The 54425-nt window shown below is 73.8% G+C and carries 28 protein-coding genes, 1 pseudogene and 2 riboswitches; of the genes and pseudogenes, 24 read left to right on the top strand and 5 right to left on the bottom strand.

Annotated elements, in window-relative coordinates; all coding sequences use genetic code 11:
• The 11 genes and pseudogenes from ABTY20_RS14845 to ABTY20_RS14795 form a co-directional block, all read left to right on the top strand.
• Positions 1–1793: pseudogene (locus ABTY20_RS14845) on the top strand (hypothetical protein); the annotation flags it as partial.
• A 16-nt stretch (positions 1794–1809) separates the two neighbouring features.
• Positions 1810–2322 (top strand): YbaB/EbfC family nucleoid-associated protein, encoded by a 513-nt coding sequence (locus ABTY20_RS14840; protein WP_351997398.1) that lies wholly within the window; start codon positions 1810–1812, stop codon positions 2320–2322.
• On the top strand, positions 2319–2672 hold the full coding sequence (locus ABTY20_RS14835; RefSeq protein WP_351997397.1) for a hypothetical protein: 354 nt from the start codon (positions 2319–2321) through the stop codon (positions 2670–2672). Before ABTY20_RS14840 ends, ABTY20_RS14835 begins: the two co-directional genes overlap by 4 nt.
• A complete protein-coding gene (locus ABTY20_RS14830; RefSeq protein ID WP_351997396.1) occupies positions 2673–27026 on the top strand; it encodes a lonely Cys domain-containing protein in 24354 nt (8117 codons plus the stop codon). It begins immediately after the preceding gene.
• A 1-nt stretch (position 27027) separates the two neighbouring features.
• Positions 27028–27621 carry a type VII secretion system-associated protein gene (locus tag ABTY20_RS14825; protein WP_351997395.1) on the top strand — a complete coding sequence of 198 codons (594 nt, stop codon included), beginning with the start codon at positions 27028–27030 and terminating at the stop codon, positions 27619–27621.
• A gap of 235 nt (positions 27622–27856) precedes the next feature.
• Positions 27857–29092 (top strand): sensor histidine kinase, encoded by a 1236-nt coding sequence (locus ABTY20_RS14820; RefSeq protein ID WP_351997394.1) that lies wholly within the window; start codon positions 27857–27859, stop codon positions 29090–29092.
• Entirely contained in the window at positions 29089–29763 is a 675-nt protein-coding gene (locus ABTY20_RS14815; RefSeq protein WP_351997393.1) for a response regulator, read from the top strand. The genes ABTY20_RS14820 and ABTY20_RS14815 overlap by 4 nt, the downstream gene beginning before the upstream one ends.
• 242 nt (positions 29764–30005) lie before the next feature.
• Positions 30006–30824: an ABC transporter ATP-binding protein gene (locus ABTY20_RS14810; RefSeq protein ID WP_351997392.1), complete on the top strand. Its 819-nt coding sequence runs from the start codon at positions 30006–30008 to the stop codon at positions 30822–30824.
• Entirely contained in the window at positions 30821–33334 is a 2514-nt protein-coding gene (locus ABTY20_RS14805; protein WP_351997391.1) for an ABC transporter permease, read from the top strand. Before ABTY20_RS14810 ends, ABTY20_RS14805 begins: the two co-directional genes overlap by 4 nt.
• A gap of 74 nt (positions 33335–33408) precedes the next feature.
• Positions 33409–34809 carry an MFS transporter gene (locus ABTY20_RS14800; protein ID WP_351997390.1) on the top strand — a complete coding sequence of 467 codons (1401 nt, stop codon included), beginning with the start codon at positions 33409–33411 and terminating at the stop codon, positions 34807–34809.
• A complete protein-coding gene (locus tag ABTY20_RS14795; protein ID WP_351997389.1) occupies positions 34806–36026 on the top strand; it encodes an FAD-dependent monooxygenase in 1221 nt (406 codons plus the stop codon). The genes ABTY20_RS14800 and ABTY20_RS14795 overlap by 4 nt, the downstream gene beginning before the upstream one ends.
• A 109-nt stretch (positions 36027–36135) precedes the next feature.
• On the opposite strand, the gene ABTY20_RS14790 is transcribed toward ABTY20_RS14795, so the two are convergent.
• From ABTY20_RS14790 to gcvT, 4 genes are all read right to left on the bottom strand, one after another.
• A complete protein-coding gene (locus ABTY20_RS14790; protein ID WP_351997388.1) occupies positions 36136–37503 on the bottom strand; it encodes an L-serine ammonia-lyase in 1368 nt (455 codons plus the stop codon).
• Between the two features lie 161 nt (positions 37504–37664).
• Positions 37665–38924: a serine hydroxymethyltransferase gene (glyA, locus tag ABTY20_RS14785; protein ID WP_351997387.1), complete on the bottom strand. Its 1260-nt coding sequence runs from the start codon at positions 38922–38924 to the stop codon at positions 37665–37667.
• A gap of 15 nt (positions 38925–38939) precedes the next feature.
• A complete protein-coding gene (gene gcvH, locus ABTY20_RS14780) occupies positions 38940–39317 on the bottom strand; it encodes a glycine cleavage system protein GcvH (protein WP_351997386.1) in 378 nt (125 codons plus the stop codon).
• A 113-nt stretch (positions 39318–39430) separates the two neighbouring features.
• Positions 39431–40549, bottom strand: coding sequence for a glycine cleavage system aminomethyltransferase GcvT (gene gcvT, locus ABTY20_RS14775; protein ID WP_351997385.1), 1119 nt, complete (start codon positions 40547–40549; stop codon positions 39431–39433).
• Between the two features lie 70 nt (positions 40550–40619).
• Positions 40620–40752: riboswitch (glycine riboswitch) on the bottom strand.
• A riboswitch (glycine riboswitch) is annotated at positions 40753–40853 on the bottom strand. It abuts the riboswitch before it with no gap.
• Between the two features lie 223 nt (positions 40854–41076).
• Here gcvT and ABTY20_RS14770 point away from each other — a divergent pair.
• The 10 genes from ABTY20_RS14770 (at position 41077) to ABTY20_RS14725 (ending at position 51751) form a co-directional block, all read left to right on the top strand.
• Positions 41077–41745, top strand: a complete 669-nt coding sequence (locus tag ABTY20_RS14770; protein ID WP_351997384.1) for an AAA family ATPase — start codon at positions 41077–41079, stop codon at positions 41743–41745.
• A 53-nt stretch (positions 41746–41798) separates the two neighbouring features.
• Complete coding sequence (locus ABTY20_RS14765; protein ID WP_351997383.1) at positions 41799–42578, top strand: enhanced serine sensitivity protein SseB; 780 nt, start codon at positions 41799–41801, stop codon at positions 42576–42578.
• Between the two features lie 257 nt (positions 42579–42835).
• The gene (locus ABTY20_RS14760; RefSeq protein ID WP_351997382.1) at positions 42836–43624 is read left to right on the top strand and encodes an enhanced serine sensitivity protein SseB C-terminal domain-containing protein; all 789 of its coding nucleotides are present in this window, start codon (positions 42836–42838) and stop codon (positions 43622–43624) included.
• Between the two features lie 401 nt (positions 43625–44025).
• A complete protein-coding gene (locus ABTY20_RS14755) occupies positions 44026–45696 on the top strand; it encodes an ABC transporter substrate-binding protein (RefSeq protein ID WP_351997381.1) in 1671 nt (556 codons plus the stop codon).
• 107 nt (positions 45697–45803) lie between these two features.
• Positions 45804–46808, top strand: a complete 1005-nt coding sequence (locus ABTY20_RS14750) for an ABC transporter permease (protein ID WP_351997380.1) — start codon at positions 45804–45806, stop codon at positions 46806–46808.
• Position 46809: 1 nt separating this feature from the next.
• Complete coding sequence (locus tag ABTY20_RS14745; protein ID WP_351997379.1) at positions 46810–47769, top strand: ABC transporter permease; 960 nt, start codon at positions 46810–46812, stop codon at positions 47767–47769.
• 6 nt (positions 47770–47775) lie between these two features.
• Positions 47776–48777 (top strand): ABC transporter ATP-binding protein, encoded by a 1002-nt coding sequence (locus ABTY20_RS14740; protein WP_351997378.1) that lies wholly within the window; start codon positions 47776–47778, stop codon positions 48775–48777.
• A complete protein-coding gene (locus ABTY20_RS14735; RefSeq protein ID WP_351997377.1) occupies positions 48774–50054 on the top strand; it encodes an ABC transporter ATP-binding protein in 1281 nt (426 codons plus the stop codon). Before ABTY20_RS14740 ends, ABTY20_RS14735 begins: the two co-directional genes overlap by 4 nt.
• A gap of 121 nt (positions 50055–50175) precedes the next feature.
• Positions 50176–50865, top strand: a complete 690-nt coding sequence (locus tag ABTY20_RS14730) for a trimeric intracellular cation channel family protein (RefSeq protein WP_351997376.1) — start codon at positions 50176–50178, stop codon at positions 50863–50865.
• 25 nt (positions 50866–50890) lie between these two features.
• Positions 50891–51751 (top strand): thioesterase family protein, encoded by an 861-nt coding sequence (locus ABTY20_RS14725; RefSeq protein ID WP_351997375.1) that lies wholly within the window; start codon positions 50891–50893, stop codon positions 51749–51751.
• A gap of 96 nt (positions 51752–51847) precedes the next feature.
• Here ABTY20_RS14725 and ABTY20_RS14720 read toward each other — a convergent pair whose 3' ends face one another.
• Positions 51848–52495, bottom strand: a complete 648-nt coding sequence (locus ABTY20_RS14720; protein WP_351997374.1) for a TetR family transcriptional regulator — start codon at positions 52493–52495, stop codon at positions 51848–51850.
• Between the two features lie 113 nt (positions 52496–52608).
• On the opposite strand from ABTY20_RS14720, the gene ABTY20_RS14715 reads away from it, so the two are divergent.
• The 3 genes from ABTY20_RS14715 (at position 52609) to ABTY20_RS14705 (ending at position 54336) form a co-directional block, all read left to right on the top strand.
• Entirely contained in the window at positions 52609–52776 is a 168-nt protein-coding gene (locus ABTY20_RS14715) for a hypothetical protein (RefSeq protein WP_351997373.1), read from the top strand.
• Between the two features lie 54 nt (positions 52777–52830).
• Complete coding sequence (locus ABTY20_RS14710) at positions 52831–53097, top strand: DUF4190 domain-containing protein (RefSeq protein ID WP_351997372.1); 267 nt, start codon at positions 52831–52833, stop codon at positions 53095–53097.
• A gap of 69 nt (positions 53098–53166) precedes the next feature.
• Positions 53167–54336 (top strand): cysteine desulfurase family protein, encoded by a 1170-nt coding sequence (locus tag ABTY20_RS14705; RefSeq protein WP_351997371.1) that lies wholly within the window; start codon positions 53167–53169, stop codon positions 54334–54336.
• Positions 54337–54425: the final 89 nt, after the last annotated feature.

Below are 54425 nucleotides of genomic sequence, written 5' to 3'. Positions count from 1 at the left end.
CGAAGGCGGAGCAGGAAGCCGCGAAGGCCGAGGCCAAGGCCGAGCAGGCGGCTGCCAAGGAAGCGGCGGAGAAGGAGAAGGCGGAGGCGAAGGCGGAGCAGGAAGCCGCGAAGGCCGAGGCCAAGGCCGAACAGGCGGCTGCCAAGGAAGCGGCCGAGAAGGAGAAGGCGGAGGCGAAGGCGGCGGCCTCCGAGCAGCAGGCGTTCGTCCTCGCGCAGAACCAGAAGGCGCAGGACGAGGCGAAGAAGGAACGGGAACGGGCCGCGGCCCAGGCCGAAGCCGACCGCGCCGAGGCCAAGGCCGAGCAGGAGGCCGCCAAGGAAGAGGCGGCGAAGGAGAAGGCGGAGGCCAAGGCGGAGCAGGAAGCCGCGAAGGCCGAGGCCAAGGCCGAGCAGGAAGCCGCGAAGGCGGCGGCCGAGAAGGAGAAGGCCGAGGCCAAGGCGGAGCAGGAAGCCGCGAAGGCCGAGGCCAAGGCCGAACAGGAAGCCGCGAAGGCGGCGGCCGAGAAGGAGAAGGCGGAGGCCAAGGCGGAGCAGGAGGCCGCGCAGGCCGAGGCGAAGCGGGAGCAGGCGGCCGCCCGGGCCGAGGCGGAGCGCGAGCAGGAAGCCGCGAAGGCGGAGGCCGACGCCGAGCGGGAAGCCGCGAAGCGGGAACAGGCCGACGCGCAGTCCAGGGCGGAGGCCCAGCAGGAGGAGGCCCGCCGCGAGGCCCTGCAGGAGAAGCAGCAGGCCCGACTGGACGCCGAGAACGCCAAGGCCGACGCGCAGGCCGACTACGAGCAGCAGAAGGCCGAGGCCCGCGCCGAGCGCGACGCCGCCCTCCAGGAGGCCGACCGTCAGGAGGCGGCGGCGCGACAGGAGTACGAGCGGGAGAAGGCCGAGGCCCAGGAGCAGCGGGACCAGGCGCGCCAGGAGGCCGAGCAGGAACGCGCCGAGGCACGTCGGGAGTACGAGCGGGAGATCGCCGCCGGCACCGACGAGAAGGAGGCCCGCGAGGAGTACGACCGGCGCATCGCGGAGATCGACGCCGCCGAGCGGGAGGCCGTCGAACGGGCGGACGCCGCCGAGGCCGAGGCCAGGCGCGAGTACGACCGGGTGAAGGCCGACGCCCAGGCGGAACGGGAAGAGGCGCGCACCGAGGCCGAGCAGGCGCGCAAGGACGCCAAGTCCGAGTACGACCGGCGCATGCGCGACATCCAGGCCGAGTACGACCGGATCAACGCCGATCAGAAGAACATCGACGAGCTGATCCGGCAGCGCATCGCCGACCTTCCCCAGCCCCCCGACCTCTCCGCCTACAACGGGGGCGGCTCTCCGGGCTCCGCGGGCTCCGCCTACTCCTCCGTCTTCAACGACAACCTCTACAACCAGGACGACCTCGCCTCGGCGCTCGGGCGTCCGCAGAGCGGAGACGCCCTGGCGGGCGTCTCCGCCGACGGCACCGGCACGGGTTCGGGCTCGCCGGGGATGTACCCGCCGATGATGCGCGGCGCGGGCGGCGAGGCCGGCGGCGGCAGTGGCGAGCGCACCAGGACCGTCATCGAGCCCGGGGTCGGACGCTCCGGCCGGACGGCCGCCCCGCAGACCGTCGACGACGAGGAGCACCGCGTCGTCCCCAGGACCACGCAGACCAGCAGCAGCGCGCCCTTCATGCCGCCGATGGGACCCATGGGCGGGGCGGGGGACAGGCCGCAGACGGAGAGCGGGGACCGGGAACGGACCACGTGGCTGGCCGAGGACGAGGACGTCTGGGGCACCGACGAGGGCGGCGCGCCGCAGGCCCTGGGACGCTGAGGGAAAGGGGAGCGGGATGAGTCAGCCGATGGAGGACCGGGTGGCCCAGGCGATGGCCCACCTCAGGGCGGCGGAGGAGGCCGCGGCCTCGGCACGGGCCGAGCTGGACGCCGCGTCGGCCACCGCGCGTTCGGCGGACCGGTCGGTACGGGTCTCCGTCGGCGCGAAGGGGGAGCTGACCAGCCTGGAGTTCCTCGACGGCAAGTACCGGACCATGGCCGCCGCCCAGCTCTCCGCGGCGGTGCTGGAGGCCGCGAACACGGCGCGGGCCGAGATGGCCCGCCGGGTCGTCGACCTGCTCGACCCGCTCACCCGGATGACCGCCCGCGGCGCCGCCCCGGAGCGGATGGGCGTCGACTGGGGATCGGTCTTCGGCTCGCTGCTCAGTGAGACCGCCGTGGCGAAGGGGCCCACGGCGATGAGCAGGCTCCGCGACGAGATCGTCGAGGACGACGAGGAATCCGCCGCCCCGCACGGGGCGGCCCGCGCCGCGGGCGACGGACGACGGGGACGACAGGGGGGCGCGTGACCATGGCCGGCAACTACTCCGCCGACATCGAGGCGATCCTGCAGAGTTCCCGCCACCTCGCCGACGCCGTGCGCTACGGCGACGAGATGCTGCCCCGGTTCGAGACCGGCTGCGCCGAGTACGCGGGCTGGTGGGGCGACGAGGGCGGCGACGACGAGTTCGCCAACGCGGTCGGCGAACAGGTCCGGCGCGAACAGGAGCAGGTGAGGGACACGGTCCTGTCCATCACCGGCGGGTTCATGGCGCTGGTCGACGCGGTCGCCGCGGAGGCCGACCACGTGCAGCGGCCGCAGGTCCAGGCGGTGGAGGACATCGAGGCGCACGGCTCGGAGAGCGGGAACAGGCGCTGAATGGCCATCATGTTCCCGCCGGGCCTGCGGGAGTTCATCGAGGTCTACGTGGGCGCGAACGTCGCCACCGGCAACGAGGACCGGGGCTTCGACAGCCGTAACCCCTACAAACGGCTGGCGGACGACGTCCGGGACCTCTCCGACGCGATGAAGGGGGCGATCTCCACCGCCGGGAACTCGCTCCCCCCGCGGATCGCCGGGGAGTTCATCGCCGCGATGAAGCTCTTCGTCGACGACAACGGACAGAACCACCTGCAGAAGTTCTCCGACGAACTCCGGGACCTGGGCGCCCAGCAGGTGAACCGCTCCATCAAGCTGTCCGAGGCGAAGTACCAGATCCTCATCGAGTTCATCCTGATGAACATCGAGCTGGCCCTGATCGCCGCGCTGGCGGTCTTCACCGGCGGTACGTCGCTCACCGAGATCGCCATCCAGAAGGCGCGCACCGCGCTCACCATCCTGCTGATCCTCCAGCGGCTGGGACGCGCCATCCCCACACCGCTCTCGGTGCTGCTGGAGGCGATCCAGGAGGCGTTCGTCGCGTTCGCCTCGCAGCTGATCTCCATGACCGCGCCGGACGACCCGGAGCGCCGGCGCACCAAGTTCGACTGGACGGACATCGGCCAGTCGACGGTCGCCGGAGCGTTCGCGGGGCTCTTCGGAGGCGTCTTCGGCGAGGTCGGCGGCAGGTTCATCAACAAGTACTTCAAGAACAACAACTTCTGGAAGGAGGTCTCCGAGCTCCCGTTCAGCTTCATCAACGAGGGACAGGCGGAGACCTTCGCCGAGGCCTTCACCGGCCTGATCTTCCTGGGCACGTTCACCCTCAACCCCGGCACGTTCCTGAGCGCCGGCCTCAGCGGCCTGATCTTCGAGGCGGCCTCCAGCGGGGCGGAGTTCGGCGGGAAGTTCGTCTACAAGAACTACTTCCAGAACACCGGCTCCGGCGACGTCAACGACCTGCCGGGCGGCGGCAGGGGGAGCGGCGGCACGAGCGCGAGCGGCGACCGGTACGAGTACGAGAACCGGTACGACGACGCGTACGACGGCGGAAGCACGTACCAGGACCTCCACGACGGCACGTCCGGCGACCCGTACACGAGCAGCGGCACGTACAACGCCCCGTACACGAGCAGCGGCACGTACCGGAGCACCTACGACGACACCTACGGCGAGGACTCCGTCTCCTCCGTCGGCGACACCAGCGACACCGCGTCGGTCTTCAGCGACACCAGCGACGTCTCGTCGGTCTCCTCCGTGTCCTCCTCCTCGTCCTTCCCGGACCACGGCACGGTCCATGGCGTCGGCAACAACGCCGGCGCGTACGGCCTCCCGGGAGCGGCGGGCGCGGTCAAGCCGTCGTACTCCACTCCTCCGCCGAACACGTACGAGAACCCCTACCGGGACTCCTCCGTGGACGGCCTGGACACGGACACCGTCTTCTCCGCCCTCAACCCGTCGGTGACCAGGACCCCGGGGACCGACTGGACCGCCGGCACGGACAACATCCTGCCGGTCGACAGGTCCGCCACCGTCGGCTCCTCCGCCCCGGACCTGCCGTCGACCCGGACGGGCGGCAGCGGCTTCACGCCGGACGGGACCGAGCGACAGCGGTCGACGGACGACGACACGACCCGGTTCACCTCCGACGGACAACGGCAACAGCCGCAGCCGAACGCACAGGCGCCCCTCGCGCCCCCCACCGCGTCCACCCCGTCGGCCGCCACGTCCCCGGGCCACGCCGCGCCGAACGCCACTGCGCAGTCGCGGCCCCAGACCACACCGTCCGGCGACCCGGCGGTCACTGCCGAGACGTCGAACCCGGACCCGCTCGCCCCGGACGACGTCCGCACCCCCGCGCCCGAGGAGCCCGGACCGTCCCGCCCGTCCTCCGCGGTGCCGAAGGCCGAGACCCGGACCACGTCCGATGACCCGCAGCCCTACCGACCCGTGCGCACCGAGTCCGAGGAACTCCCGGCCGCCACCGGCTCCACGGTGGAGCCCACCCCGGCCGTCCCCCGCGAGGCGCCGGCCTCCCAGCCGGTCACCGCCGACGAGACACCGCTCAGCTCCCGGGCGCCGGACGGGATCCCGACCGGGGAGTCCTCCGAGCCCGGCTCCCCGGACTCGATCGACATGATCATGGACTGGGAGGAGGGCCGGGACGCGTCCGAATCCGAGTTCGGTTCCGAGCCCGGGTCGGACCCGGCCGCCGAGGCGCTGTACGACCGGCTGCTGGCGGACGTGTTCGGTCCCGCGATCGGGACGAGCCACCTCCACCCCGCCCTCCGCGACACCCTCGCACACCTCGACCAGCTCCGGCAGGCCGTCCCCGCGCTCCGCGGCGGCCCGCTCGATCTGGACGCCCTGACCCGCCAGGTGCTGCTCCTGGACCCCGCCCACCCGGTGACCGACGCGCAGCGCGGCGAGCTGTTCCGGGTGGCGATGGACCCGGAAATGGAGTCGGCGGGCAGCCTGGCCGCCCTGGCCGCCTTCCACCTGGAACTCCGCGGCGTGCTGTCCCCCACCCAGGCGCTGACCGCCGACGACGGCGGCGTGTGGGGCCGCAACTGGACGAACGCCACGATCCCCGGCCTCGACCTCACCGAGGTGGGGAAGGTGGTCCGGCAGCCCGACGGCACCCTGGGCCGCGGCGACGTGCAGCCCGCGCCCTGGCACCGGCCCGGTGAGCCGGAGCCGTACGTCGTCATGGCGGAGGGCGACCACCGGCGGATCGTCGTACGCGGCCACGACGGCGCCCCGCGCCAGGTGCCGATCGACGTGTTCGCCGAACTGCTGGCCCGCGACCCCCGGCTCGCCGCGCTGCCCCCGGGCACCCCCGTGGTGCTGCTCGTCCCCGACGCCGGCGCCCGCGGCCTGGAGTTGCCGCGCCAGGCGGCGGACCGGATCGGCAGGGACGTCTGGTCGGCCAACGGCACCGTGAAGGTCTCCCCGCAGCGCGACCCGTCGCAGCCGTACGTCGTCTCCCTGCTGTACGGGGAGGGGCTGTTGCGCGCCGACTGGATCCGCAGCACCCCCGGCCAGGTGCTCGACCCGGCGGAGCGCGAGAACGCGCCGGAGTGGGAGCGCGAGATGCTGTCGCACAGCGTCGTCGACGGGGGCGCGACCATCGGCAGGGGCGTGTTCGAGGACTCCGAGGCCCCGCGCCGGATCGCGGCGCTGAAGCTCGCGACGGAGTCGTCGGAGCTGTGGCACTACGACCCGGTCACCAAGGAGGAGACCAAGGACGACGAGCCGGTGCCGTTCGCCGGCAAGCCGGTGTACGTCTTCGGCGGCCACGCCCGGTCGGGCGCGACCCGGGTGCCGACCACGACGGACCCGAGGCACCACACCCGTGGGCCGGCGACCGGCGGGATGCTCAGGCGGCGTCCGAGCCTGGCGCAGCTCCCCGAGGACCACGGCGTCCTGATGGAGGCGTGCTCGAGTGCCAAGCCGCCGGGAATCGTCCGCACCCGCAGGGGCATCGACGACACCTTCGTCCCCGACCCGCTGGCGGTCCTCAGCGAGAGCCAGCACGTCGCCAACGAGACCGGGCGCACGGTGTACGGCGGCACCCATATGGTCAGCTTCGCGGTGCGGCCGGACGGGACGTTCGTCCACCGCCTCTACACGGACTCGCGGGGGCGGCGCGGGAAGTGGGTGGAGCACCGGCCGGAACCCGCCGGCGAGCTGCTCGACGACCGCGCCCGCGCGGCGGGCCTGCACACGGACCCCGAGCAGCCGGTCACGGACGCCACCCGCGAACGGACCCTGCGGCTGGTGCGCGCGCTGCGGCAGGCCTTCGGCGCGGCGATCGAGGACGACAGCCGGTACGGCGATCTCCTCGCCGGGATCGGCGCGCTGGAGACCATGCGGGCGGCCGACCCGGTCCTGCGCGGCCTCGGCCCGTTCTCCATGGACCTGTTCGACCGCGCGGCCCACGCCCGCCGGCCGGGTGCCACCGGCCCCGACGCCCACCGGGCCCTGCTCACCGACGCGGCCGACGCCCTGTACCGTCGGCCGGGCGCCGTGCTCTCCGACTTCGTCACCCTGCCCCACGTCACCGCCGCCGCGCAGCGGCTGGGCGGTCTGACGGACCAGGGCCTGGACACCGAGGCCGCCCGCGTCCTGTACCTGGACGGCGGACCGGCGACCGTCGGGGAATCCGAGCGGGCCCGGCTGTTCTGGGCCACGGTCAAGGCCCTGGAGTGGGAGAGCAGGACCCCCGACCCGGACGCCCTCACCGGCAGGGTGCTGCACCTGGACCGGCCCGATCCGGCCCGGCGACCCGAACTGCTCGACCTGGTCGCCCGGGCGGCGGCCGTCGGCGTCGACGTGGACAACCCGACCGAGCTGGGCGCGTTCCACCTGGAGACCCTGGGCGCCCTGGCCCCCCAGACCCAGTTGCTCGACCTCAACGGGGTGCCGACCGGGCGGCGCTGGTCCCCGACCCCGCCGGACGCGGCCACGACCACGCTCACCGACCGCGTCGTCGTCGCCGCCCCGCAACCGGGCGGCGGCTACCAGGCCGTGGGCCAGGAACGCCCGCCGTGGAGCGCCCCCGGCGGATCGCCGGCCTACCTGGTGTGGGCGGGCGGCGGCCCGGACCACCTCCTCATGACCCTGCCCGGCGGTTTCCGCGCCCGGGTCCCCTACGACGAGGTCGCCGAGCTGCTGGCCCGCGACCCGGTGCTCAACACCCGGCCGCAGGACACCACGGACATCGTCCTGGCCGTCCCGAAGGCGGTCCCGGCGACATCCACCGCACCGACCGGCGGCGGCACCCCGGACACCGATCCGCGGGCCGTCGTCGGCGCCGGGACCGGCCGTACCGTATGGGCCTCGCGGGGCAGTGTGAGCCTGGCCCCGACCGGACCGTCACGGCCGTACGTCCCCTCCCTCCTGCCCAGCGCGCCGGGGCGTCCCGCGGCGGCCGACTGGGCGGCCGTCCGGCCCGGCGCCGACGGCACCGGGCCGGACGACGTCACCTTCGCGGACCGCCACACGACCGAGGTCCCCTCCGTGCCGCCCGCCGCCCTCGCCGGCCTCCTCGATCCCGGACCGGCCGGGGGCCTCCGGACTCCGTTGCCGAGCCTGGACGGCGTGCTGGCGGGCCTCGACACCCCGTTGCCGAACCTGGACGGCCTGCTGGACGGCTTCGACGCCCCGTTGGCGGACCACCAGGACGACGACACGGACGGAGACCGGGGGGAGGAGCCGACCCCGGAGGAGGCCCGGCACCGGGAACTGCTGGCGGACGTCTACGGCCCCGACGTCCTGTCGAGTCCCCTGTACCCGGACATCCGCGACGGGCTCGCGCGCCTCGACCGGCTCCGCCGGACCGACCCCCTGCTGGAATCCGGCCCGCTCGACCTGGACGCCGTGGCCCGCCGGGTGCTGCTCCTGCACCCCGCCGACCCGGTGAGCAACGTGCAGCGCAGCCGGCTGCTGGGGCTGGCCACGGCACCGGAGGCACGGGCGGCGGGCGGTCTGGCCGCCCTCGCCGCGCTCCACCTCCAGCGCCAGGGCGTGCTGTCGCCCACCCACGCCCTGACCACCGGCCTCGACGGACGCCCCCGCGGCCGCGACTGGACCCGGGGCAGGGACGGGCTCGACGACCTGGACCTCGCCCGCACCGGAAGGACCGGACCCCGGGCCGACGGCAGCCTGTCACGCGACGAGGTGGGGCCCGCGCCCTGGCACCGGCCCGGCGGCCCGGACCCCTACGTCGTGCGGGCGGACGGCGACCGTGACCAGATCGTCGTACGCGGTCACGACGGCGCCCCGCGCGAGGTGCCCCTCGACGTGTTCGCCGAACTCCTCGCCCTGGACGCCGAGCTGAGCGGCCTCCCGGCGGACGTGCCGGTGCTGCTGCTCGTCTCCGACGCCGGCGGGGGCGGCCTGGAGCTGCCGCGCCGGGCGGCGGACCGGACCGGCAGGGACGTCTGGGCGGCCAACGGGGTCGTGGACGTCGCCGAAGGCCCGGACGGCAACGCCTCCCACCCGTACGTCGTGCCCCTGCGGAGCGGCCGGGGCAGCGACCGCACCGACTGGATCCGCAGCTCCCCCGGCCTGCTGCCCGACCCCGCGGAGTCCGCCCGCGCCCCCTTCTGGGAACAGGACCTGAACTCCCACACCATCGTCACCGACCAGGGGTCGATCGGCAGGGCCGTGTTCAAGGACGGCGACCGCGTGCGGCTGCTGCGGGGGATCCGGCACGCGGCGACGGCGACCGACCTCTACCACGTCAACCGGCAGGACGGGACCTGGGTCAAGGACGACGAGCCCGTCCCGTTCGCCGGCAAGCCGGTGTACGTCTTCGCCGGGCACGGCTTCCCCGGCGAGACGGCGCTGCCGACCCGCTCCAACCCCCGCCACCAGAAGCGGGGGCGGGCGGTGGGCGGCATGCTCAGGCGCCGTCCGAGCCTGGCGCGGCTCCCCAAGGACCACGCCGTCCTGATGCAGGAGTGCTTCGCCGCGACACCGCCGGGCGTCACCCGCAGGCGCAAGCTGGTCACGGACACGTTCGTCCCCGACCCGCTGGCCGACGTCAGCCAGAGCCAGCACGTGGCCAACGAGACCGGCCGGACCGTCTACGGCGCCACCCAGGAGGTCGGCTTCAAGTTCGAGGCCGCCGGCGGGGTCTCCCACTACATGATCATGGATTCGCGGGGACGGCGCGGGAAGTGGGTGGAGCACCGGCCGGAGCCCGGCGACGCCGCGCTCGACGACCGCGCCCGCGCGGCCGGCCTGCACACCGACCCGGTGGGGCCGGCTTCGGAGGAGGTCCGTGAGCGGACGCTGCGGCTGGTGCGCGCGCTGCGGCAGACGTTCGGGGTGGCGATCGAGGACGACGGCCACTACGGCGAACTCCTCGCGGGCATCGGCGCGCTGGAGTCCCTGCGCGCCGCCGACCCGGTGCTGCGCGCCGCCGTCCCGTTCAGCCTGGACCTGTTCGAGCGCGCGACCCGCGAGATCCGCGCGGCGGAACACGGCGACCCGGACGGCGACCTGGGCCCCGACGCCTACCGGGACCTGCTGGCCAGGGCCGCCGACGCCGTGCGCCGGGACCCCGGCGCCGTGCTCACCGACCTGGTGACCCTGCCGCACGTGATCACCGTGGCCGAAGGGCTGGACGGTCTCACGGACGAGGAGGTGAACGACGAGGCGGCCGGGCTCCTGGGGCTGGACCCGGACCAGGTGGTCATCGGGGAGCCCGAGCGGGCCCAGTTCCTCTGGGCGACCGTGAAGGCCCTGGAGTGGGAGAGCAGGACGCCCGACCCGGTCGCCCTCACCGGCAGGGTGCTGCACCTGGGCCGGCCCGACCCGGACCGGTTGCCCGACCTCCTGGACCTGGTGGCGCGCGCGGCGGCCGTCGGCGTCGACGTGGACGACCCGGTCGCGCTGGGCGCGTTCCACCTGGAGACCCTGGGCGCCCTCGGGCCGGACACCCTGCTGCTCGACGGCTCGGGCGCCCCGGCCGGCCGGAGCTGGACGCCGGGCCCACCGGGTGCGGCGGTTGACGTCACGTCCGCCCTCGTCATGGCGGCGACACCGGACGGCGGCCACCGTCCGCTGCGCCGGGCGAGGATGCCGTGGACCACCGACACCGCCAAGCCCGCCCCGTTCCTGGTGCGGGGCGAGGCCGGGCCGGACCACCTCACCATGGAGCTGCCCGGCGGATTCCGCGCCGCGGTCCCCTACGAGGAGATCGCCGAACTGCTCGCGGTGGACCCGGTGCTGAACGACTTCCCGCGCACGGCCGACATCGTCCTCGCCTCCACGACCCCGACCCCGACGGACCCGCGGGCCGCCGACCGGCGGGCCCTCGTCGGCGCCGGGACCGCCCGCGGCGTGTGGGTCTCACCGGGGCCCGTGGGCCTGTTCGCGCAGCGCGATCCGTCCCTGCCGCACGTCCTGTCCCTGCTCCCCCTGGCGGACGGCCGGCGTCAGCAGGCCGACGACTGGTCGGCCGCCCGGCAGGCCCCCGCGTCCCCGGCGGACACCCATCTGTCGCCCACCACGGCCACGGCCGGGGGCGGGACCGTGGCCCCTTCCGGCCCGCCGCGGCCCCCGGAGCCGGACCCGCCGTCTCCGGACGCCCCGCGCCTCGACCCCGCCATGGAGCCCCCGCCGAGCCGCCGCACCCCGGCCCGGTTCGAGGACGGCAGGCGGATGCCCGCGTACGTCGACGACCTCCGGTCGCTGCTGCCGTCCGGCCTGACCCCCGCCGAGCTCGAACAACTCCTCGCCAACCCGGGCACGTTCGGCCAGAGCACGGTCGTCCTGCGGGGCTACGAACAGGCCCTGGACGCCATCGACCGGGAACTGGGGAGCCGGCCGAACGCCCGGCCCAAGGACGGCGCACGACTGCTGGACGACGTCCGGCAGACGCTCCGGGACAAGCCGAAGACGCTGGCGGACGGCAAGGGACGCCCCTTCCCGTACGTCACCGCGGACGGAAGGAGGCGCGTCCTGTGGGTCAGGGCGCGTCACTACGGCAACTGGACCCCGTTCGACGACGGCGTCGGCGCCTCGACGAAGATCGACAGCATGCACCGGGCGGCCGCGCTCTTCGGGCTGACCAAGAACATGCAGGCCAACTCCCAGTACGGTCTCGGCGGGCCGATCGGCCCGGCGGGCAGCGCGGCGTTCGGCGGCTTCGGCCGGATCGCCGTGCGGTTCGGCTTCATCGACAAGGTCGGCTACACCCTCACCGACCAGCGCATGAACCAGATGGAGACCCGCACACTGGACAAGTCGCGGGCGTACCTGGACGACATCCACTACGAGATGAGCGTCACCGACGCCGCCGGACGGGAGATCACGGACACCGACACCGATACAGGCACCAAAACCAGGACCGACCCGGCCCCGCCCGTCCGGTTCGCCTTCGGCATCCGGGGCGGCCTGCGCGTGCGCCTGCCCGACAGCGTGACCAAGATGCCGAAGCCGGGCCGGATCCCCCGGACGATGACCCTGGACCGCGACTCCCAGTACCGCTTCGTCCGCATCGAGGGCTTCGGCCCCGTCGCGGCGATCCGTGACTGGGCGGCCGCCCGGATCGGAGCCCTGCCCGGCAGTTCGGCCTACACCGAGCTGGACAGCTTCTTCTCCGGCGACAGCTTCCAGCGGCACGGCGGCACGATGGCACGCGGCCGCATCGCCACCCCGCAGCTGTTCGCCGACGACAAGAAGAAGTCACCGCTGGGCGCCTTCGTGGTGGAGGAACTGATCCCGCTGTCGGCGGTGCTCGTCGGGGAGACCGACCAGGCCGAGATGCGGGACATCAACACCTCGACGGTCCGCAGCGAACGGAGCCGGGCCCACGGCAGGAGCCTGCTGCTGCAGGCCGTCGCCGGACCCGCCTTCAACTTCCACGACCCCGCCGCGGCCCCCTTCGACCTGCGGCTCCAGCTCGGACCGACCCTCCAGGCCTCGTTCGCGAAGACCTGGTCGGCCGGACTCGGCGCGGCCGGCACCCTGAAGTCCGCCGGACAGGTGAAGGGCCCCAGGACCGCCCTCTACCTGGTCGTGAAGTCGGTGCGGGTGCGCCGGTCCGGTGACAGCACACCGCCGACGCGCTTCCTCACCTGGAGCCTGGACCGGATGACCAGCTCCGAGGCGCGGCGGCTGGCCGGATGGGACGACGGGACCACGTTCGCCCTGCGCAACGGCGTCGCCCCGCCGTTCGCGCCCGCCTACCTGACCGTGGACCGGCCGCGCACCCTGGGCATGCACCGGGTGAAGGAGTTCGCCTTCGACGACGGCCGGCGCACCCGTGTCACACCGGACGCGGCGGACGGCGTCGGCCGCACCCTGCTGGACGCGTTCGCCGACGGCCTGGTCGACGCCATCTCGAACCTGCGCCAAGGCCTGGTGGTGCCCCTCGACCAGCTGCTGCCGCCGAACCTGCCGAAGGGCTGGCGCGCCCGCCTGGGCGAGATGCTCGAACGCGATCCCGACCGGGTGCTCCGGGCGGCCCGGAGCCTGCCCATGCCGCCCCGGTGGACCGACCCCGTCAAGTACCGGATCGCGCTCCAGAACACCCTGCAGGTCCTCGGCGTGCTGTCCCAGCAGAACGTCACCGGGGGCCTGGAGGGGCTGACCACGGTCGGCCTGCCGATCAGACTCACCGACCCCGGCACCGCCGGACAGACCTACTACACCGTCCTGGTCCACGGGACGCTGACCGGGCGGCGGTACGAGGGCAGGGACGACAGCGAGGGCATGCGCTTCAGCGCCCAGGGCGTCGACCGGATCGACGGCCAGACGAGCGCGAAACGAGGCCTGGAGCTGGGTTTCGAGGGCACGTTCTCGGGCCGCGACAACGACCGCGACGAGGCGGGCCTGCCCCGGAACACGCTCGGGCTGACCCTGGGCGCACGCGGGGGCTGGCAGTGGGAGACGGAGACCGCCTTCGGCTCGACCGTCACCAACGAGCCGATGTCGGTGAGCAACCAGCCCACCCACCTGTACCGCTACGACCTGTCCCTCACCGCGACCATGAGCGGCTACTGGCGGCCCCGCGGCCTGCTCCGCGGTCTGGGCCTCGGACTGCCGGGCCTGCTGGTCCTGGACGAGCCGGTCAACGTGCTCTTCGGCCGGACGCCCCTGGGCCACCTGCGGGGCGGCGGTCCGAGGACCGGGCAGGTGCTCATCGGCGTCCCCGTCCAGCACACCCCCGACGCGGACCCGCACGCGGACGGGGCGCTCAACCCCTACCTGTCCGACGAGTCCGCCCCCGTGCACATGGCCACCGAGCGGGCCCTCGCCCTGGCCAGGGGCGACCTCGTGCTGCCCGCGGACCCCGGCGCGGGCCGGCCCGCCGGGCGGCTCGCCGACCGCGGGACGGACCGGTTCAAGGAGTTCCGGCAGCACCCGTTCGTCATCGTGAACGTGGTGGTGTCGCCCGTCCTCCTCGCGGAGGTGGACCGGGTCCTGGGGGCGGCCTCGGGCGACGCCTGGCAGCTGACGAAGGAGGGCGCCGCCACCCGGGACGCGGTCCTCCGCTCCTTCACCCCCCAGTCCCTGACGTCGGGCTTCGACCAGAGCTCGGGGCCGCTGGGCCTGGTGGGCAGCGGTCTGCTGGGCAAGGGTCCGTACGGCGAGCTGTGGGGGACCTTCCGGTACGCCACGGCGGTCGAAGACCTGCGGGCCCTCACCCCGTCGATGTCCATGGACACCGAGATGACGCTCGGCGGGACCCGGCAGGCGGCCGGCAAGGTCAGCAACAGCACCAGCTTCGTCTTCGGCGGCCAGCTCGTCTACTCCGTCGCCCAGAACCCGGGCCACGGCCTCATGGGCGCGTACGGCCTCGTCGCCAACCCCCTGTCGACGTCCCACACGCAGAGCCGCAGCGTCGTGCGCACGGTCGTCGCGGACATGAACCGCAAGGGGTTCACCCACCAGGTGCTGGTCGCCGGCGACGTGCAGCACTGGTTCGCGCTGTTCACCAGCCGGCTGGGCACGGGCCGGATCGGAACGGCCGCGGCGGCCAGGACCTTCGTGCCGAACCTCTTCGCCGGGGCGGCGGGGACCGCGCTGACCGGCCGGGGTGGACTGCTGGGGCACCTGCCGGAGAAGAGCGCCCACCGGATGGGGCTGATCGACGACGGCATGGGCGACGTCCCCCGCTACACGGACCGGCTCTGGGCGCCGCAGCCCTGGATGCGCGGCACCGCCTTCGGCACGTACGCGGTGAACCCGCTGGACCCCACCGACGCGCTGCTCGCGTTCGACCGGCGGATCGGGAGACTGGGGCTCGACGACGAGAGCCGGGAGCGGATCCGGCAGCTGGTGACGGCCCGCGCCACGCGGGCGCTGAAGGGGGAGATGACGACCACCGCCCCGTCGACGCCGGTCAGGGCCGGAGGCTGGGGCTGGGACAGCGTCCGGATCGGCAGCCGGCAGGTGCGGGCGCGCGTCGAGCTGATCCCCGGGACGCCCGTGTTCGAGGGACTCGACCACAGCGCGGAGCTGGAGGAGAACCGGCGGGCCGTCGAGACCGCCCAGCAGAACTCGGAGTCCTCTTCCGGGGCGGACCTGGGCCTGCTGACCAGCCAGCTGGTGCACACCGGCAACACCCAGGTACCGGCCGCCGGACCCACCTACACCGAGGGCGGCTCGAACCGGAAGACGGTCTCGTCGAGCCACACGGTCACCACCGTCACGATCTACCGGGCGGCGTCCACCGAACCGCACGCGGAGATCGTCACCCCGTACCGGATGCGGATCACCCTGGAGGCCGACGACACCCCCCGCACCGGCACGCCGGACGGAGCGGAGCCGGCGAAGGGGGAGCCCACGGCCCTCGACCGCTTCCGGGGCCGGCTGCGCATCGTCGAGGAGGGCGACGTCGGAGAGCTGCGCGAGCACGTGCCGCTCAGCCTGATGGAGCCGGTGCGGCCGGGGGAGGACGAGGGGGCCGGCCGGCGGCTGCCCGCGCCCGACCCGGCGGCCGACCCCGCCCTGGCCGCTCCGCCCCGGCCGATACCCCTGTCCAGGGCGGTGGAGGAGCTGACGGTCCGGGACGGGGACGGCGTCGTACGGCCGTTCACCTTCCCCGAGAACGGCATGCACCCCCGCGGGGTCATCGGCGTCGAGAACATCCGCACCGCCGGCGAGCTCCTCCTCACGAAGGCGTACGACGCCGGCTTCCCCCTCCAGGCCCTGGAGGCCGAGGACGGTCCCGACGCCGCCGCTCTCACCGACCTCCTCCGCAGGACCAGGCGGACCGGGCTGACCCGCCTGGGCACCGGCTCGGCGCAGGCCCTGGAGGACGGCACCAGCTCCACGGCGGTCACGGCGTTCTTCCCGCGCACCACCGAACCGGGCGGCTACCAGGTGGCGGGGCTGACCGAGAAGTCCCTCCTGGGCACCGACACCGGACAGCTGTCACTGCGCTCGGCGCCCGACTTCAGCCGCGCGCTGCTGCTGACGGTCGCCGACGGCAAGAAGCTGGAGGTGCTCAGACGGTACGGGGACAACACCGGCACGTCGTCGTCCGTCGAGCACAGCCAGTCCTCGAGCCTCGGCGGCGGCTTCCTGTACGACTCCCCGAACAACGCCGGACTCAACCAGATCGGAGCCTTCGGCCCCGGCCCCAACGACCTCGACGGCGACGGCATGCCGGTCGGGGACGACCACCTGACCTCGCGCAACCTCAAGCCCCCGACGGGCCGGTCCTTCCTCTTCGCCGTCCCGGCCACCTGGATCGGCGTCGGCGACGTGCACCGCGGCATCGTGGACTCGAGGCTCGCGAACCGGATCCGGGGCGGGACCCTCGCCAAGGCCAGATCGGGGCCGCAGGCGATGAGGTCCGAGGCGTACGTCGTCACCTGGATCCGGGAGGACGTCGCCCGCGACCTGCGGATCGTCACCGACGCGAACTTCCCCGAGCGGGTCTCGAAGGCGTGGGACGCGGTCGGGAAGGCGAGCAAGGCGTGGGTCGACGCCGACAAGGCCTACTGGAAGAAGCGGCGCGCCTCCGGCGGGCTGCGCGCGGACCTCGACGCCGCGCAGGCCGCCCTCGACAAGGCCGCCGGGGTCGTCCGTGCGGCCATGCGCCCGGTCGACCTGGCCCGGGCCGACGTCGACACCGCGGACACCGCCCTGCGGCAGGCCGAGAGCGACGCGCGCCGCGACCACGACCTCGCGGACAGGTCCGTGGCCGCCGCACAGGCCGAGGTCGACGCGTTCACCGAGAACGCGTACGGCTTCGCACCCGAGCACGACGGCTGGGCGGAGGTCCTGCGGGAGGAGGAGGACGCCGCCCTGGCCCGCCTGGCCGACGCGCGGGAGGCCGCCGGGAGACTGCGGGAGGCGGCCGATCTGCGGCTGGAGACCGCGCGCACCGGGAAGGCGGCGGCCGAGGCGCGGCTCGACGCGGCCCTGCTGTCCGCGCGGGCGCCCGGCCGGGACCTCGACGAGGCCACCGCCCGCCGGGACGCGGCACGCGACGCCTTCGAGACCCGGCGCGCCGAGCTGGAGGCGCTCAGGGACGCGGCGGAGAAGGCCGCGGCGGAGTACCACCGGGTGCGGGCCGGGGCGGACCAGCTCACCCGCTGGCACCGGCTCGCGGCCACCGCGGAGGGCCGCGAGGAGCTGGACGGTCTCCCCGAGCCGCCCGAGGTGACCTACCAGGCCCCGCCCAAGGCACCCGCGGCCGAGCGTCCGGGTCCGCCCCGCTACACCAGGGAGACCACCGAGGAATCGGGCACCGTCCTCACGTCCCCCACGAAAGCGACGTACACGCTCCAGGAGGTGCCGAGGGACGGCGACGCCTTCTTCCACGCGTTCGCCCTCGGCCTCGAACGAGCCGCTCCGGGGCTGCTGGCCGCGCAGGGCATCGACCTCGACGATCCGCGGGCGGTGTCCGACCTGCGCCGGAGGATGGCCTCCTGGCTCACCGACCACGCCGACGAGGACCTGCTGGCCGCCGTCACCCCCGACCACACCGACGCCTTCAGCGCGCAGGAGATCGCCGCGGCGGGCCTGGACCTCGGTACGGACACCCCCGCACGCCGTGAGTTCGACGGCCTCGGCGGCCTGATCCCGCACATCGCCGACCTGCCCCCCGAGGTACGGGCCAACCTGGCGATCACCCAGCTCCTCCGCCGGGGCGACGCCCCGTCGGAGGCCGGCTGGAACCACGGTGCGGCGGACCTGCTCCCGCTGCTCGCCGCCCGCGCCTTCGGCGTGCGCGTCACGGTGGTCGGGAGCGACGGCGCCTTCCAGGACTTCGCCCCTGACGACCCGACAGGACTCGGGAACCTCCGGGGACTTGTCGACGCATCCCCCCACCCCGGCGCACACGTGGTCCTGAGCCTCGACGACCGCCATTACCAACCGGCCCTGCCGGCCGAGCCCGCTCCGGAGCCGGACCCGGAACCCAAGCCTCCGGCCCCGGAGCCGGACCCGGAGTCGAAGCCGCCTGCCGCGAAGCCGGATCCGGAACCCAAGCCTGCGGCCCCGGAGCCGGACCCGCCCCGAGGGGACCGCAGGAAGGGCACCGCGCCGGAGAACGACAGCGGTCGGGCGCCGGGCCGCCGGGTGCCGGTGCCCGGCACGGGGGAGTGCCTCCTGTACTCCTTCATGGCCGGCGACCCCGTGCACCTCCGCAGCCGTCTGCCCGGTCTCGCCGCCACCGACCGCGCCGCGTACGACTGGCTCGGGGACCCCGACGCGGTCCGCGACGACCTGCGCCGTCAGGCCGGGTCCGGCACCGTGGACGGCCCGTCGCGGACCGCGCTCCGCGCCATGCGGTCCCACATCGAGGACTACGTGCGCCGCAGCGCGGGGCGGCTGCACCCGCAGATCGTCGGTCAGTTCCGGCAGACCGCCGCCGACGCCTTCGCCGCACGGGTCCGCGGAATGAACCGGGCCGAGATGCTCTCCCTCCTCGCTCACCACGACGTCCGCCAGGTCCCCGTCCCCGAGGCCCTCGACCCCGCCGATCTGCTGAGAAGGTACGTCGACGCCCGCATGGCGTCGGGCCCCGCCGACCCGGGCGTCTCCCCGCAGGACGCCCGGACCGTACTGGAAGCGGAGGCCGAGGACCTGGGGCCGCGCCGGCTGTTCGAGTACCTCGGGCAGCACGGCCTGCTGCCGGCGCCCCGCGACCTCGACGACACCGCACTGGGCCGGCTGCTCACCACCGCCTACACACAGAGCGCCGCACCGCTGGACGGCACGGAACTGCCCGCGCTCCTGGACGCCGTCGTCCGCTGGGAGGACAGCTGGGGGACGCCGGAGGGGGAGGCCTTCCTGCCCCTCGCCGCGCACGCGTTCGACCTGCGGGTCGACGTGGTGCGCTCCTTCCCGACGGGCCCCCGACGGGTCAGCAGTGCCGGTCCCGACAACGCCACGCGGCAGACGGAGGTCTACTACAACGGCGCCGACCACTACGACGGCAGCGACGCCGCAGCCCGCGACCGGTTCGGCGACCCGGTCCTCCCGAAGCGGATCAAGGACGAGGAGCGCGACCAGGACGGCGACGTACGGCTCAACCCCCTGTGGGTGCCGCTGGACGAGGTCGATCCCGACCTGCTGATCACCGGCAACCGGGACGCGGTGTGGCTGTACACGGTCACCGACGACGGGCGGGTGATCCTCGGCACGGAGGACCTGAGCGGGATCGTCACGCCGGAGCAGTTCGACGCGCTGCTGGCGGGGATGCGGGAGAAGGACCCGGCTCTGACGGCGGAGGCACTGCGCGGGACGCTGGACGGGCTGGGCCACACCGGCATCGCCGCCGGTTTCGCCGGCGACGGAGGGGAGGGGGCCGGCCGGACGCTGCCGGGCCGCAGCCGGGTGTCCGGCGAGTTCCGCTGGAGCGAGAAGCTGCGCTCCTGGGTGGTGAACGACAAGTCGGGCCGCTACATGAGCGGGTCGGTCCGCCCGGGTCTGGACGCGGCGGAGGCCGCCGACTGGCTGACCAACGTGGCGGCCCTGTTCAGCGACCGGCTGGGCGTCGTCGTCCGCACCGACCAGGTGAAGACCGCCCCTCCGCCGGCGCCCGCACCCCCGGCGCCCGCACCCCCGCCGTCGGCCCCCACCGCCACCCCGGCCGACCACGATGCCCCGGGGCCCCGGAAGGAGACGTACGAGCCGGGCACACCGCCCGGTGACGACACCGGCACGCTGGACGTCGCGCGCCGGGCCGGCGCCGTGCTGCACCGTCTCGGCCACCCCGTGGTACTGGCCGGAGCCGCCCGCGCCCGGGTGCAGTTCGGTCACCCCCGGCCGCTGGGCGCCGTGGAGTTCCACCTGCCCGCGGCCACCCCGCCCGCCGTCGACGGGATCCGCGCGGCGCTGGAGCGGGAGATGCCCGGAGCGTCGGTGCGGGTCCGGCCCGGCACGGGCGACGGCCGGGTCCTCGGCCTGTCGGTGGACGGCGTCGACATCACGGTCACGGCGGTGGACCGGCCGGCCCCCGGCACGGTCACGGTCGACGGCTTCACCGTGCCGCAGCCCGCGGACTCCCTGGCCGACGCCGCCCTCGCCCTGGCCACCGGAACCGACCCGGAGCTGCGCGGCCGCGACCTCCTCGACCTGCTGTGGGCACTGCACCGCACCCCCGCCGACGGCCCCCGCACGATCACGCCGGTCCTCGCGCGCGAGGACGCCTACCGTGCCGTGCGGCCCACCGGCGCCGCCGGCTCCCTCGCCGTACGGCTCAGCGAACTGCTCGACTCCGCCGCCCGGGACCCCGACGCCCTCGCCCGCCACGAGGAGACCTGGAGCGCCCTCGGCGTCACCGACGCCGACCTGCCCGCCCTGAGCGCCGAGCTGACCGCGCTCGCCGACGGGCTGCGGGTCCGCCCGGAGGTGACCGCGGACCCGGTCCGGGCGCTCGCCGCCCGGCTGCCCGGCCTGTCCGCCGCCGACCGCGACGCGGCCCTGGCGTCGCTGCCGCCCGCGCACCGTGAGCGGCTGGCCTCCGACCCCGCGCTCGTGGACGCCCTGCGCGCCAGGGTCACCCCGACCGGGGGCGCCCCGGCCGGGATCACCCCGGCCGAGTTCGCCTCGGTCGCGGCGCGCCTCATGACGCAGGTGCCCGACGGGGTCGAGCAGCCCGTCTCCGCCGGCGACCGGGCCCGTGCCCAGGTCGCACGGCTGCTGCGGGACCCCGACGTCGCGGCCCGGCTGCTCAAGGGCGGTTCGCGGGTCGTGGTGGTGCCCAGGAGCGAGGCCATGACGTCCCTGGACGCCTTCCGCCACCTGCGGGGCGGCGTCACCGACGACGGCCGTCCCTGGGAGACCGTCCGCGGCGCCGGCCTGCGCAGCGCGGCCGTCACCGAGGAGAACCTGCTGGGTGAGCGCACCACGGTCCCCGACGGCGAGTCCGCCCAGGCCGACGGCTACTCGACCACCGTGCACGAGGTCGCCCACATCGTGCACCTCCACGGTCTGGACCTCGCCGACCGGCAGCGCGTCACCGACGCCTACCGGGCCACCGCGCGGGCCGGCGAGGCGGGCTCCTGGCCCGACGGCCCCCTCCACGGCCACGACGCCGACGGCCGCCGCAGTGCCCCCAACTACAGCAGCCGCGACGAGCGCGAGTTCTTCGCCCAGCTCACCAACGTCTACCTCAGGGCCAACGGCGGCAACGACCCCTACACCGGGCTGCCGCGCAACAACGACGGCCCGGAGTGGGTGCGCGCGCACCAGCCGGACCTGTACCCCCTGCTGCGCCGGCTGTACGGCGAGGGCCCTGTGCCCCGGCCCCGCCACCCGCGCAGCGCCGCACCCGCCCGTCCCCGCGGGGTGCGTCCCGCGGACGTCAACCCCGTCGAGGCCACCGACGTCGAGAACGAGGCGCTGGCCCGTGCCCGTGCGCTGTGGGACGTCGCCGAGGGCGCCCCGGGCGACGGCGGCGACGCCTACGTGGCCGTCCGCGCCCTGTGGGACGGCACCACCGGCGTGCACGCACCGCAGCCGCACACCCCCGCGCCGCTGCCGCTGCCGCACCCCATCCCGGTGCCGGCGACGGGGTCCGCCGCCGCGCCGCCCACCGACGGCGCGGTCCAGCGACGCCTCCAGGAACTGTGGGCGCTCGTCGACGCCACCTTCGGCTCCCAGCCGCTCTCCCAGGACCTGCGCAACGGACTGTTCAACTCGCTGCGCGTGATCGAAGCGGCGCGCGCCGGACACCCCCGCTTCGGCGCCGGCCTCGACCTGGAGGGCATCACCCGGACGCTGCTGCACCTGGCGCCGGACGCGCCGGTGGACGCGGCCCTGCACTACGAGGCCCTCACCCTCGCGAGCAGCGCCCACCGCCGGGGGCGCGCCGGCAGCCTGGACGCCATCGCCGCCTACGGGCTGACCCGGCAGGGTTACCCGCAGCAGTCCGCGCTCAGCGGGGCCGACGGCGCGCCGTACGGCAGGAACTGGACCGGACGTCCCGGCATCCACCTGCACATGGACGTGGTCGCCGATCCCCGGGGCGTCCGCCCCTCGCCCTGGGGGTCCGCGGCCTACGCCGTGGTGGCCGAGCGGGACGCCGGGGGAATGCTGCTGGCGGACGGACGACCGGTGTCGGACGAGGAGTTCGCCGAACTGGTGCTGCACGACCCGGGACGGCGGCCGGACGTACCCGTGGTGATCCTGATCGCGGAGGAGGACGGCCGCAACGAGGTCCTCGCACGGGTGATCGCCGACCGCACCCGCGCCCGCACCTGGTTCACCTACGGCGACCTGCGCCTCGAAACGGCTCCGACCGGCCGCCGGGTGCCGTTCCTGACCGCGCCGGCCCCCGGGAGCGATCCGGCCGGCACCTGGGTCCCCGCCGACCCGGGCCTGGTCCCGCACGACCCGGAGGCCCTCGTCAGGGCCTCGGACGGCACCCTCTTCCCCGACTCCGACATCCACTCGTACCCGCTGGTCACGGTCGACGGGCAGGCACTGACCGGGCGGGCGTTCCTCGACGCGCACGACATGGCGCTGCGGGAGGAGGCCCTGCGGGTGGTGTCCGCCATCCAGCACTACGTCAACGTCGTGGAAGGGCTGCCCGGCGTGTACGCCGGACGGCAGAGCGGTCCGCTGCCCCTGCCGTGGGGACTGGCCGGCTCCTACATCGCCGTCGGCCACGGCGACAGCGGACGCACCACCCTGCCCCGCCGCAGCACCGGCGCCAACCAGGCCGTCCACCCCCGGCAACTGGGCCGGGTGCTGGCGCGGCGCAGGAGCATGCAGGCACTGCCTCCCGAGGCGCCGGTGTGGCTGCTGCTCTGCGAACTGTCCATGACGCGCGCCGACCAGGACCTGCTCGCCCATCCCCCCTCCGCCCAGTACGTCGCCAACGAGATCCGCCGCACCGTCTTCACCCTGGACCGGCAGATCTCGCCGAGCGAGGCCGAGGGCGACCTGCCGCCGCACCTGGTCGTGTACGACGACCCCGACAACCCCGAGGGCCACGTCGAGGAGTTCTCTCCCGAACCCGGGACCGCCGCCCTCGACGCGCTCGCCGACCTGGGCGGGCTCCCCGACGACCTGCCGGGACGCACCGACCGCGCCCTGCGCTGGGTGCGGGCCCTGCGCCAGACCCACGGCGTGCGCATCGACTCCGACCCGGCCCGCGAGGAGGAGTTCCACGAGCTGATCGAGGGCTTCGGCGCCCTCGAGGGGCTGCGGTTCCAGGCGGCCGGCGACACCGACCCCGGCCCGCTCACCTGGGGCGGACTCCGGCGCACCGTCGGCCGGTACGCCGTCCGGCAGGGCTGGGACCGGTCGCTGACCGCCGGCTCCCTGGCCCACCTGCTGCGCGCCGCCCGCACCGGCCGGCTGCACCCCTCCGACGCCGTGGGACCCGACGCCGCCGCCGCGCCGCCGGTCTCCACCGTCACCCTGGCCCCGACGGACACGGAGCCGCGGCCGGCCGGCCGGGAGGTGCCGCCGGACACCGACCGCGGCCCCGACACCGACGAGGCCGGAAGCGTGGCGGCACCGGACGACGACGGACCTGCCGAGCCCGCCCCGGAGCCTCCTCCGTCCCGGGACGCCTTCGAGCACCGCCCCCGGGACATCACCGACCCGGACCAGCGCCGGCAACTCGCCGACCTGGCCGAGCAGGTCGTGCTGTCCGCCCTGCGGGACCTCAGGGCCGGCCTCCGGCTTCCCCGGATCACGGTCACCGGTTACGGCAACGGTCCGCGCTTCGCGCTGTCCGGTGACGCCGTCGAGCACGCCGGGACGGTCGGCCTGCGGCGGGCGGACGCCGCGCGCGACTTCCTCCGCGACGAGATCAGGCGTCAGCTGGAACTCAACGAGCGGACCGTGCGCGACGTCGCGGACGCACGCGGCCGCACGGTCCGGGCCGAGGACTTCCCGATCAGCACGGAGAGCGGTGGCCGGGACACCGGCGCCACCGGGCGGGCGGCACGGCGGCAGGTGGTCGTCACGGTCGACCGTTCCCCCCTGTCGGGGGCCGTCGCCCGGCTGGCGGAACTGAGCCCGGAGGACTTCGGCCCGGAGGACTACTTCGCCGGCCCGGACCGGCTCGCCAGGAGTCTCCTGCACCTCGACGACAACCCCGGGGACGACCCCGACTCGGACGACGACTCGGGCAGTGACTCGGACGGCGCGTCCACGGACTCCGCTCCCGCACCGGTGCGCTTCGACGCCGACGACCTGTCGCCCCGCGTCCGCAGGCTGTACGAGCTGGCGGACGAGGCGATGGCGGCCGGCCGGGCGACCAGCCGGGAGGCGCTGACCGCCTATCACCTGGGCAGGCAGGGCCTGCTGTCCGACGCCACCCGCCTGACCGCACCGGACGGCACCCCGCTGGGCCGCAACTGGACGGGCCGGCCCGCCCAGGACCTGGACACCTCCTCGTACGACGTGGTGGACGACGACGACCGGAGCCCCCGGCCGTCGCCGTGGACGCGCCGGCCCGGCGCCCCCCTCCCGTACGTGATCGGGACGAAGGACGGCGACCACACGAAGGTCGGGCTGGCCCTGCCGGACGGCGGCAGGCGGTGGCGGCTGTCGCCGGAGGAGTTCGCCGAACTGCTGGCGCAGGACGCGGAACTGGCGGGCCGTGAGGACGGTGCCGAGGTGGTGCTCGCGTCGAAGTACGCCGGCGCCATGGGGCTGGACCTGCCGCGCAGGGCCGCGGCCCGGGTGCACAGGACGCTGTGGTCGCACAGCGGTGAGGCCTCCCTGAAGCCGCACCCCGACACCGGCCGCCCCCGCATCGAGGTGAGCGACGACCGGTCCTTCGGCGACGAGCCGCTGGGCGAGTGGATCGCCAGTGACCCCGACGACCTGGGGCCGGAGGAGGGACGGCCCGAACCCGGGGAGGCCGTCCTGCGCACGATCGACGGGAAGACCCTCCGGGACGCGGACGTCCAGTCGGTCACCCTCACCGACGAGGGCCGGCCCGTGGGCCGCGCGGTACTCAACGGCGCCGACCTGGTCCAGCGTGAGCGGTGGCTCCAGGACCTGGTCCGGTCGACGGAGTGGGTCGTCTACGACCCGGTCACCGGCGAACCGGTCGGTGCTCCCCGCCCGGTGCCGTGGAAGGGTCGCAAGCCCTACTTCTTCCTGGTCCACGGCGTGCCGGGGCAGACCCTCATGGTCGAGCACATGTTCCAGAACAACGTTCCGGTCCGGGGCACGGAAACCGGCGGCTACCTCCGACGGCGCCGCAGTGTGAGCCGGCTGGACCGGGACACCCCCCTCGTGTTCCTGTCCTGCTGGGGGAGCGGCCCGAAAGGGTACACCGCCGCCGCCCTGAAGCGGAGCCGCCCGTTCGTCCCCGACCCGCTCGCCGTCCCGTCGGTGGCCCAGGACGTCTCCAACAGGACACGGCGCGATGTCTACGCTCCGGACAGGGAGCACTTGAGCCGCCACGCGCACGGGAAGCTGTACGACCACGGCATCCCCACCACCCCGGCGAACGACCCGGTGGACATGGTGAAGCTGCGTCCCGAACCGACCCCGGACGAACTCGACGCCCTGGCCGCGCGGGCCGGCCTGGAGACGTCCCCGGACCTCACTCCGGCCATGGCCCGGGACACGGCACTGCGCCTGGTCCGCGCCCTGCGGGCCACGTTCGGCGTCGACGTGGAGGACGACAAGGACGTCCCGCCCGGCACGTACCACCGGCTGCTGCGCGGCATCGGCGCCCTGGAGGTCATGCGCCGCGGGGACGGGAACCTGCGGGAGTACGGCGAGCTGACGCTCGACCTGCTCGACCGGGTCACCCGCGCGCACCACGGCCTGACGACCGCCCCCGGCACCCGGCCCGCGCCGCCGGACCCCGACGACGTACGGGCGGTGCTGGAGGCGGCGTCGGCGCGGCTGTCCGCCGACCCGGGGTCCGCACTGTCCGACTTCGTCCCCCTGCCCTCCGTGGACCGGGCCCGCGAACTGATCGCACGGCACGATCCGGACCTGTGGGCCCGCCAGGTGCTGGGCCTGCGCCCTTCGGAGCAGGTCACCGCGGTCCACCGGCAGAACGCGCTGTGGGCCACGGTCAAGGCCGTGGAGGGCGTGGAGAACCACCCCGACCCCGAGGCCCTGACGACGAAGGCGCTCCACCTGCCCGCCGGCGAGGACCCCCGGGACGAGGCCCTGCGGACGGAACTCCTCCGGACGGCCGCCACGGCGGCGGCCCTCGGCCGCGACGCCTACGACCCCACCGCGCTCGCCGCCTACGACCTCGAACGCCACGGCGCGCTGGACGACCGCACCCTCATCACCTCCGTGAACGGCACCGAGGCCGGCCGCAACTGGACGGGGAAACCCGCCCCGAGCCGCATGTGGGCGGACCGCTACGTGGTCTCGTCCGACGGCGGCCTGAACAACAGCCGCGGGGCCCTGGCGCCCTGGCACCGCAAGGGCGCCGGGAGGAGCGGCCACCCCGGCGGGTACGTACTGGACCTGAGCGGCACCACCCCGGGACAGGTCGACATGCCCTGGCCGGACGGCACCACCCGCCCGGTGCCCTACGATGAGATCGCCGAACTGCTCTCGCACGATCCCGTCCTGGCGCAGCTGGACCGGGACGTCACGGTCGTCCCCGTCGGAGCGGGGACGGGGGACGCCGCCCTGGCCGAGGCGATCGCCGCCCGGACGGGGGCCGCCCGGAGGGTGTGGCTGCCGACGCGGCCCCTGCGGCTCCTCGACCGGCGGCCGGCGGTGAACGAGAGCCTCCTCGTGCTGACCTCACCCCAGGAGGACACGGGAACCCACTGGTCGCGGACGGATCCGCCCGCGCTGACGGACCTGCCCTCCGGACCCGCCCCCGACGTCATCACGACCGGCGACGACACCCCGCTGCAGGCGCCGCCCTCCGAGGCGGACCGGCGCCGGTGGATCGCCGGTCAGGTGAGCGAGCAGGACCTGTCCGGCAACCCGCCGGGGTTCACCGGCGCCGAACTCGTCACCCTGGCCGAACTGAGGGACGCGGGCATCGGGATCACCCCCGGCATGGACGTCGAGGCACAGCTCGGCGGAGGCGTCCGGGGAGGCGGACTGCCGCCGCTCGACCAGGTGCGGCTGCTGCTGGCCCGCCCCGGCCCGTGGCCGGACGCCCTCGACGCCGTCGCGGCCACGGTGTCGTACCGGATCTGGCGCTCGGCGTTCACCGACTTCGAGAACGCGTTCCCGGACACGGACGCCGCCCGGGTGTGGGACACGGCCCTCGGGCTGCTCCTGCCGGGCGACCCGGACTCCGTGCTCGCGGAGTGGCGGTACGCCGCGGAGGCGTACCGCGACGCGGTACGCCGGCTCGCCGGCCTGCTGGCGGCGGAAGGGACGGACCCCCGGACGCTCGCGCGTCTCGCCGCCGAGTTCCGGGAGATCCTCGGGCTGCCACCCCTCGGGAAAGCGAACACGGATGAATGAGATGAGTGAGCGGATCGGGGCGGCGGCGCCCACACCCCCCGACGACATCGTCGAGGCCGCACGGCTCGCGCCGGAGCACTGGATCAGCATGATCGACCCCGGCTGGGACGGCGAGGGCGTGCCGCCCGACCGGGTCGTGGTCGGCCGCTGGCGCACGGGAACGACCGGTGAGATCGAGGAGTGGGAGGACAACGAGGCGTACCGCCCCTCCCCGGAAGCGCTCGGCTGGCCCGAGCCCACCGACGACGTCGACGCGGCCCTCCAGCTCGCGGTCACCGGCTACGGACCGGTCGAGGACGCCCTGCGCGCCCTGGCCACCGCCGAGGTGGCGGTGCTCACCCTGCCGGACGGCTCCCCGGTGACCGCCGCGGTGCAGGACGGCAGGCTCGTCGTCCCGGTCTTCACCGCCTCGCCCCATCTGAACGCGGTGGGCGGCTTCGCCTCGGAACGCGTCACCGTCCCGGACCTCCTGGGCCGCCTTCCGTCCGGCCACGCGCTGTACGTCAACCCGGCCGGCCCCGCGGGCACCGTGCTGGAGCCCGGCCAGATCGCAGGGACGCACGCGGGCGGAACACGGCCGGACGGCGCCGATTGACCGGACGGCGCCGGGCCCACCCCCTACCGGGGTATCACTCCGACGTGGCTCCCCGGTGTGACGCCCCGCCCCCCACCGCCGTCCCACCCTTCTCCCCGTCACCGGTCACGAGACGGAGGGAGACGGACGGATGCGCCGCTCCGGGAGGACCCTGACCGTCACCGCAGCCGGGCCCGGGCGCACGTCTCCGACGCACGTCTCCGGACGCCGTCCCGCCGTGCCTAAGCTGGGGCCCATGACATCGGTGGAGGACAAGCCCCCGCGCGCGCTGCTCGCGGGGGCTTCGCGCCGGTGGGTGCGGCTGCTGCCGTGGGGCGTGGCGTTCGTGCTGGGCGTCGCCCTGCTGCCCACCACCATCCGGGTGCTCACCGCCGACTACGGTCTGAACGGCGGCGTCGCGAGCGTGCTGGCCGTCGCGCAGGCGGCGCCCCTGCTGCTCGCCGTCGTCCACCCGCTGCGGGCCTGGTGCGTGGTCTTCGCCGCGGACGTGGCCGGGGCGCTCGCCCTGCTCACCGTCGACTTCGAGGAGCGGCTGCTGTGGCCGTTCCCGCCCATGGGGATCGTCGGGTACCTCGGCCTCTGCCTCGCCCTCGGCCTGCGCGAGCGGCGCCGGACGCTGCTGCTGGTGTGGCTGGTGACCGCGGGCGCCAACACCGGCCTGGCGTTCGTCGCGCCCCACGGCGCCGGCGCCATGGAGGTGCTGCTCACCATCCTCAGCGGCGTCGCGCTCCTGCTCGCCGCCGCGCTCCGCGAACGGTACGAGGCCCAGCGCAGGCTGGCCGAGCAGGAGACGATCAGCGAGGCCGAGCGCGGCCGGCGGACGCTGCTGGAGGAACGCGCCCGCATCGCACGCGAGCTGCACGACGTGGTGGCGCACCACATGTCCGTCATCACGGTGCAGGCGGACACCGCGGAGTACCGCCTGCACGGGCTGCCGCCGGACGTGCGGGAGGAGTTCACGTCCATCGCGGCGGCCGCCCGCGAGTCGCTCGGCGAGATGCGACGCCTCCTCGGCGTGCTGCGCAACGAGGAGGCGCGCGGCGAGCTCGCGCCCCAGCCGGGCCTGACCCGGATCGGGCAGCTGGTGGAGGCGACGGCGAGGGCGGGCGTGCCGGTGGGGTTCACCCCCTGCGACGCCGACGTGCCCGAGGCGGTGGGCCTCTCCGCGTACCGCATCGTCCAGGAGGCCCTCGCGAACGTCGTGCGGCACGCGCCGGGCGCTCCGACACGGGTGTCGCTGTCGCAGTCCGCCGACGACGGGGACGGCGCACGGCTCACCGTCCTCGTCGTCAACGGGCCGCCGCCCGGGCCGCCCGCCGCACCGCTCGAGGAGGGCGGCACCGGGCACGGCCTCGTCGGCATGCGCGAGCGGGTGCGGCTCGCCGGCGGCACCCTCGACGCGGGGCCGCTGCCCGACGGCGGCTTCCGGGTGGCCGCCCGACTCCCCTTCACCGAAAGGAACCCCACGTGACGACGCGCGTCATCATCGTCGACGACCAGGCCATGGTGCGGGCCGGCTTCGCCGCGCTGCTGGCCGCCCAGAGCGACATCGACGTGGTGGGCGAGGCCCCCGACGGCGCGCAGGGCGTCGAGCTGAGCCGGCGCACCCGTCCCGACGTCGTGCTGATGGACGTCCGCATGCCCGAGATGGACGGCCTCGAAGCCGCCCGCCGCATCCTCGCGCCCCCGAAGGACGTGACGCACCGGCCGCGCGTGCTGATGCTCACCACGTTCGACGTCGACGACTACGTCTACGAGGCGCTGCGGGCCGGTGCGAGCGGCTTCCTGCTGAAGGACGCGCCGCCGGCCGACCTCATCTCGGCGGTACGCGTCGTGGCCTCGGGCGACGCGCTGCTCGCCCCCTCCGTGACGCGCCGCCTCATCGCGGACTTCGCCCGGCAGCGTCCCGTCGCCCGGGGCAAGCCGGCGCTGCGGCTCAAGGCCCTGACGGAACGCGAGACCGAGGTCCTCACCCTGGTGGCCCGCGGCCGGTCCAACACGGAGATCGCGTCGACACTGGTGCTGGCCGAGCAGACGGTGAAGACCCACGTGAGCCGCGTCCTCACCAAACTCGACCTGCGCGACCGCGCCCAGGCGGTGGTCTTCGCCTACGAGTCGGGCCTGGTGGCCCCCGGCGAGTAGGACGGCCCCCTCCCACCGGCCGGCACCCGGCCCCCGGCACAGCGCGGGGACGGGAGGAGCCCCCGCCCCCACCGTGCCCGCGCGGGCCGGGGCCGCCGTCCGCGGGTCCCGGAGGGGCCCGTCCCTCCTCCACCCCCTACCGCGGTAGCACCTCCGTATTGGCTCCCGGGTACGACGCCCGGCGCGCAGCCGTCCCCGCACCCTCCTCCCATCGGCACGAGAACGATGCGAGAGGACGGACCATGAGGCTACGCAGCGGCAAGCGGCAGAAGACGGACGACAGGCCGGAGGCGCCGGCCGCCCCACCCGGTCCCGCCGTCGAACTGCGCGGTGTCCGGAGACGGTACGGCCGCGGCGCGGGAGCCGTGCACGCCCTCGCGGGCGTCGACCTCGCCCTCCCGCGCGGCACGTTCACCGCGGTCATGGGCCCGTCCGGGTCCGGCAAGTCCACCTTCCTGCAGTGCGCCGCCGGGCTCGACCGGCCGTCGGCGGGATCCGTGCGGCTCGGCGGTACGGAGATCACCGGCATGAGCGAGAACGAGCTCACCGAGCTCCGCCGCAGCCGTCTCGGCTTCGTCTTCCAGGCGTTCAACCTGCTGCCGTCGCTGACCGTGGAGCAGAACGTCCTGCTGCCGCTGCGCCTCGCCGGGCAGCGCCGGGACCGCGGCCGTGCGGCCCGGGTCCTCGCGCAGGTCGGCCTCGCCGACAAGGCGCGGCGCCGGCCCGGCGAGCTCTCCGGCGGCCAGCAGCAGCGCGTGGCCATCGCCCGCGCCCTGGTCACCGGTCCCGACGTGGTGTTCGCGGACGAACCCACCGGCGCCCTCGACACCGGAACCGCCGTCGAGATCCTGGGCCTGCTCCGGCACGCGGTGGACACCCTCGGCGCCACCGTCGTCATGGTCACCCACGACCCGGCCGCGGCCGCCTGGGCCGACCGCGTGCTGTTCCTCGCCGACGGCGCCTTCGCCGACGGCCTGGAGCGCGGTTCGGCGGAGCGGATCGCGGAGCGGATGGCGGTGCTCACCGGCCGCACGGGCGCGACGGCGGGGATGGCGGCATGAGGAGCTTCGCCCCGAACGGCCTCGCCCGCGCGGCCGTACGCTTCAAACCCGCCTCGTTCGTCGGCACGTTCGTCGCACTGATGATGTCCGCGCTGATCGTCACGGCCTGCGGCGTCCTGCTGGAGACCGGGGTCCGCGCCTCGGTGCCGCCGGAGCGGTACGCGAAGGCGCCGGTCGTCGCGGCGGCCGACCAGTCCGCGCGACTCGTCGCCGACACCGTCGACGGCCCCGAGGAGACCGCGTACCCGCTGCCGGACACCGCCCGCGTGGACGCGGGCCTCGCGGCGAAGGCCGCCCGGGCGCCGGGTGCCGCGGCCGCGGTGCCGGACCTCACCTTCCCGGTCCGGCGGGGTGACGGCGCGCTCACCGGCCACGGCTGGGGCGCGCACGTCTTCACCGGCACCGCGCTGTCCGCGGGCGCCGCGCCGGACGCGGGCGAGGTCGTGCTCGACGCCGCCGCGGCCCGTACCGCGAGGGCCGGCGTCGGCGACACCGTCGCGCTCGAGACGGCCGCAGGACGCGCGGACTTCCGGGTGTCCGGGCTGGCCGTGGCCGGGGCGGGGGACACCGCGGCGGCGGGCGCGACGGCCGGTGGCACGGCCACGGCCTGGTTCGCCGACGCCGAGGCACCCGTGCTGGCCGGGCATCCCGGCAGGGCCGACGCCATCGCCGTCCTGGCCGAGGACGGCGTCGACACCAGCGCCCTCGCCGCCGCCGTCGAGAGGTCCCTCGCCGGCTCCGGCGCGCGGGTGCTCACCGGCGACGACCGCGGCGAGGTCGAGGACCACGGCCTGGCGTACGCCCGGGAGACGCTCTTCGCGCTCGGCGGTTCCTTCGGCGGGATCGCCACCCTGGTCGCCGTCCTCACCACGGCCGGCACGGTCGCCCTCTCCGTCGGCCAGCGCAGCCGCGAGTTCGCCCTGTTGCGCGCCGTCGGCGCCACCCCGCGGCAGATCCGCCGCGCGGTCGCCGCCGAGGCGCTGCTGGTCGCGCCCCCCGCCGGGCTGCTCGGCTCCTTGCCGGGGATCGGGCTGGCGAGCTGGTGGTTCGCGCAGTTGAAGGACCGCGGGGCCGTCCCGCAGGCGGTCGAACTGCACGTCTCGGGCATCCCGTTGCTCGCCGCCGTCGGGCTCGGGCTGCTCACTGCGCTCGTCGCCGGCTGGGCGGCCGGGCGCAGGCCGGCGAGGATCAAGCCGGGTCAGGCGCTCGCCGAGGCCTCGGTGGAGCGGCTGCGGCCGGGCGTCGTCCGTATCGTCCTCGGGCTGGGCGCCGTTGTCGGCGGCTCGGTGCTCGCCGGTGTCGCCTCCTCCGCCGCCGGTGCCGACGCGGCCAACGCCTCCCTCGGCGTCGTCATGCTCCTCATGCTCGCCGTCGCGCTGCTCGGCCCGCTGTTGGCCCGGCTGTGCGCGGCCCTCTTCGGCCTGCTGCTGCGCGGCGGCGGCGCCCCGGCGTCGCTGGCCGCCGCCAACTCCCGGGCCAACGCCCGCAGGACGGCCTCCGCGATCACCCCGATCGTCCTCGCCATGGCCTTCGCCTCGACGCTCGTCTTCCTGCACACGAGCGAAAGCCACGTCGCCGCGGCACAGCTGCGCGACGGCCTCACGGCCGACCACGTCGTCACCCACCCGGCGGGTCTGCCCACCGGTGCCGTCGACCGGGCCGCCCGCGCCCCCGGCGTCGAGGCGGCCGTGGGCCTGCTCGACACACAGGTGCTGGTGCCCGTCGAGGGCGGCGGCGAGACGTCGTTGCAGGAGGCGGCGGCCCAGGGCGTCTCGGGCTCCGGCGCCCGGCTCGCCGAGGTGCAGGACCTGGACGTGCGCAGCGGCAGCCTGGACCGCGTGGGCGCGGACCGCATCGCCGTCGACACGACCCTCGCCACCGCGGCGAAGGTCGAGGTCGGCGACGAGCTGCCGCTGTACCTCCCCGACGGCACGAGGGCCCGCCCGGAAGTCGTCGCGGTCTACGGCCGAGGCCTGGGCCTGCCCGCGGTGACCATGGACCGCGCGTTTCTGGCCGGGCACGTCACGTCGGAGTTCGACAGCACGCTGCTGGTACGCGGCGGCGACGCCGGGCCGCTCGCCGTGCTCGGCGAGGTCACCGACGTCTCGGACCACACCGTCGCGCGGAACGCGGACCGCGAACTCGGCGCCTGGGCCAACTACACGATGGCCGCCGTCCTGGGCGGCTTCGCCGCCGTCGCCGCCGTCAACACCCTGGTGATGACGGTCCTGGAACGCCGCCGCGAACTGACCGTGCTCCGCCTCGTCGGCTCCACCCGCCGCCAGGTGCTGCGCATGCTCGGCTGGGAGAGCCTGCTGGTGTCGGTGGCGGGCGTGGCCCTGGGCACGGCCATCGCCATGATCACGCTGACCCCGATGGTGCGCGGTCTGACGGGCGAGTCCCCCCACGTGCCCCCGCTGCTCTACGGCTCCTTCGCGGCCGCCGGCGTCGGCCTGGCACTGCTCGCGGTCACCCTGCCGGCGCGAGCGGCGCTGCGCCGCAGGCCGTAGCGCGTCCGCAGGAAGCGGGAGCCGGCACCGCACCGGCTCCCCCCACCCACCCGGCAACGAAGAAAGGGACGTTCATGACCGCAACCCAGGCTCCTTCGGTGGTGGCCCGCGGGAAGGCCGCCGTCGGGGCTCTCGGTCTCCTGGCACTCTCCACCGGTGCCCTGGAGTCGGTGGTGACGCCGACGCTCCCGCTCCTGCAACGCGAGCTGGACATGAGTCCGGCCGAAGGGGCGTTGCTGAGCATCGTGCTCCTCGTCACCGGCGCGCTCGTCACACCGCTGGCAGGCAGGTTCGGCGACCGCTACGGCGGGAAACGGGTCCTGGTCCGGCTGATGGCGGTGGTCTGCGCCGGGGGCCTGGTGTCCGCCCTGGCGCCGAACCTGCCCGTGCTGCTGCTCGGCCAGGTACTGCAGGGGGCGATGGTGGGCGCGCTGCCCCTGTCGTTCGTCGTGGTGCGCGCGCACCTCCCCGCGGGAGAGTCCAAGGTGGCCATCGGGACGGTCGGCGGACTGTTCGTCGGGGGCGGGATGGTGGGCATGCTGTCGGCCGGACCCGTGGCGGAACAGCTCTCCCGGCACTGGATGTTCGCGCTGCCGACGATCGCGGTCGCCGGGGCCACCCTGCTGGTGAACCGGCTGATGCCGGACGACCCACCGGGCCGGCCGGGCGACGCCGGGACCGACTGGCCCGGCCTGCTCCTGCTGAGCGGGACGCTGGTCACGCTCATGCTCACCCTCGCACTGGCGCCCGGCCTCGCCTCGCAGCCGCTCGTGCTCTGCGCCCTAGTCGTGATCCTGGCCGCCTTCGTCACCGGCTGGGTGGCCGTCGAACGGCGCGCGGCCGCGCCGATGATCGACCTGCGCATGCTGGCACGGCCCGCGATGTGGAAGCCGTGCGTGCTGACGTTCGTGATCTGCGCCGGTACCTCGATGGCGGTCTACCTCGTTCCGCAGCTGTTCGACGAGACCGGCGACGGGTACGGATTCGGGGCCGGCGCCACCGAGATCGGCTTCTACCTGCTGCCCGGCGCCGTGGCCGCGTCACTGGCCGGGCCGCTCGGCGGGATCGGGGACCGGCGTTTCGGCTCGCGTGCCGTGGTCACCGCCGGAGTCGTCCTCATGGCCGCCTCCCTGCTCACCCTGGCGGCCGTACACACCGAGGTCTGGCACCTCGTCGTCGGCAAGGCGCTGATCGCGCTGGCCAACGGCCTGTGCGTCACGGCGATGATGACCAGCACCGCCACCTCCGTCGACCGGGGCGACACCGGCATCGCCACCGGCCTGATCCTGGTGACGCGCGTGCTCGGCTACGCCGTGGGCGGGCAGCTCGGTGGTGCGCTCCTCACCGCCGGAACCCCTCCCGGGTCGGACGTCGCGGCCGAATCGGCCTACGTCACCGGCTTCGTCCTGGCCGGGGCCGTCACGGCGTCGGCCCTGCTCGTCACCCGCACCCTGCGCAAAGGAGTCAACGGATGAACCGCACCGATCGACCGAGGGGCGCCCGTACCGTGCCGAGGCGCGAGGTCCTGATATCGGGGGCCGGCATCGCCGGTCCCGCCCTGGCGTTCTGGCTGAACCGCCACGGATACGCGGTCACGGTGGTCGAGAGGGCGCCCACGCCCCGCGGCGGCGGTTACCCCGTCGACGTGCGCGGCACCGCACTGGACGTCGTCCGCAGGATGGGGATCCTGCCGCGGCTGCGGGACGCGCACATCGACCTGCGCCGGCTGACCTTCCTCGAGGGCGACGGCGGCGAAGTGGCCTCGCTCCACCCGCACCACGTCACCGGCGGTGTCACCGGGCGGGACCTGGAGGTGCGGCGCGGTGATCTGGCCGACGCCCTGTACGCGGCGGTCCGCGACGACGTGGAGTTCCTGTTCGACGACTCCGTCGCCGCCCTCGAGCAGTCCGGCCACGGGGTCGACGTCACCTTCCGCGGGGGCGGCGGGCGCACGTTCGACATGGTGTTCGGCGCGGACGGTCTGCACTCCTCCACCCGGGAGGCGCTGTTCGGCCCCGAGGAGCGGTTCCACCACTACCTCGGCCACTGCTTCGCCGTGTTCACCATGCCCAACACCCTCGGCCTCTCCCACGAGACCGTGATGTGGAACGCCCCGGGCAGGGCCGCGGCGCTCTACGCCGTGGGGGACGACGGCGACGTGCACGCCTTCCTGGACTTCGCCCGCCGGGAACCACCGCGGGACGCGTTCCGCGACCCGGAGGCCCAACGGGACCTGCTCGCCTCGGTCTTCGCCGACGCGGGATGGGAGGTGCCGGGCATGCTGGCCGCCCTGCGCGACGCGGACGACCTGTTCTTCGACGCGGTCGGCCAGATCCGTATGCCCCGCTGGTCCAGCGGCCGGGCCGCGCTGGTGGGCGACGCCGCGTACGCGCCCTCGTTCCTCACCGGACAGGGCACCAGCCTCGCCCTCGTCGGCGCCTACATGCTCGCCGGTTCCCTGGCCCACCGGGACCACGCCACGGGCTTCGCCGCCTACGAACACGACACCCGCCCGTTCGTGACCCTCAACCAGGAGCTGGTCGGCAAGGGCGGCGCCACCCTCTTCCCGACCACCCCCCGGGCCCTGGAGGAACGGAACGACAGGCTGCGCGGGCTCACCGCCCTCCCCTCCGCCGGGGGACGACCGGCCCACTCGGCCCTCACCCTGCCCGAATTCACGCCCAGGACGTAGGACGCGAGCCCGGGCGTGCGCGCCGATCGCGCGGCGGCCGCCGGACGGAGGCGGCCGGCCCTCGCCGGGGCCGGCCGCCTCCGTCCGGCCAGGACGGCCGGCGACGTCGTCAGCACTCGATGATGTTCACCGCCAGCCCGCCCCGGGCCGTCTCCTTGTACTTGACCGACATGTCCGCGCCGGTCTCCTTCATCGTCTTGATGACCTTGTCCAGGGACACCTTGTGCGAGCCGTCGCCGCGCATCGCCATCCGGGCCGCCGTGACCGCCTTGACCGCGGCCATGCCGTTGCGCTCGATGCACGGGATCTGCACCAGACCGCCGACGGGGTCGCAGGTCAGGCCGAGGTTGTGCTCCATGCCGATCTCGGCCGCGTTCTCCACCTGCTCGGGGGAGCCGCCCAGCACCTCCGCGAGGGCGCCCGCCGCCATCGAGCAGGCGGAGCCGACCTCGCCCTGGCAGCCGACCTCGGCGCCGGAGATGGAGGCGTTCTCCTTGAAGAGCATGCCGATGGCGCCGGCCGCCAGCAGGAAGCGGACCACGCCCTCCTCGTCGGCGCCGGGGACGAAGTTCATGTAGTAGTGCAGGACGGCCGGGATGATGCCCGCCGCGCCGTTGGTGGGCGCCGTGACGACCCGGCCGCCGGCCGCGTTCTCCTCGTTCACGGCCATGGCGTACAGGGTGATCCATTCCATGGCGAGCGCCTGCGGGTCGCCCTCGGAGCGCAGCTTGCGCGCGGTGTTCGCGGCACGGCGCCGCACCTTCAGCCCGCCCGGCAGGATGCCCTCGCGGGACATGCCGCGCTCCACGCAGGCCCGCATCACGCGCCAGATCTCCAGCAGGCCCTCGCGGATCTCCTCCTCGCTCCGCCAGGCGCGCTCGTTCTCCAGCATCAGCGCGGAGATGGACAGCCCGGTCTCCCGGGTGAGGCGCAGCAGCTCGTCGCCGGTGCGGAAGGGGTACTTCAGGACCGTGTCGTCCAGCACGATGCGGTCCGCGCCCACCGCGTCCTCGTCGACGACGAAACCACCGCCGACCGAGTAGTACGTCTTGGTCAGCAGCTCCGCGCCGGAGGCGTCGTACGCCCACAGGGTCATGCCGTTGGCGTGGTAGGGGAGCGTCCTGCGGCGGTGCAGCACCAGGTCGTCGTCGAAGGAGAACGCGATCTCGTGCTCGCCGAGCAGCCGGATCCGGCCCCCCTCCCTGATCTTCTCCACCCGCTCGTCGGCCGACTCCACGTCCACCGTGCGCGGCGAGTCGCCCTCCAGGCCCAGCAGCACCGCCTTGGGCGTGCCGTGGCCGTGGCCGGTGGCGCCCAGGGAACCGTAGAGCTCCGCCCGGACCGAGGCGACCGAGTCCAGCAGGTCCTCGTTGCGCAGCCGCCGGACGAACATGCGGGCCGCCCGCATCGGGCCGACCGTGTGCGAGCTGGACGGGCCGATGCCGATCGAGAACAGATCGAAGACCGAGATGGCCACGGGAGGGCTCCTAAGAATTCGGCGGACGACGCTGTCCGCCGGGGGGATGGTTCACGGAAGGAAGAGGAAACGTTCATGCGGGTGCATGGTGCGGGGCACCGCGCCCACTGACCCAGTGTGCGCGATGCCCCTGACGTCCGTACGGACCAAAGCGTACGGAATTACCGCAGACCGGGGTAGAGCGGGTGCTTGGCGGCGAGCGCCGTGACCCGGGCCCGGAGTGCCTCCGCGTCGAAGGACGGCTTCAGCGCCTCGGCGATCACGTCCGCGACCTCGGTGAAGTCCTCGGCCGTGAAGCCGCGGGTGGCCAGCGCGGGCGTACCGATGCGCAGGCCCGAGGTGACCATCGGCGGACGCGGGTCGTTCGGGATCGCGTTGCGGTTGACCGTGATGCCGACCTCGTGCAGCCGGTCCTCGGCCTGCTGTCCGTCCAGCTCGGAGGCGCGCAGGTCGACCAGGACCAGGTGCACGTCGGTGCCGCCGGACAGCACGTCCACGCCCACGGCCTTGACGTCGTCCTGGACCAGGCGCTCGGCCAGGATGCGGGCGCCCTCCAGGGTGCGGCGCTGGCGCTCCTTGAACTCCTCGGAGGCGCACACCTTGAACGCGACCGCCTTGGCGGCGACCACGTGCTCCAGCGGGCCGCCCTGCTGGCCGGGGAAGACCGCGGAGTTGATCTTCTTGGCCAGCTCGGCCGTGGAGAGGATCACCCCGCCGCGCGGACCGCCGAGGGTCTTGTGGGTGGTGGTCGTCACCACGTGGGCGTGCGGCACCGGGTTCGGGTGCAGGCCCGCGGCGACCAGGCCGGCGAAGTGCGCCATGTCGACCATCAGGTACGCGCCGACCTCGTCCGCGATCCGGCGGAACGCGGCGAAGTCCAGCTGACGCGGGTACGCCGACCAGCCGGCCACGATCAGCTTCGGCTTGCTCTCCTTGGCCAGACGCTCGACCTCGGCCATGTCGACGACGCCGGTGTCGTCCACGTGGTACGCGACCACGTCGTAGAGCTTGCCGGAGAAGTTGATCTTCATGCCGTGGGTCAGGTGCCCGCCGTGCGCGAGGTTCAGGCCCATGATCGTGTCACCGGGCTTGAGCAGCGCGAACATCGCGGCGGCGTTGGCCTGCGCGCCGGAGTGCGGCTGCACGTTGGCGTGCTCGGCGCCGAAGAGCTCCTTGACCCGGTCGATGGCGATCTGCTCGATCACGTCGACGTGCTCGCAGCCGCCGTAGTAGCGGCGGCCGGGGTAGCCCTCGGCGTACTTGTTGGTGAGGACCGAGCCCTGGGCCTCCATGACCGCGACCGGGGCGAAGTTCTCCGAGGCGATCATCTCGAGGGTGGACTGCTGGCGGTGCAGCTCGGCGTCGACCGCGGCGGCCACCGCCGGGTCGAGCTCGTGCAGGGGCGTGTTCAGAACGGACATGCGGCTACAGGCTCCTCAGCCGGCGATCTCGGCGTCGTACTCGGCGGCGGTCAGCAGGTCGGCCGGCTCGTCGGTGACCCGCACCTTGAACAGCCAGCCGCCCTCGAAGGGGGCCGAGTTCACCAGCGACGGGTCGTTCACCACGTCCTCGTTGATCTCGGTGATCTCGCCGCTGACCGGGGAGTACAGGTCGCTGACCGACTTGGTGGACTCCAGCTCGCCGCAGGTCTCGCCCGCGGTCACGCTGTCACCGACCTCGGGGAGCTGGACGAAGACCACGTCGCCGAGCGCGTTGGCCGCGTGCTCCGTGATGCCGACCGTCGACACGCCGTCCTCGGCGGCCGACAGCCACTCGTGCTCCTTGCTGTAACGCAGCTGCTGGGGGTTGCTCATGGCCTGAATTCTCCTGTACGCGGGGGACTGCTGATGACGGTGGGGACTGTGTGCACCGCGGTGAGCAGGCACGACGTGCTCACCTCAGAAGGGGGAGCCGTCCGACGACGGTGTCACTTCCGGCGCTTGTAGAACGGCAGCGCCACGACCTGGTACGGCTCGTGGCTGCCGCGGATGTCCACGCCGACGCCCTCGGTGCCCGGCGCCGCGTGCGCGGCGTCGACGTACGCCATCGCGATCGGCTTGCCCAGCGTGGGGGAGGGGGCGCCGGAGGTGACCTCGCCGACCACCTCGCCGCCGGCCACCACCGCGTACCCGGCGCGGGGCACCCGGCGGCCCTCGGCGACCAGGCCCACCAGGACGCGCGGGGGCTCGGAGGCGGCCCGCTCGGCGGCCTCGGCCAGGGCGGCGCGGCCCACGAAGTCGCCCTCCTTCTCGAACTTCACCACCCGGCCGAGACCGGCGTCGAAGGGCGTGAGGGAGGTGCTCAGCTCGTTGCCGTACAGCGGCATGCCCGCCTCCAGGCGCAGCGTGTCCCGGCAGGACAGCCCGCACGGGACCAGCCCGGCGCCCTCGCCCGCCTTGGTCAGCGCCTGCCACAGCTCCACCGCGTGCCCGGGCTCCACGAACAGCTCGAAGCCGTCCTCACCGGTGTAGCCGGTACGGGCGATGAGCGCGGGGACGCCGGCGACCGTGCCGGGCAGGCCGGCGTAGTACTTCAGACCGTCCAGGTCGGCGTCGGTGAGCGAGGCGAGGATCCCCTGCGACTCGGGGCCCTGCACGGCGAGCAGCGCGTAGGCGTCGCGGTCGTCGCGGACCTCGGCGTCGAAGCCGGCCGAGCGCTCCCGCAGGGCGTCCAGGACCACCTGGGCGTTGGAGGCGTTGGCGACCACCAGGTACGCGGTGTCGTCCAGCCGGTAGACGATCAGGTCGTCCAGGATGCCGCCGTCCTCGCGGCAGATCATGGTGTAGCGGGCGCGGCCCGGCTTGACGCCCCCGATGTCGCCCACCAGGGCGTGGTCGAGGAGGGCGGCGGCCCGGGGGCCGGTGACGGTGATCTCGCCCATGTGGGAGAGGTCGAACAGGCCGGCCTTCGTGCGGACGGCGTTGTGCTCGTCGCGCTCGGAGCCGTAGCGCAGCGGCATGTCCCAGCCGGCGAAGTCGGTCATCGTCGCGCCGAGCGAACGGTGCAGGGCGTCGAGCGCGGTCCGACGGGGTTCGGTACTGCTCATCGGTCGGTCTCCCAGGGCGATGGGGGTCCCCCCGCGCGAGTTCGTTCGAGCGCGGGGAAGGCGAGGACGTTCCTCCCCATCTGTCATCGGAACCTGAGAGGTTCGCCACGACGCCCACGCAGGGGACGGTCCTGGCTTGCACCTTGGGTGGAGCCGCCGGAGCACCGCTGGATGCCCCGGGACGGCCCGCTTTTCAGATGTGCCTCGCCCGCGCGGTAACGGGGCCTGAGAGATTCAAGGGAGGGACTTGCTCCTTCGGCGCCCCGGCGGCAAACGGTGCCGGGGACTCTCCCGCGCGGATTCAAACGGCCGGTATGCAGTTGGCGCGCACATCATTGCACGCATCACGGGGAGGCGGCAGGGGGACCCTTCCCAGGGGGGTGCACGGGGCGTGCGGGTGCCGTCACGGGGAGCTGTGACGAGCCTGTTCCAGGAAACGGACGGAAACGAGAGGCGCCGGCATTACTTTCTTTTTACACTCGGCGGGGATCGGTACTCGTACCTGGCCCCAGGGGAGGACGATCTCGGTGAACAGGACCACGGCGTGCGCCACCACCACGGGCGTCGCGCTGCCCCCGCAGCCGGCCGCGCCGGCCCGGCGGGCCCGCGGCGCGCTCCCGGCGCCCGTCGTCCGCGACCTGCGCGCACGGGCCGGCCGCAGCCCGCGCGCCCTGCTCTTCGGGCCCCGGGACCTCGTCGCGGTCACCGGGCTCCCCGGCAGCGGCAAGTCCACGCTGATGCGCCGCGCGGTGCACGGCGTGCGCGTCGACTCCCAGGACACCCGCGACCGCTGGGACGCCCGCATGCCGCGCCTCCTGCCGTACGCGGTCTACCGCCCGCTGGTCCGGCTCGCCCACTACGCCGGGCTGCGCCGCGCCCTGCGCTCCGGCGGTCCGGTCGTCGTGCACGACTGCGGTACGCAGGCCTGGGTGCGCCGCTGGCTGGCCCGCGAGGCACGCCGCCGGGGCGCGAGCCTGCACCTGCTGCTGCTCGACGTCACCCCGCAGCAGGCCCTGGCCGGTCAGCGGGAACGCGGGCGCGGCGTCTCCCGGTACGCGTTCCTGCGCCACCGCGCGGCGAGCGAGCGGCTGCTGCGCGCGGTGGAGCGGGGCGCCCTGCCGGCGGGCTGCGGTTCGGCGGTCCTGATCGACCGGGACGCGGCGGACGCGCTGCGCCGGATCGGCTTCACGGGCTGACCGGATAGCCTTTCCAGCCACAGCAGTGGTTCCAGGCAGCAGGCGGTAGGCAGATGGACTTCCCGGCGGACTTCCCGGCACAGGCGCACCCCCATCCGCACGGCGGGTGGCCCGGCAACGAGCTGGAGGAGGTGCTCTCCGCCTCCCTCGGCGTCCCCTCGGCGGGCGGCAGGGTCGTCGAGGTGCTGGGCCGCAGCTTCGTCTGGGTCCCGCTGCCGAACGGCGGCGGTCCGGACAGCGGCCCGCTGGACCTGCCCACCCTGGAGATCGACGGCCAGGCCTACGTCCCCGTCTTCAGCTCCGAGGAACAGTTCCGCCAGGTCGTCGGCCCCCACCTGTCGTACACCGTCGCGCCCGCCGTGGAGTTCGCCCGCGGTCTGCCGCCGCAGGCCGGGATCGCGGTGAACCCCGGCGGCGTGGTCGGCATCCCGCTGCCGCCGCCGGCCGTCGCCGAACTGTGCCGGGCCGGACGCGGCCCGCTGGACGGCCCGGCGTCCGGCGGCCGGGTGCGGCTGTTCGAGCCCGACTGGCAGGACGACCCGCTGGACTTCCTCGCCGCGGCCTCGGCGGAGTTCGACTCCATCGGCGTGGTGACCGCCGCCCGCCGCTGCCTCGCCGCGATCGAGACGGCCGACCCGGTCCTCTTCGTCGGCGTGGAACTCTCCGGCTGGGAGGGCGACGCCCGCGCCCTCCCGCTGGACGCCCTGGGCCGCGCCCTGGGCCGGGCCCCCGCCCCCTGGCCGGTCAACCTCATCGTCCTGGACATCGCCCAGGACCCGGTCGGCGACTGGCTCCGCACCAGGGTCCGTCCCTTCTACCAGCGCGAGCTCTGACCCCCTGGGGGTGCGGGGCCGTACCGGTGTGCGGCTCCGCGGCGCGGGCGCGTCCAACCCCCGGGGCGTGGGGCCGTACCGGTGTGCGGCTCCGCGGCGCGGGCGCGACAAGCCGTGACGGGCCCGCCCCCGCCCAGGCGCCGCGGCCCCGGGCCCTTCCGCACTCGCCGCACGGTGGTCCGCCGCACCGCAGCCCGCCGCGCGGCGTCGGCTTAAGCTAGGTGCGTTGGCTGGCGAGGTACGGAGGGGCGATACAAGTGAGCGCTGGCACCGCGGCGGCCGGGCAGGTCGAGCACATGCTGCGCCAGGTGACGCCCGGGCGTTACGACGCGTACGAGGCGTTGCTGCGCGCTCTGGCGACCCCCTCCTCCGGCCGGGTCTGGATGCTGCTCTGGCACGGCCAGGCCGGCTCCCCGGACGCCCAGTACGGAAGCATGGAGGTCGACGGCTTCGGCTACGTGCCCTGCGTCACCTCCGCCCAGGAACTGTCCGCCAGCGGCTGGAACCGGTCGTACGAGGTGGTCGACGGCCTCGACGTGGCCCGCGCCCTGTATCCCGACCACCACGGGCTCTGGCTCAATCCGCACGCCCCCGGCGGCGGGGTCGGCATCCCCTGGCTGGATCTGCGCCGGATCGCCGGCGGACTGGACCGCCAGCCCGCCGGACCGCTGCGGCTGTCCGAACCGGCCATCGAGATCCCGCAGTTCTACGCCCTCCTCGCGCAGAACGCCCACCGCACCCCGGCCGTCCGCACCCTGCGCCGCGCCTGGGTGCAGCCCGCACTGGGCGCCCCGTACCTCGCCATCGGCCTGGACGTGTACGACACCTCCCCGCCCGCCGTGGACGCCGTCCGCGCGATGATGCGGCAGTCCCTCGGCGCGGTCCCGGACGGACTGCCCGTGTCGACCGTCGCGCTCTCCGACGAGCACGACCCGGTCGCGATGTGGCTGCGCGTCAACTCCCGCCCCTTCTACGACCGCGAGGCCCACGGCGCCGCGGCGTCCCCCGCCGCGGCCTACGGCTACCCGCCCCCGCACCGGGGCTGACCCGGGCCGCTCACCGCACGTGGTGACGCCGCGTCACCGTCCACGGAGCGGACAGGGACGACGGTCCGGGCCGAGCTGTCCGCCCGGACCGTCACGCAGCGTTGGTTTCCCGCCAGATTTTTGGCCATGCGCGTTCCGCGACATCCCGTTGACCACCTGTCACCTGCGGTTTCACCCGTTCTTCACGCCGTCGGGCGTCACCTGGGCGGTTGCAGGGAGGGCGCTTTCATGTCCGGCGGGTTAAATCTTGACGGGGGGACGCCTGAACCGTCCCTTATGTCAACTGTTCAGATCTCAGGTAGGTATCACCGCTATCCGGACTGTTCCTGACCGACTGTGAACGTCTGTAGTGTTCGGCCGGTCAAGATGCATCCACATAGCGGACCCGGAGTGGCCCCAATATGCGCATATTCAAGTCCCGAACCGCTCGGGCGATCACGGCCGCGGTGGCGGTCGGTCTGATCGCCACGGGCTGCTCCAGCGAACGGGACGCTGACAACAAGAGCGACGGCAAGAAGGACACCTTCGTCTTCGCCGGTGCAGGCGACCCCGGCTCCCTGGACCCTGCCCTCGCGAGCGACGGTGAAACCTTCCGCGTGACGCGCCAGGCGTTCGAGGCCCTGCTCGAGCACGAGTCCGGCGGCACCAAGCTGGTCGGCGGCCTCGCCGAGACCTGGTCGAGCAACGACAAGGGCACCGTCTGGACCTTCAACCTCCGCAAGGGCGTGAAGTTCCACGACGGCGAGACGTTCAACGCCGCGGCGGTCTGCGCCAACTACGACCACTGGTTCAACTGGAAGGGCACCTACCAGTCCAGCGCGGTCTCGTACTACTGGCAGACCATCATGGGCGGCTTCGCGAAGAACGAGGACAAGGAGACGCCCGAGGCGAACTACAAGTCCTGCACCGCGAAGGACGAGAACACCGCCGTCATCGAGGTCAAGAAGCCCTCCGCCAACCTCCCCGGCGGCTTCTCCCTCCAGGCCCTGGCGATCCACTCGCCCAAGGCCCTCAAGGAGTACGCGAAGGAGGAGGCGACCGCCAAGGGCGACGCCATCACGTACCCCAAGTACAGCCAGGAGGCCGGCACGGTCGCCGGTACCGGCCCGTACAAGATCACGAAGTGGAACAAGGGCAACAAGGAAGTCAGCCTGACCCGCTTCGACGACTACTGGGGCGAGAAGGCCAAGATCAAGAACCTGGTCTTCCGCACCATCGACACCGAGGAGGGCCGCCGCCAGGCGCTCCAGGCCGGTGACATCGACGGTTACGACCTCGTCGCCCCGGCCGACGTCAAGACCCTCGAGGACCAGGGCTACGTCGTCCCGACCCGTGGCGTCTTCAACCTCTTCTACGTGGGCATGAGCCAGGGCGCCAACAAGGCGCTCAAGAAGAAGGAAGTCCGCCAGGCGATCGCCCAGGCGATCGACAAGGAGAACCTGGTCAAGACCCAGCTGCCCGAGGGCGGCAAGGTCGCCGACCAGTTCATGCCGGACACCATCGCGGGCTACTCCAAGAACGTCACGAAGTACCCGTACGACACCGCCGCGGCGAAGAAGCTCCTCAAGAAGGCCGGTGAGGAGAAGCTCAAGGTCGAGTTCTGCTACCCGACCGAGGTCACCCGCCCGTACATGCCCGCTCCGCAGGACCTGTTCGAGCTGATGAAGGCCGACCTGGAGAAGGCCGGCATCACCGTCACGCCGAAGGCCATGAAGTGGGCCCCGGACTACATCGACGCCACCGAGGCGGGCTCCTGCGACCTGCACATGCTCGGCTGGACCGGTGACTTCAACGACGGCTTCAACTTCATCGGCACCTGGTTCGCCGGGTACGACAAGCAGTGGGGCTTCAAGGACAAGAAGGTCTTCGACGCCGTGAACGCCGGCTCGAAGCTGGGCAAGGCCGACGAGCGCACCGCCGCGTACCAGAAGGCCAACGAGGTCATCATGGACTACCTCCCGGGCGTCCCGGTCTCGTCCTCCCCGCCGGCCATCGCCTTCGCCAAGAACGTGAACCCGCCGAACGTCTCCCCGCTGACCCAGGAAGTCTTCTCCGAGACCTCCTTCAAGTAGGCGAGCAGCGGTAGGAAACCACAACGGGGGGTCCGCCCGGTCGTCGCAACTCGGCGGCCGGGCGGGTCCATTCATGTAAGACATCACGCAAGAAAGGGGCATGCGGGGTGCTGCGTCTCGTCGTACGAAGACTGCTCCAGCTCATACCCACGCTGCTCGGCCTGTCGGTTCTGCTCTTCCTGTGGCTCGACCGTCTGCCCGGTGGACCCGCCTCAGCGATCCTGGGGGAGAAGGCCACCGAGGCCGAAGTGGCGCGCATCAACCGCGCGCTCGGGCTGGACCAGCCCGTCTACGTTCAGTACTGGCGTTTCCTCAAGCGCATCTTCCAGGGTGACCTGGGCACCTCCACCCAGACCGGACAGCCGGTGTGGGACGAGTTCGTCCTGCGCTTCCCCGCGACCGTGGAGCTGTCCCTCCTCGCGATCCTCATCGCCGTGGCCGTCGGCGTCCCGCTCGGTTACTTCGCGGCCCGCAACCGAGGCGGCTGGCTCGACGTCACGTCCGTCTCCGGCTCGCTCGTCGGCATCTGCATCCCGGTCTTCTTCCTGGCTCTGCTCCTGAAGCAGATCTTCGCCGTCAACCTCGGCATCTTCCCCGCCTTCGGGCGCCAGGACACCGGCATCAACGCCACCGACGTGACCGGCTTCGCCGTCCTGGACGGCATCCTCACCGGGGAGTTCGACGCCTCCTGGGACGCGATCATGCACCTGATCCTGCCCTCCGTCGCCCTGGCCTCCATCCCGCTCGCCGTCATCGTGCGCATGACCCGCGCCAGCGTTCTCGAGGTACAGGACGAGGACTACGTCCGCACCGCCGAGGCCAAGGGCCTCAAGCGGAGCGTCATCCGCGGCCGGCACGTGCTGCGCAACGCGATGCTCCCCGTGGTGACCGCGGTCGGCCTGCTCACGGGCTCCCTGCTGTCCGGCGCGGTCCTGACCGAGTCCGTGTTCTCCTTCGGTGGCATCGGCTCCTTCATCCGGACCGCCATCGACGGCCGCGACTACCCCGTGCTCGTCGGTTTCATCATGTTCATCGCGCTGATATACGTCCTGATCAACCTGCTGGTGGACCTCGCGTACAGCCTCATCGACCCGAGAGTGCGGGTGCACTGACATGAGTGTCGCCACCAAGACCGACAAGATCCAGCGCCTCGCGGAACTGGCCGCCACCAAGGAGACCAGCACCGGCGCCAGCCTCTGGCGGGAGGCCTTCCGCCGCCTCAAGCGCAGCAAGATGGCGATCATCGGCGCGGTCGTCATCGCCCTGTTCGTCGTCCTCGCGATCGTCGGGCCCTACATCGCCCCGCACTCCCCGACCGCCCAGACCTGGCGGAACGAGGTCTTCCCCAACCGGGGCGAGTTCGTCGGCGCACGCGGCGAGAACTGGTTCGGGCTCGACCACCTCGGCCGGGACATGTTCTCCCGCATGCTGGTCGGAGCCCGTCAGACGCTGCTCGTCGGCGTCGTCGCCACGCTGATCGGCCTGGTCATCGGCTTCGTGATCGGCGGCCTCGCCGGCGCCTTCGCCACCCTCGGCGGCGACACCGGCAAGCGGATCGACTCCGTCATCATGCGTTTCATCGACATCATGCTGGCGATGCCCTCGCTGCTGCTCGCGGTGTCCATCGCCGCGGTCATGGGGCAATCACTGACCACCGTGATGATCGCCGTCGGTGTCGTCCAGATCCCGGTGTTCGCCCGGCTGCTGCGCGGCTCCATGCTGGCCCAGGGCAGCGCGGAGTACGTGCTCGCCGCCCAGTCCCTCGGTGTGCGCAAGCGGCGCATCGTCCTCTCGCAGATCATCCCCAACTCGCTCAGCCCGGTGATCGTGCAGGCCACGCTCTCCCTGGCCACCGCGATCATCGAGGCGGCCGCCCTGTCCTACCTGGGCCTCGGCAACCCCGACCCGGCCATCCCCGAGTGGGGCGTCATGCTCACCCAGGCACAGCGGTTCTTCGACAACGCGCCGATGATGGCGGTCTACCCCGCCGTCGGCATCATCATCACCGCCCTCGGCTTCACCCTCCTCGGCGAGGCCATGCGGGAAGCCCTCGACCCGAAGCTGAGGGGCTGAACCACCATGTCTCTGCTCAATGTCGACGAACTGACCATCACCTTCGGCGGCCGCGGCCGCAAGGAGTCCCGGGCGGTCGACGGCGTCTCCTTCGAGGTCGACCAGGGCCAGGTCGTGGGCCTGGTCGGCGAGTCCGGCTGCGGAAAGTCCGTCACCTCCCTGGCCCTGATGGGCCTGCTCCCGAGCAAGGGCGTCACCATCGGCGGCCGTGCCGAGTTCGACGGCACGGACCTGTTCACGATGAGCCCTTCCGCCCGCCGCGACCTGCGCGGCAGCGAAATGGCGATGATCTTCCAGGACCCGCTGTCCTCGCTCAACCCGGTCGTGCCGATCGGCGTGCAGGTCACCGAGATCCTGGAGCGCCACCGCGGACTGAAGGGCGAGGCCGCCCGCAAGGAGGCCGCCCACCTGCTGGACCGGGTCGGCATCCCCGACCCGACCCGGCGGCTCAAGGAGTACCCGCACCAGCTCTCCGGCGGTATGCGCCAGCGCGCGCTGATCGCCATGGCGGTGGCCTGCGCCCCGCGCATGCTCATCGCCGACGAGCCCACCACGGCCCTCGACGTGACGATCCAGGCCCAGATCCTGGAACTGCTCAAGGAGCTCGTGGACCAGGAGGGCACCGCCCTGCTGATGATCACCCACGACCTCGGCGTGGTCGCCGGCCTCTGCGACCAGGTCAACGTGCTCTACGCGGGCAAGACCGTGGAGTCCGCCGGGCGCCGTGAGCTGTTCGCCCACCCGACCCACCCCTACGCGCACGGACTGCTGGGCTCCATCCCGCGGCTGGACGCTCCCCGGGGCGAGCCCCTCAAGCCCATCCGGGGCTCCATCAACGACCGCATCGCCTGGGCCGACGGCTGCGCCTTCGCGCCCCGCTGCGACCGGTACGAGATGGGCTGCCTGACCGGCACCCCGCAGCTCACCGAGCCCCGCGCGGCCGGCCACCAGGTGCGGTGCGTCAACCCCGTACTCGACGACGCGAAGGCCGAGGAGGTCACCGCATGAGCCTGCTCGAACTGGACGGCGTCAAGGTCCACTTCCCCATCAAGAAGGGCATCTTCGTCGACCGCACGGTCGGTCACGTCTACGCCGTGGACGGAGTGTCCCTGAAGGTCGAGGCCGGCGAGACCTACGGTCTGGTCGGCGAGTCCGGCTGCGGCAAGACCACCCTCGGGCGGTCGGTGCTGCGGCTGGTGGACATCACCGAGGGCTCCGTCGTCCTCGACGGCACCGACCTGGCGAAGCTGCCCGGCGAGGAGATGCGCCGCTTCCGGCGCCGGCTCCAGATGGTCTTCCAGGACCCGCTGGGCTCGCTCAACCCCCGGCAGAACATCGAGTCCATCCTGTCCGAGGGCATGATCGCCCACGGCATCGGCAAGGACCAGGAGGAGCGCCGGGAGAAGATCAAGGCGATCCTGGACAAGGTCGGCCTGCCCTCCAACGCGCTCTCCCGCTACCCGCACGAGTTCTCCGGCGGCCAGCGCCAGCGCATCGGCATCGCCCGCGCGCTCGTCCTCGAACCCGACGTGATCATCTGCGACGAGCCGGTCTCCGCGCTCGACGTGTCGGTCCAGGCCCAGGTCATCAACCTGCTGGACGAGCTCCAGGAGGAACTCGGCCTGACCTACGTGGTGATCGCCCACGACCTCGCGGTGGTCCGGCACATCTCCGACACGATCGGCGTGATGTACCTGGGCTCGCTGGTCGAGGAGGCGCCGAGCGACGCGCTGTACGCCGAGCCGAAGCACCCGTACACCAAGGCCCTGATGTCGGCCGTGCCGGTGCCGGACCCGGAGGTGGAGGACAGGCGCGAGCGCATCCTGCTCACCGGCGACCTGCCCTCCCCGGCCAACCCGCCCAGCGGCTGCCGCTTCCACACCCGCTGCCCGTGGGCCCAGGCCGAGCGCTGCGCGACCGAGCGGCCCGAGCTGCGGGACGTCGGCGGCGGCCACCGGGTGGCCTGCCACTTCGCCGAGGAGATCGAGTCGGGGAAGCTGGCGCTGACCCGGCCCACCGGCATCGAGGCCGTCAAGGAGAGCGAAGGCGTGGTGGTCGAGCGGACCGAGGAGGAGGCGGAGGTTCCCGCCGCACTCCTGCCGGCCGACTCGACGACCAAGCCGGACGCCACGGCGGTCAAGGAGAAGGTGCCGGCGGCGGCCGAGGCCCCGGGCGACCGGACGGCCGACGCCGTCGCGAAGGACAGCGACGCCGTCGCGAAGGACAGCGGCGCCGCGGGACCGGACGCGTCCGGCGAGGAGAAGAAGCAGGACAAGACCGGCTGACGGACCGCCGTCCTTCCCGGGGCCTCGCACGGCTCCGCTGAAAGGTTGCGGACAGCAAGTTCACACCACCCCTCGCCTTGGTTTGCAAGGCGAGGGGTTCTTGTTGGGTGAGAATATGAGGGTGCTCCAGCAACTGTTCAGTCCGTCCGTCCTGCACACGCTCGACCTGATCGGCATCTTCGTCTTCGCGATCTCCGGCGCCCTGCTGGCCGTCCGCAAGAACTTCGACGTCTTCGGCATCGCCGTACTCGCCGAGGTCACCGCGCTCGGCGGCGGACTCTTCCGCGACCTGGTGATCGGCGCCGTGCCGCCCGCCGCCTTCACGGACCTGGGGTACTTCGTCACCCCGCTGCTCGCCACGGTCCTGGTGTTCTTCCTCCACCCGCACGTGGAACGCATCCAGGCCGGCGTCAACGTGTTCGACGCGGCCGGCCTCGGCCTGTTCTGCGTCGTCGGCACGACCAAGGCGTACGACTACGGCCTCGGCCTGACCGCCTCCGCCTGTCTGGGCCTGGCCACCGCGGTCGGCGGCGGTGTGCTGCGCGACGTGCTCGCCAACGAGGTGCCGTCGCTGCTGCGCTGGGACCGCGACCTGTACGCCGTCCCGGCCGTCGTGGGCGCCGCCCTGACCGCGCTGTGCATCCGCTACGACGTGCTGAACGCGGGGACCAGCAGCCTCGCCGTGGTCGCGGCCTTCGTGCTGCGCCTGCTCGCGATGCGCTACCACTGGCGGGCGCCCCGCGCCTGGCACCGCCGTTCGACGGTCCGGGAGGAGGAGCTCCCGGGACACACGAACAAAGCTACCGCTTAGTATTGTCTTCTTGTACTGTTCAACCATGCCAGAAGCAGCCTCCGCCCAGCCCCTCCGCGCCGCCGTCGGCGCCGGTGAGTTCGACCGCGACACCGAGCTCACCCCGCGCGCGCCCGGCGTCTACGACATCGACCTCTCCGCCGGCTGGACGATCTTCAACGCCGTCAACGGCGGCTACCTGCTGGCCGTCCTGGGCCGCGCGCTGGCGGACGCCCTGCCGCACGCCGACCCGTTCACCGTCTCGGCGCACTACCTCACCGCCTCCCGGCCGGGCCCGGCGGTCGTCCGCACCGAGACCGTGCGCACCGGACGGACCCTGTCGACCGGTCAGGCCTCCCTCTTCCAGCTCGACGAGGAGGGCCGCGAGGTGGAGCGCATCCGCGTCCTGGCCTCCTACGGCGACCTGGACTCCCTCCCGGAGGACGTCCGTACGACGGCCGAGCCGCCCGCGATACCGCCGATGGAGCAGTGCTTCGGCCCCGAGGACGGCCCCGCCCCGGTCGACGCCGGTTCCGCCATCACCGAGCGCCTGATGCTCAAGCTCGACCCCTCGACCCTGGGCTGGGCGCTCGGGCAGCCGTCCGGCAAGGGGGAGATGCGGGCCTGGTTCGGCTTCGCCGACGGCCGCGACCCCGACCCGTTCGCGCTGCTCCTCGCGGTGGACGCGCTGCCGCCGACCGCCTTCGAACTGGGGCTGTCCGGCTGGGTCCCGACGGTGGAACTCACCGTCCACGTCCGCGCCCGCCCCGCTCCGGGCCCCCTGCGGGTCTCCGTCACCACCCGCAACCTCGCCGGCGGCTTCCTGGAGGAGGACGCCGAGGTCTGGGACAGCGCCGACCGCCTGGTGGCCCAGTCCCGCCAACTGGCCCGCGCCCGCCTGGCCTGATCCTCCCCGGCCCGTCCGGCACTCCCCGGCCCGTCCGGCGTTCCAGGAGCGGGGGTCCGGGGGCGGGACGGGCGGGGGCGGCGAGGGCGAAGAACCTCACCCGCCCCCGCCCGCCCCACCGCCCAACCAGTGCGCACGCCCGATCCCGATCAACCGCATCCGGCGCGCCGCCATCCGGAACGCCCGCTCCCGCGCCCCCGCCTCGCTCGCCGGGGCCTCCAGGAACGCCGAAGCGGTCACGAGCATCTGATCGACGTACAGCTGCGCCAGCATCGTCAGATCCTCCTCCCCCCACCCGGCGGACACCGGATCCTCCGCCAGCGCCTCCCCCACCTCCGCGGTGAACAGCGCCAGCTGGCCCCGTATCGCCTCCCGCACCGACTGCACCCCGCCGTGCCGCTCCCGGGCGATGAACCGCACGTGCGCCGGATGCGCCTCGACATGACCGGCGATCAACCCGATCGCCCGCGCGATGCGCTCCTCACCGTCCCCGGTCGTGGACACGATCGTCCGGATCATCGGGTGCAGGCTGCCCAGCGCCTCCTCGACCAGCGCCACCCCCAGGTCCTCGATGGAGCGGAAGTGCCGGTAGAAGGCGGTCGGCGCCACCCCCACCGCACGGGTGACCTCACGCAGCCCCAGGCTGCTCAGGCTCTTTTCCTCCAGCAGTTCCAGCGCCGCGTCGAGCAGCGCCCGCCGTGTCTTCTGCTTCTGGGCCTGCCGGACGCCGAGGGTGTGACTCATGCCATGCAGTTAACAACTGTTCTCCGTGACGGGGAAGTCATGACCCGCGCCGGAGCGGGAACTCAGTGAACAGCTGTAACCACAACCGTTCACCGAAGCTGGGGGATCCACTCATGCTCTTCCTCGTCGCCACGCTTCTGCTGTTCGGCGTCGCCCTGGGCACCGTCGTCCACGCCCCGCTCTCCTTCTCCCTCGTCGCCGGTGCCGTCATCGCCGTGTGGCTCGGCGTCTTCGCCCTGCGCGAGCGCCACGGCCGCGGACACCGCGGCCCGGCGCACTGACCCGCGACCGCACCGTCCGACCCCCGTCCCTACCGACCGTGGGAGCCGATCACCATGCACCTCACCGCACCGGCCGCCCGACGCACCGGTCTCCGTGACGCCGACGGCATGGCCGTCGCGTCCTTCGTCCTGGGCCTGCTGGGCCTGCTCGTCCTCAACGTGTTCCTCGGCCCGACCGCCATCGTGCTGGCGACCGTGGCGCTGCGGCGGGGCACGGGCCGGCGCGGCCGCGCCCTCCTGGGGCTCGGACTCGGCGTCGCCGACCTCCTGGTCCTCGCCGCGTTCCTGCAGGCGGACGACACGATCTCCTGGAGCTTCTGAGCGAGCGGCGCATCCCGGTCGGCCGCGACCCGCGGCCGGGGCACGGGGCCCCGTAGAATCGGCCCCACCATGGCTTACCTCGACCACGCCGCGACCACCCCGATGCTTCCCGAGGCAGTCGAGGCACTCACCGCGCACCTGGGCGTCACCGGCAACGCCTCCTCCCTCCACGCGGCCGGCCGCCGCGCCCGGCGCACCGTCGAGGAGGCCCGCGAAACCCTCGCCGAGGCCCTCGGCGCCCGCCCCAGCGAGATCGTCCTCACCTCCGGCGGGACCGAGGCCGACAACCTCGCCGTGAAGGGGCTCTACTGGTCCCGGCGCGACGCGGACCCGGCCCGCACCCGGATCCTCGCCAGTCCCGTCGAGCACCACGCCGTCCTCGACGCCGTCCACTGGCTCGGTGAGCACGAGGGCGCCACCGTCGAGTACCTTCCGGTCGACTCCCACGGCCGGGTCCACCCGGACACCCTGCGCGAGGCCATCGCCCGGGACCCCGACGACGTCGCCCTGGCCACCGTCATGTGGGCCAACAACGAGATCGGGACGGTCCTGCCGGTCCGTGAACTCGCCGAGACCGCGGCCGAGTTCGGTGTGCCGCTGCACTCCGACGCGGTCCAGGCCTTCGGCCAGGTACCGGTGGACTTCGCCGCGTCCGGGCTCGCCGCGATGACCGTGTCCGGCCACAAGATCGGCGGCCCGTACGGCATCGGCGCGCTGCTCCTGGGCCGCGAGCACACCCCCGTGCCCGTGCTGCACGGCGGCGGTCAGGAACGCCATGTCCGCTCCGGCACCCTGGACGTCCCCGCCGTCGCCTCCTTCGCGGTGGCCGGGCGGCTCGCCGCCGAGCAGCAGGAGTGGTTCGCCCGCGAGATCGGCGGGCTGCGCGACGACCTGGTCGCCGCGGTCCGCGAGGCCGTCCCGGACGCGATCCTCGGCGGCGACCCCGCCCCCGGGGGGCGGCTTCCGGCCAACGCGCACTTCACCTTCCCCGGCTGCGAGGGCGACTCCCTGCTGCTCCTGCTGGACGCCCAGGGCATCGAGTGCTCCACCGGCTCCGCCTGCACCGCCGGCGTCGCCCAGCCCAGCCACGTCCTCCTGGCCACCGGCACCGACCCCGACCTGGCCCGCGGCACCCTCCGCTTCTCCCTCGGCCACACCTCCACGGAGGCCGACGTGGAGGCCCTGGCCAAGGCCATCGGCCCGGCGGTGGAACGGGCCCGCGCGGCGGGACTGACCTAGGGCCTCTCGTTTGGATCATGTCGGCGTCGCGGGGCTTGGCACGCGCATCTGCCGCGTTGTCGTCAGTTGCCAACGCTCCGCGTTGGCGC

Source organism: Streptomyces sp. NPDC126497, assembly GCF_040302425.1.
In the GTDB taxonomy this organism is placed as follows: domain Bacteria; phylum Actinomycetota; class Actinomycetes; order Streptomycetales; family Streptomycetaceae; genus Streptomyces.
Note: the sequence above shows the minus strand (reverse complement) of the source record. Positions and strands in the feature narration are given on the sequence as shown.

Excerpts from the sequence above, each read along its gene's own strand:
- ABTY20_RS14840 (WP_351997398.1), top strand. The coding sequence starts at position 1,810 with ATGAGTCAGCCGATGGAGGACCGGGTGGCCCAGGCGATGGCCCACCTC.
- ABTY20_RS14830 (WP_351997396.1), top strand. The coding sequence starts at position 2,673 with ATGGCCATCATGTTCCCGCCGGGCCTGCGGGAGTTCATCGAGGTCTAC.
- ABTY20_RS14825 (WP_351997395.1), top strand. The coding sequence starts at position 27,028 with ATGAGTGAGCGGATCGGGGCGGCGGCGCCCACACCCCCCGACGACATC.
- ABTY20_RS14820 (WP_351997394.1), top strand. The coding sequence starts at position 27,857 with ATGACATCGGTGGAGGACAAGCCCCCGCGCGCGCTGCTCGCGGGGGCT.
- ABTY20_RS14810 (WP_351997392.1), top strand. The coding sequence starts at position 30,006 with ATGAGGCTACGCAGCGGCAAGCGGCAGAAGACGGACGACAGGCCGGAG.
- ABTY20_RS14805 (WP_351997391.1), top strand. The coding sequence starts at position 30,821 with ATGAGGAGCTTCGCCCCGAACGGCCTCGCCCGCGCGGCCGTACGCTTC.
- ABTY20_RS14800 (WP_351997390.1), top strand. The coding sequence starts at position 33,409 with ATGACCGCAACCCAGGCTCCTTCGGTGGTGGCCCGCGGGAAGGCCGCC.
- ABTY20_RS14795 (WP_351997389.1), top strand. The coding sequence starts at position 34,806 with ATGAACCGCACCGATCGACCGAGGGGCGCCCGTACCGTGCCGAGGCGC.
- glyA (WP_351997387.1), bottom strand. The coding sequence starts at position 38,924 with ATGTCCGTTCTGAACACGCCCCTGCACGAGCTCGACCCGGCGGTGGCC.
- gcvH (WP_351997386.1), bottom strand. The coding sequence starts at position 39,317 with ATGAGCAACCCCCAGCAGCTGCGTTACAGCAAGGAGCACGAGTGGCTG.
- gcvT (WP_351997385.1), bottom strand. The coding sequence starts at position 40,549 with ATGAGCAGTACCGAACCCCGTCGGACCGCGCTCGACGCCCTGCACCGT.
- ABTY20_RS14765 (WP_351997383.1), top strand. The coding sequence starts at position 41,799 with ATGGACTTCCCGGCGGACTTCCCGGCACAGGCGCACCCCCATCCGCAC.
- ABTY20_RS14755 (WP_351997381.1), top strand. The coding sequence starts at position 44,026 with ATGCGCATATTCAAGTCCCGAACCGCTCGGGCGATCACGGCCGCGGTG.
- ABTY20_RS14745 (WP_351997379.1), top strand. The coding sequence starts at position 46,810 with ATGAGTGTCGCCACCAAGACCGACAAGATCCAGCGCCTCGCGGAACTG.
- ABTY20_RS14740 (WP_351997378.1), top strand. The coding sequence starts at position 47,776 with ATGTCTCTGCTCAATGTCGACGAACTGACCATCACCTTCGGCGGCCGC.
- ABTY20_RS14735 (WP_351997377.1), top strand. The coding sequence starts at position 48,774 with ATGAGCCTGCTCGAACTGGACGGCGTCAAGGTCCACTTCCCCATCAAG.
- ABTY20_RS14725 (WP_351997375.1), top strand. The coding sequence starts at position 50,891 with ATGCCAGAAGCAGCCTCCGCCCAGCCCCTCCGCGCCGCCGTCGGCGCC.
- ABTY20_RS14720 (WP_351997374.1), bottom strand. The coding sequence starts at position 52,495 with ATGAGTCACACCCTCGGCGTCCGGCAGGCCCAGAAGCAGAAGACACGG.
- ABTY20_RS14715 (WP_351997373.1), top strand. The coding sequence starts at position 52,609 with ATGCTCTTCCTCGTCGCCACGCTTCTGCTGTTCGGCGTCGCCCTGGGC.
- ABTY20_RS14710 (WP_351997372.1), top strand. The coding sequence starts at position 52,831 with ATGCACCTCACCGCACCGGCCGCCCGACGCACCGGTCTCCGTGACGCC.
- ABTY20_RS14705 (WP_351997371.1), top strand. The coding sequence starts at position 53,167 with ATGGCTTACCTCGACCACGCCGCGACCACCCCGATGCTTCCCGAGGCA.